Raw genomic sequence first — 53,765 nt, forward strand, 5'->3', positions numbered from 1 at the left:
CTGACAGTGATGATGTGGGAGCGGGTCACCCGGCCGGTCTGACTCACCCTCTGACTGACCTTGGGTGTCTTCTAGGGGATTCGTCGGCTTGTCCGGGTGACCCGTTCCTGCACTCACCTGCTGGGCGTTCGTGACCTGATAGGAGCCTGTGCAAGAGGTCCCGTCACTGTCCTGTCCGTCCGTCCCGGCGGTGCGTGCCGACCCTGTTCGGTGCAAGCGAAAGGGACGACGGTTTCAGCATGGCAGCCAAGAAGCGTCAGGTCACAGGCGGCGTCGACACTCACGGCAAAACTCATCACGCCGCCGCCATCGATGGTGCCGGCCGGGTACTGGGCGACCAGGAATTTCCCGCTTCGGCGTCGGGCTACCGGCAACTCCTGGCCTGGCTACGCCGGTTCGGTCAGGTGATCAAGGTCGGGGTGGAGGGCACCGGCACCTACGGCGCGGGCTTGGCCCGCCATCTCACCGCGCAGAGCGTCATGGTGGTCGAGGTCGACCGCCCGGACCGGCGCGCCCGCCGCGCCAAGGGCAAGTCCGATCCTCTCGACGCGCTTGCCGCGGCCAGGGCGGCCCTGTCCGGACAGGCCAGCGGCACCCCGAAGACCCGCACTGGCCCGGTCGAGGCCATCCGCGCTCTGCGGGTGGCCCGCCGCGGCGCGATGAAGGCCCGCACCGCCGCGCTCAACCAGCTCCACGGTCTGCTCGCCTCCGCGCCGGAGTCTCTGCGCCACGACCTCAGCCACCCGCAAGCACCACTGGTCGACCGGTGCGCCGCGTTGCCGGTCGACGAGACCCGACTCACCGATCCCGTCGAGGCCACCAAAGCCGCCCTGGCCGCCATCGCCGCCCGGATCCAGGCCCTGACCGCCGAGATCACCCACGCCGACCGGCGACTACGACCCGCCGTCGCCCGCACCGCCCCACACCTGAACGCCGTCCACGGCGTCGGCACCGACGTCGCTGGTCAACTCCTGACCACCGCCGGCGACAACCCCGACCGGCTGCGCTCCGAAGCCGCCCTGGCCCACCTCTGCGGCGCCGCACCCATCCCCGCCAGCTCCGGACGCACCGACCGACACCGCCTCAACCGAGGCGGCGACAGAGCCGCCAACTCAGCCCTGCACACCATCGCCCTGGTCCGCATGCGCCACGACCCCCGCACCCGCGCCTACGTCGACAAACGCACCAAACAAGGACTCAACAAGAAAGAAATCATGCGCTGCCTCAAGCGCTACATCGTCCGCGAGATCCACACCGCCCTCCTCGCCGACTTCACCACCCTCAACACCGCTTGACTTCTATAGGAGCATCCCCCACCCCGTCGATCATGAAGTTGACGGTGACAAAACGGACGCGAAACGCCGTCAACCTCATGATCGACGGAAGCGGAGCGGAAGGGGTGGGCACGGCGCGCGGCGGGCGGGGGTCACAATCGGCTCCGGTTCGCGTACCGTTGCCGCTCATGGGTGTGTCGCAACGGTTGAAGACCAGGTTCCGCCGGTTCCTCCAGCGCCCGGGGACGACAGTCGACCTGGCGCCGCTGGAGAAGCTGCTGCCGGCGATCGAGGCGCGCGAGGCGGACCTGGAACAGCTCTCCGACGCGGAGCTGACCGAGGCCGCCGGCCGGGCCACGGGGTACGAGGAGATCTGCGCGATCGGTCGCGAGGCGGCCCGGCGCGGGCTCGACCAGCGCCCCTACGACGTGCAGCTGCTCGGCGCGATGGCGCTGCTGTCCGGCAAGGTCGCGGAGATGGCCACCGGTGAGGGCAAGACGCTCACCGCGACGGTCGCCGCGTACGGGCACGTGCGGCTGGGCAACGGCCCGGTGCACGTGCTCACCGTCAACGACTACCTGGCCCGCCGCGACGCCGAGTGGATGACGCCCGTCTACGACCTGCTCGGGCTCAGCGTCGGCTGGGTCAACGAGGCGTCCACGCCCGAGGAGCGGCGCGCCGCGTACGCCTGCGACGTCACCTACGTCTCGGTCAGCGAGGCCGGCTTCGACTTCCTGCGCGACCAGCTCGTCACCGACCTGGCCGACCGGGTGCAGCCGCCGCTGAAGACCGCGATCGTGGACGAGGCCGACTCGATCCTGATCGACGAGGCCCGGGTGCCGATGGTGCTCGCAGGCGCGGTCGGCGGCGAGCAGGACCCGGTGCACGCGGCCGCCGCGCTGGTGCGCGGGCTGCGCAAGGGCAAGCACTACACCGTCGCCGAGGACGGCCGCAGTGTCGCCTTCACCTCGGTCGGCCTGGCCACCGTCGAGGCCAAGCTCGGCGGCATCGACCTGTACGACGAGGAGCACGTCGGGCAGCTCTCCGCGGTGAACGTGGCGCTGCACGCGCACGCCCTGCTGCACCGGGACGTGGACTACATAGTCCGGGACGACTCGGTCGAGCTGATCGACGAGATGCGCGGCCGGGTCGCCCAGCGCCGCCGCTGGCCGGACGGGCTCCAGGCCGCCGTGGAGGCGAAGGAAGGGCTGGACGCCAGCGCCGAGGGCGAGGTGCTGGGCACGATCACCGTGCAGGCGTACATCGCGCTCTACCCGACGGTCTGCGGCATGACCGCGACCGCGGTGCTCGTCGGCGACCAGCTCCGCGAGTTCTTCGGCCTCGAGGTCGCGGTGATCCCGCCGAACACCCCCTGCGTACGCGAGGACGAGCCGGACCGGATCTACGCCACCCGCGCCGAGAAGGAGGAGGCGCTGGTCGACGAGATCACGCGCTGCCACCAGGCGGGGCGGCCGGTGCTGGTCGGCACGCTCGACGTCAAGGAGTCCGAGGGGCTGGCCGCCGCGCTCAACGCCGCCGGCGTGTCCTGCGTGGTCCTCAACGCCAAGAACGACGACGAGGAGGCCGGCATCATCGCGGAGGCCGGCGCGTACGGCGCGGTGACCGTCTCCACCCAGATGGCCGGCCGGGGCGTGGACATCCGCCTGGGCGGCAGCGACCAGGCCGACCGGGACCGGGTGGCCGAGCTGGGCGGCCTGTACGTGATCGGCAGCGGCCGGCACGACAGCCGCCGGGTCGACGACCAGCTCCGCGGCCGGGCCGGCCGGCAGGGCGACCCGGGCGGGTCGGTGTTCTTCGTCAGCCTGGAGGACGACCTGGTGGTCCGGCACGCCGGCGACACCGTGCCGGCCTCGCCCCGGATGAACGCGGACGGCCTGGTCACCGATCCGCAGGTCGACTACGCGGTCGAGCACGCCCAGCGGGTCGCCGAGGGCGTCAACCACGAGATCCACCGCAACACCTGGCGCTACAGCCAGGTGATCGAGCAGCAGCGCAAGGCGCTCGCCGAGCGCCGGGAGCGGCTGCTGACCAGCGACATCGCCGCGCTGATGCTGCTGGAGCGGGTGCCGGAGAAGGCCGGCGAGATGGACGAGGACCTGCTCGCCGACGTGGCCCGCAAGATCGCCCTCTACCACCTGGACCGGCTCTGGGCCGACCACCTGGCCGAGCTGTCCGAGGTGCGCGAGGGCGTGCACCTGCGGGCGCTGGGCCGGCTCGACCCGCTCGACGAGTTCCACCGGAGCGCGGTGCCCGCGTTCAACGCGCTGGTGCCCGAGATCGAGACGCGGACCGTGGCCACGTTCGAGGAGACCGAGTTCGACGAGGGCTGGGAGCCGGACTCGTCGAAGCTGGTGCGGCCGAGCGCCACCTGGACGTACCTGGTGCACGACAACCCGTTCGGCTCGGAGCTGGACCGGCTGATCGCCTCGGTGGGCCGGCGGCTCATCTCCGGGTCGCGCTGACCGGAGCCGAAGGCCCCTTCCGGTGCAACCGGGAGGGGCCTTTTTGCGCGGTTTCACCCGCGGTCTGCGAGGGTAGTAGGCCGGGGCCCGGCCACAGGAGGGACGGACATGGGACAGGCAACGGTGCCGGACGGGGAGACCGCGTGGACGTACGCGGGAACGGTGGAGGCCCTGGCCCGGTGAACCTCGACACGCGCCAACCCATGATCGACAACCTCGGTGTGCTGGAGACGGCCGCGCTGCTGCGCGAGCTGACCGCCGGCCTGATCGGCGTGGCCGGGTTCGACGAGGCGCTCGACCGCCTGGTCCGGATCGCCCGCGACGCCGTGCCGGGCGTGGACTGCTGCGGCTTCACCGTGCTGCGCGCCGGTGAGCCCGCCGGCGTGGCCGCCTCCGACCCGGACCGGGCCGAGCTGGACGACCTGCGGCACGGCCCGGACACGCCGGCGATGACAGCGATCCGCCGCCGGGAGATGATCATCGCGGGCGGGCTGTCCGACGAGACGCGCTGGCCGGCCTGGAGCGAGCGGGCCCGCGTGCTCGGCGTGCACGGGGTGATCTCCGCGCCGGTCGACGTGGACGAGCAGGTCATCGGCGCGATCAACCTGTACGCCGAGTCGCCCGACGCGCTCACCCTCCGGCACCAGCTCACCGCGATGCTGCTCGCCGAGCACGCCGGGCTGCTGCTGGCCGCCGCGCGCGACCGCGAGCGGGCCGCCAGCCGGGCCGGTGAGATCGACGACTCGCTGCTGGCCGAGGGAGTGGTCGGGCAGGCCGTCGGCGTGATCATGACGCAGCGCGGTTGTCCCGCCCCGGAGGCGCTGCGGGTGCTGCGCAGCGCCGCCTCCTCTCTGGACATCCCGTTGCGTGAGGTGGCCGAGCGGCTCGTGCTGACCGTTTCCCGCCCCCGGGACAACTGAGCGACAGTCGTTTCGCCTCGCGGCGCCTCGGGTAGCACTCTGGACTGGTGAGCTGCGCCGACCTGGGGAGGAAGCGATGCAGAGCCGGCTGCGGGTGCAGGGGCATCCGATCCAACCGATGCTTGTCACGTTCCCGTTCGGCCTGTTCGTCTGCGCCGCGGTCTTCGACCTCGCCGACGTGGCAGGCGGTCCGGCGTTCCTCGGCGAGGTGGGCTACTGGACGGCGGTGGCCGCGCTCGTCGCCGCCGGTCTCACCACCGTCGCCGGCATGGTCGACCTGTGGGACGTCCGCGCCGGGCGCACCAGCCGGACCGTGCTGACGTTCAACCTCGTGAACGCCGTGATGGCCGCGCTGTTCCTGCTGTCGTGCCTGATCCGGGCCAGCGCGCCGCAGCGGGGCGCGACGGGTGTCCTGCTCGCCGCCGAACTCGTCGCGCTGGCGGTCGGCGCGGTCGGCGTGGCGCTGGGCGCCCGGCTGATGCAGCAGTTCGACCGGGTCGGGGCCACCGAGCCGACCGGCTTCGAGACGTTCGGTGACGTGCCCGCCGGGTCCACCGTCGAGATCGCCCGTCCCCGTCCGCGCCCGTTCTGACCCCGGCCGAAATCCGTTGCCGCGGCCGCCGCCGGGCGGCAGGCTCGCGGGCATGGTCCGCACGTTCGAGGAACTGGTGGCCGAAGCCGAGGCGGCGCCGGTCGAGGGCTGGGGTTTCGACTGGCTGCGCGGTCGCGCCACCGAGGAGCGCCCGTCCTGGGGGTACGCGCGCCTGGTCGGCGACCGGATGGCCGCCGTCGAGGCGGCGCTCGACATCGACACCGGCGGGGGAGAGGTGCTCGCCGAGGTGCCCGTGCCGCCGCCGCTGCTCGTCGCCACCGAGGCGTGGCCGCCGAACGTGCCGGTGGCCCGGCGCAACCTTCGCCCGCTCGGCGCGACAGTGGTGCGGGTGGGCGACCGGCCGCCGCTGCCGTTCCGGGACGCCACGTTCGACCTGGTCGTGAGCCGTCACCCGGTACACACCTGGTGGGACGAGGTGGCCCGGGTGCTGCGGCCCGGCGGCGCCTACCTGTCCCAGCAGATCGGCCCCGGCACGGTGCGGGAGCTGAGCGAGGCGATCCTCGGGCCGCTGCCGCCGCCGGAGCACCGCCATCCGGGGGTGGCTGTCGCCGACGCGCGGGCCGCCGGACTGACCGTTGTCGACCTGCGTGAGGCCACGCTGCGTACCGTCTTCCACGACATCGGCGCGGTGGTCTGGTTCCTGCGCAAGGTGGTCTGGACGGTGCCCGGGTTCACGGTGGGCCGCTACCGGGACGAGCTGCGCCGCCTGGACGAGCGGATCCGCGCCGAGGGACCGTTCGTCGCGTACGCCCGCCGTTTCCTCATCGAGGCGCGCCGGGGCTGACCGGGCCGGGCGGGTGCGCCGCGGCGTGGTGCGCGGCCAGCACGTCGGCGCCGAAGTCACCGGCGGGGCGCCGCAGCACCGTGTGCGCGTGGTTGCCGTCGTCGGCGGTGTTGTCGTACTCGATCAGCAGGTCCTCGCCCTGCACCCGGTAGTAGTGCCGCCGGCCCGGCTCGACCGGGCCGGCCCAGGCGAAGTGCAGCTCGCCGCCGTCGAGCCGGCCGGCCTCGCGGGCCGCCAGCTCCGGTGGCAGCCGGTCCAGGTAGAGCGCGACCAGCCGGTCGAGCAGCGCCCGGCCGGTCGGTCGCAGCCGCCCCCGGGGTACGCCGAGCGGGTCGAGCCGGTCCGGGGCCGCGGCCCGGGTGGCGCTGATGATGTCGGCGGGCGCCTCCTCGGCGATGATCGCGGCGGAGCGGCCCCCCGGTCCGAGCGCGTCGAGCAGCTCGCGGGCCAGGTCCTCCTCCGGGCCCAGGGGCCGGGAGACCGGGCGTCCGGCGTGCCGGACGGTGGCCGGGTTGGCGCCGAGGAAGACCGGGGCGGGGGAGACCCGGTCGTCGGCGACGGTCATGCTCACCGACAGGTGGTGTCCCTCGAACCGCCAGGCCCAGTCGTCGTCGCGGGCCGGGTCGCCGAAGACGGCCACCCAGTAGTCGCCGCTGTGCCGGCCGCGCCGCCAGTCCTCGGCCCGGTCCAGCACCTCTTCGAGCGCCATCACGGCCATGGCCTGCGCGTACGCGGACGGGCTGAGCGCCGTGGCGAGCAGCCGGTGCGCGGCCTTGCGGGCGGTGACGTCCAGGCCGGCGAGCGCGACACCGGGACGGGGCCGTGGCCGGTACTCCAGCCACCGCCGGGCGGGCTCGTCGTCGAAGGCGTGCCGGGCGGCGTCGCGGGCCGGCTCGTCCAGCGCCGCGAGGAACGCCTCGGCCGCCGCGCGCATCTGCTCGGGTACGGGATCCTCCACCGTCCCTGTATACCGCCCGCCGCTCATGCGCGGCCGAGCAGCGCCAGCATGTCGGGCAGCTCGAAGAACCGGGCGGTCTCGACCGCGGACGGGCCGCCGTGGTCCGGGTCGGCGCCGGCGTCGAGCAACGCGCGGACCGCTGCCTCCTGGCGCCGGAACACGGCCGCGGCGAGCGCGGTCTGCCCCCGGTCGTTCACCCGGGCGGGGTCGGCGCCCCGGGCCAGCAGCGCGGCCACCGTGTCCGGGTGGGCGTGGTACGCGGCGAGGATCAGCAGCGTGTCGCCCTTGGCGTTGGTGAGGTTGACCGGCAGCCCGGCGTCCACGTTGGCCGCCAGTTCCTCGGTGGCGCCGGCCCGGGCCAGGTCGAACATCCGGTGGGCGAAGGCGATGGTCTCGTCGTCGAGTTCGTCGGGCATCCGCCCAGGCTATGGCGTCGCGGCCGGACGCGCCTGGTAGCTTGCGCAGCCGGGTACGGGAGGCGCACGCATGGACGATCGGGTGTACGTGGGCAACGCGGCGGTGGACGGCGCGACCGACGCGGGCTGGCTGCTGGGCCACTTCAAGCCGGCCGGGGACGTGCGGCACAGCACCGACGTGGAGGTGAAGTGGGGCGTGCACCCGGCGGGGGAGACCCGGTCCCGGTGGGCCACCGGCGAGCGGCGTACCGCCCTGCTGGTGCTGATCAGCGGCGCGTTCCGGATCGAGTTGCCGGACCGGACGGTGGTGCTGCGCGCGCCCGGTGACTACGTGGTGTGGGGCCGGGGCGTGGACCACTCCTGGTACGCCGAGCGGGAGTCCACGGTGCTCACCGTCCGTTGGCCGTCGGTGCCGGGTTACAAGGTGGATCCGCCGGTGCGACGGTGAGTACGCCCCTCGTCCCAGCATTCGGTATTACCTACTAAACCGATAGGCTTTACCGTCTAAGCTGGGGGAGCACATCCGCTCCGCACCGTGAGGACGTCCCGCCGATGACCAGCACCGTTCCCGCCGACCTGCTCGCCGTCGCCGCCCGCTGGGCCGACCCGGACGGCTGGCCGGTGCCGCTGCGCTTCGAGGCGTCCGAGCGGTGGTACGCCCGGCTCGACGCCGGCGACGAGCACGAGGTGTGGGCGCTCAGCTGGCTGCCCGGACAGGGCACCGACCTGCACGACCACGGCGGCTCGGCCGGCGCGTTCCTGGTCGTGGCCGGCGTGCTCACCGAGGAGACGGTGAGCGGCGGGCGGCTGCGCCCGCACCGGCTCGCCGCCGGCGCCGGCCGGCGCTTCGGCGTACGGCACGTGCACCAGGTCACCAACCGCGGCGACGAGCCCGCCGTCAGCGTGCACGTGTACCGCCCGGCGCTGACCCGGATGACCCGCTACCACCTCGTCGCCGGCCGGCTCCGGGTCGCCGAGGTCGCCCGAGCCGGCGTGGCCTGGTGAGCCGCCCCCGCAACCCCGACGAACGGAAGGACGCCACGATGGCGCAGCAGACCCCCACCACCGCAACCGAGCGCTGTCCGGTCCCGCCGCCCGGCTCGCGGGGCATCGACGAGATCCTCGCCGCCGCCCGGGGCCGGCTGCACCGCCTCGACCCGGAGCAGGCCCACCTGGCGTGCCGGGGCGGCGCGCTGCTGGTGGACATCCGCCCGGCCGCACAGCGCGCCGCGCAGGGCACCGTGCCCGGCTCGCTCGTGGTCGAGCGCAACGTGCTGGAGTGGCGCTTCGACCCGCGCTGCGCGGCGCGGCTGCCGCAGGCCACCGGCTACGACGTCCCGGTGATCGTGCTCTGCCAGGAGGGCTACACCTCGTCGCTGGCCGCCGCCGCGCTCCAGGACATCGGCCTGCACCGGGCCACCGACGTCGTCGGCGGCTTCGCCGCCTGGCAGATCGCCGGCCTGCCCACCCTCGGTCCCACCCCGCCGACCCGACCCTCGTCCGCTGCGCCCCCGGTCACCGCCGGCGGGGCGCTCCGCTGACCGTCCCGCCGCATCCGGCGGGGCGGGGCGACCGCCCGCACAGGAGGCTCCCATGTCCGTCGTCGCCCTCACCACCCGTCCGGCCCGATCCGGCCGCCCCGACCGGGCCGTGCCGCCCCGGCCGCGTACCGCACCGACGCTCACCATCACGCTCGACCTGGGCGCCGGGCCGCTGACGCCGGGCCTCGCGCGCCTGGTCGACCTGCTCGACGAACTCGCCGCATCCGGGGAGGGGCTGGCCGCGTCCGGCGAAGGGCCGGCCGGACCGGACGACCGCCCGGCCGCCCGTACCGTGCTCGACCTGCGCCGCGGCGACGCGCCCGCCCTCGTGGCGCCCGCCCCCGGCGGCGTGCGCCTCCTCACCGGCACCCGGCGCGTCCGCCACGGCGGCGCCGAGATCCCGCTGACCCGCATCGAGTACGACCTGCTGCTGTTCCTCGCCGAACATCCCCGCCGGGTGTTCACCCGCCTGCAACTTCTCGCGAACGTCTGGGGCTACGAACACGCGGTGGCGCGCACCGTCGACGTGCACGTCCGCCGGCTGCGGGCCAAGTTCGGGCCGGACACGCCGCTGGTGACCACCGTGTACGGCGTGGGCTACCGCCTCGCCGACGACGCCGAGATCGTCGTGGACCGCGACGCCTGACCTCGGCCGACCGGCACGCGGCGCACCCGGACCCGGGGTGCGCCGCGTTCACGTCTGCGGCCGATCCGCCATTGTGAACCCGCGGGGAGACCCCCCGTACCACCGCGAATCGGTGCTCTGCTGTAATCAACGGGCCTCGCACGCAGAGCGAGCGCACGGCTGCGATGTGTTCGTCAAATGTCACATTCATGCAACGCGGCCGCCCCTTGACCCTCGCAGAGACGCCGGGAAGCATCGATGAAGCGGCGTCCCGGGCCGTGGGGAGATACCCGGACCAGCCCAAGGAGGACCATGTCGGTCAGCCCCGCCTCGTCGCGCGCCGGATGGCATACGTCCCAACCCGCGGTCCCCGGTCGTCCCCCCGGCGGCCAGCGTCGTCCCGCCAACACCGCCGCCGCGCCCATGCTCACCGTCACCCTCAACATCCCCCTGGCCTGCGAGGAGTCGCTCACCCCGGCCGCCCTCCGGCTGCTCGACGCCGCCTGCGAGATGCTCGAACGCGGCGACGCGGTGGTCAGCGCGGGCACGGTCCCGGCCGAACGCCGGCCCGACGCCGTTCCGGCCGGCCGCGCTCCGGCGCGTCCGCTCGCCCCGACCATCCCGACCCTGCACATCCTCGCGTCGTCCCGGTCGGTGCTGCGTGACGGCGAGCCGCTGCCGCTGACCCGCCTGGAGTTCGACCTGCTGCTGCACCTGGTCGCCCACCCGCGCCGGGTGTTCACCCGGCTGCAACTGCTCAACGCGGTCTGGGGATACGAGCACGCCGGCGTCCGCACCGTCGACGTGCACGTACGCCGGCTGCGCGGCAAGGTCGGCGTGGACGTCCCGCTCGTCACCACCGTCTACGGCGTCGGCTACCGGCTCGCCGACGACGCCCGGGTCACCATCGACCGCACGGGCTGACCACCCGAACCACCACCCGACGACCGCCGCCGGACGGAGCCCCGACCGCCCGGAGCGATCATGTGGTGACCGGCGCGCCCGCGCGGCACGATGGTCCGATGCGCGTGCGCCCGATCAGCCCCGACCTGCTCGTCACCGAGCTGGCCGGGCGTTTCGCCCGCACCGGGACGCCCGGCCGGCTGCGGGTCGCCGTGGACGGCCCGCCCGCCGCCGGGCCGGACGCGCTCGCCGAAGCGCTCGTCGACCCGCTGCGCGCCGCCGGCCGGCCGGTGCTGCACGTCCGCGCCGACGACTTCCTCCGCCCCGCCTCGGTACGCCTGGAGTACGGCCGCACCAACCCGGACGCCTACTACGAGGGCTGGCTCGACGAACCGGGGCTGCGCCGCGAGGTGCTCGACCCGGCCGGTCCGGACGGCTCGGGCCGGCTGCTGCCATCGCTGTGGGACGCCGCCGCCGACCGGGCCAGCCGGGCCGCGTACGTGGATCTGCCGCCCGGCGGCGTGGTCCTGGTCAGCGGTGCGCTGCTGCTCGGCGGCGCGCTGCCGTTCGACGTCACGGTCCATCTCGTGCTCTCCCCGGCGGCGCTCGCGCGGCGTACCGACCCGGCGCTGCGCTGGACGCTGCCCGCCTTCGCCCGCTACGCCGACGAGGTCGTCCCCGCGTCCTTCGCCGACGTGGTGGTCCGGGCCGACGACCCGCGCCGTCCGGCACTTGTCGAGGCCGCCTGACCAGCGGCTGCGGACTCACCGGAAACACTCAGGAAATAGCCGGTTTGGCCCGCCGTGGGCGGGGGTAATCGCCCGGCTCACAGAGCACGGGTGATCTCGTAGCCCGCGCTTCCACAGTCGGACCGGGTCCGGGGCGCTGGCCGCCCCGGTCCGGTATGAGGACGTAGGAAAGGCAGGCAGCGATGCTCGTCCACGACACGACAGCCACCGGCCGCTCCCAGGCGGAGGCCGACCAGATCCGGCAGTCCCTGCGGTCGCGGTACGACGAGCTGACCGCCGAGTACGAGCACACGCTGGCGCAGAGCCACGTGCTGCGGCTGGTGGAGGTCGGCGACACCGCCGGCGACGACCAGGCCGACAGCGGCACCAAGACCGCCGAGCGGGACACCGCCCAGTCGCTGCTGCGCACCATCCTGGAGCGGCGGGCGCAGTTCGAGCACGCGCTGACCCGCCTGGACGAGGGCACCTACGGCTTCTGCGAGGGCTGCACCGCCCCGATCCCGGTGGAGCGGCTGGAGATCTTCCCGTCCGCCACCTCCTGCGTGGCCTGCAAGCAGACCCGGGAGCGGCGGGCGGCCTGAACGCCGCTCCGGTTGCCGGTCGGTCCCCGACGCGGTGGACTCCTGCCATGGGTGAGATAAAGGTGGGCACCGCCTCGTGGACCGACCGGACCCTGCTCGACTCCGGCTGGTACCCGGCGAGCGCCGACACGCCGGAGAAGCGGCTGTCCTACTACGCCCGGCAGTTCCCGCTGGTCGAGGTGGACGCCACCTACTACTCGCCACCGGCCGAGCGGACCGCCCGGCTGTGGGCCGAGCGCACCCCGGCCGGGTTCACGTTCAACGTCAAGGCGTTCAGCCTGCTGACCGGCCACCCCACCCGCGTCTCCGCGCTCTACAAGGACCTGCGCCCCGAGACCGACAAGCGCAACGTCTACCCGGACGACCTGCCCGCGCAGGCGTACGAGGAGGTCTGGACCCGGTTCCTGTCCGCACTCGACCCGCTCGTCGAGGCCGGCAAGCTGGGCGCGTTGCTGTTCCAGTTCCCGCCCTGGTTCACCATCAAGCGGGCCAACAAGCAGTACTTGCTGGAAGTGGCGCGGCGGTGCGCGCCGCTGCGCCCGGTCTTCGAGTTCCGGCACGCCTCCTGGTTCGACGGCGACAACGCCGAGGAGACGCTCGGTTTCCTGCGCGAGCACGAGCTGCCGTTCGTCTGCGTGGACATGCCGCAGGGACACAAGTCGTCCATCCCCCCGGTGCTGGCGGCCACCGCTGACCTCGCGGTGGTCCGGTTCCACGGGCACAGCGACAAGTGGACCAGCAAGGACATCCACGAGAAGTTCGGCTACGACTACTCCAAGCGGGAGCTGCGCGACTGGGCGCCGAAGCTGCGCGAGCTGGCCGGCCAGGCCGAGCAGACGCACGTGCTGATGAACAACTGCTACCAGGACTACGCGCAGCGCAACGGCACCACGCTCGCGGGCCTGCTGGACGCCTGAGCGTCTCACCCGGTACGGGTGAGGCCGGCTCACCCGCGCCCGCCGCAGCATGGGCAGTGGGCGCCGGCTCGGGCGCCGTGACGAGGAGGTGGGTCATGACGGTACGGGTGGTGGCGGACCGACGCCGCGGTGGCGTACTGCACGTGGTCGGCAGCTCCGAGGCGGCACGGCGGGGCGAACGGCCCGGCCGGTTCAGCCCGACCCGGCTGTGGCGGGGCCCCAGCGGTCCGCCGCGCCGCGCCGACGACCGACGCTGGGAGACCGAAGCACGGGGGTGAGCCCGATGGCCGAACAGCTGTTGTCCGCGTTCGAGTCCTCGCTGGACAAGACGAACGTGATCCTCAAGGAGATCGAGTCCGCGTACGGCTGGCCGAAGGAACGGCGCAACCAGTCCTACGCCGCGCTGCGTACCGTGCTGCACCTGCTGCGGGACCGGCTGCCGGTGCAGGAGAGCACCGAGTTCGCCCAGCAGTTGCCGGTGCTGGTGCGCGGGATCTACTTCGACGGCTGGCAGCCGGAGAACGTGCCGATCAAGCTCAACCGCGACGACTTCCTGTACGAGGTGCGCCAGGGCTTCCCGTACGACGTCGAAGGCGGCGCGCAGCGGGTGGTGCAGGTCGTGCTGGACACGCTGCGCCGGCACGTCACCCAGGGCGAGTGGGAGGACGTGAAGGCCACCATGCCGGGTGACCTGCGTCAGATGATTCCCTGATCCGGCACCGGCCCGGCCCGTCCCGCCCCCTCGGCGGGGCGGGCCGCAGGTGTCCGCGACACCGGCAGCCCGGCCCGCCGGGCCAGCCCGGCGAACGCGACCGCGTCGACGATCGCCGCGCCGCCCGGGTCGTTGTTGAAGTAGACGTACGCCGGTTCGCCGTCGCCGAACGCCCCGGCCAGCCGGCGCGCCCAGCCGGCCAGCGCGGCCCGCCCGTAGCGCGGCCACGGCCGGGCCCGGCCCTCGTGCAGCCGCAGGTAACCGAAGTCGGTGGTGCGCCACAGCGGGGTCACCGGCCGGCTGAGCCGGTCGGCCCAGACCAGCGCCGCCCGGTGCCGTTCCAGCACCCGCCGGGTCTCGTCGGTCCACCACGACGGATGCCGCGGCTCGACCGCCACCCGCACGTCGGCGGGGAACAGGCGCAGCACGCCGGCCAGCGCGTCCCGGTCGGCCCGCAGCGTCGGCGGGAGCTGCACCAGCACCGGCCCCAGCCGGTCGCCCAGCCCGGACGCCCGGTCGAGGAAACGGGCCACCGGCTCGGCCGGGTCGCGCAGCCGCTTCACGTGGGTCAGGTAACGGCTCATCTTCACCGCCACGCAGAAGTCGCCGGGCGTACGCTCCCGCCACGCGACGAATGTGTCCCGCTCCGGCAGCCGGTAGAACGCGTTGTTCACCTCGACCGTGGCGAACCGCGCGGCGAAGTGCTCCAGCCAGCGCCGCTGTGGCAGCCCGGCCGGGTAGAACCGCTCCCGCCAGTCCCGGTACTGCCAGCCCGATGTGCCGACCAGGAACATCTCCGTGCCCTACTGAAGGTTGATCGGGAAGACCTCGAACGTGGCGCCGAACCGCGCGCCGAGCCGGCGCCCGGCCGGCCGGGCCATGCCCTCCAGGAACTCCTCGGCGTCGAAGCTGCCGTCGCCGAGGCCGCTCAGGTATGCACCGTGGGCCCGCAGCGACGCGACGCCCCTGTCGAACGTGTCCGTCACGTCCACCCCGTGCCGGGCCACCGGCGACCCGGCCGCCCACACCTCGCGGACCCGCGACCACGGCTGCGTGCCGCCGGTGAGCTGCTCCGGGAAGATCCACCGGTTGCCGGCGTCGCGGACCGCGTCCAGCGTGGCCCGGCCGCAGGCGATGTGGTCGGCCTGGTTCAGCGCGTACGCCCCGTCCCAGGTCTCCCGGAAGTTGTTCGTCAGCACCACGTCCGGCCGGTGCCGGCGCACCACCTCGGCGATCGCGCGGCGCAGCGGCACGCCGTACTCCAGCAGCCCGTCGGGCAGGCCGAGGAACTCGACCTGCGACACCCCGACCACGGCGGCGGAGGCGCGTTGCTCCTCCTCGCGCACCACGCGGGCGCGCTCCGGCGACATCCCGTCGATGCCCGCCTCGCCGCTGGTGAGCAGGCAGTACACGACCTCCTTGCTCTGCCCGGTCCACCGGGCCACCGCGGCGGCGGCGCCGAACTCCAGGTCGTCGGGGTGGGCCACCACTGCGAGCGCCCGCTGCCAGTCCTCGGTCAGCGGGGTGAGGGGCTCCGGCTGCGTCACGTGCGTCTCCTCGCGTCGTCCTCCCGCCATCCTGGCATCCGCCCGGTCCGGCCGCTTGCCCCGGGAACCGTCCGTGCGGCGGCGTCCGGGCGTCTACGGTGTGGTTAGAGAAGATCGGGCGTGGGGTACCACCCGCTGCACACGGACCCCGGCACCACGCGGGGCGGCACACCGAGGGAGCACCCATGGCATTGAACGACGACGACATCCAGAGCAGCGGCGGCAGCGGCCTGGAGGGCCCGGCCGACGGCGGTGCGACCCCGGGTCAGCACGACGGTGGCGCGGACGGCGGCGCCGAGGGTCCGGCCGACGGCGGCGCGACCCCGGGTCAGCACGACGGTGGCGCGGACGGCGGCGCCGAGGGCCCCGCTGACGGCGGCGCGACCCCGGGTCAGCACGACGGTGGCGCGGACGGCAGCGCGGAGGGTCCGGCCGACGGCGGCGCGACCCCCGGCCAGCACGACGGCGGCGCCGACGGCAGCGCCTGACACATGAGCACCACGCACGTCGACCCGCCGGGTGGCCACGGCCGCCCGGCGGTTCCGTTGTCCGCGACCGAGGCGCTGGCCCGGTGCGTGGCGGTGGAGCCGGCCAAGTTCGCCGCCGACCACTGGGGGCGCAGCCCGCTGCTGTCCCGCGCCGCCGAACTGCCCAACCCGGACGGCTTCACCGACCTGCTCAGCCCCGCCGACGCCGACGAGCTGCTCAGCCGTCGCGGCCTTCGTACCCCGTTCCTCAGGGTCGCGAAGGACGGCCAGCTGGTGCCGGCGGCGCGCTACACCGGCGGCGGTGGCGCGGGCGCCGAGATCGGCGACCAGGTCCTCGACGAGAAGGTGCTGGCGCTGTACGCCGACGGCGCGACGCTGGTGTTGCAGGGCCTGCACCGAACCTGGCCGGCGCTCGTCGACTTCGTCCGCGACCTCGGCGCCGCGCTGGCCCAGCCGCTGCAGGTGAACGCCTACCTGACCCCGGCCGGCAGCCAGGGCTTCGCCACCCACTACGACACCCACGACGTGTTCGTGCTCCAGGTGGACGGACGCAAGCACTGGCGGATCCACCCGCCGGTGCTGGCCGACCCGCTGGAGCGCCAGCCCTGGGGCGGCCGGGCCGACGAGGTCTCCGCGACCGCCGACGGGCGCCCCGAGCTGGACGTCGTGCTCGAACCGGGCGACGCGCTCTACCTGCCGCGCGGCTGGCTGCACAGCGCCCAGGCGCAGGAGTCCAGCTCGCTGCACCTGACGGTGGGCATCCGGGCGCTGACCCGGTACGCCGTGGTCGAGGAGCTGCTCGCGCTCGCCGCCGAGGACGCGCGGCTGCGCGCGAGCCTGCCGTTCGGGCTCGACCTGGCCGACCCGGACGCGATCGAGCCGGAGCTGACCGAGACCGTCGAGGCGTTGCGCGACTGGCTGCTGCGCGCCGACCCGGCGGCGGTGGCGGGCCGGCTGCGCGCCCGCGTCTGGCCGGCCTCCCGCCCGGCGCCGATCCGGCCGCTGGCCCAGGCCGAGGCGCTGGCCCGGCTGAGCGCGGACAGCGAGGTGGCGGTGCGTGGCGGACTGCGCTGGCAGCTCACCCCGGCCGTCGACGGACGGGTCACGCTGCGCGTGCCCGACCGGACGCTCACGCTGCCCGGCACCTGCGAGGCCGCGCTGCGCGCGCTGCTCACCGGCGAGGTGACGAGGGTCGGCGACCTGCCCGGCCTGGACGACGACGCCGACCGTCTGACCCTGGCCCGCCGCCTGCTGAAGGAGGCGGTCCTGACCCCCGCCTGACGGGCGCGATCATGAGGTTGACCGGCGGTGCGACGGCGTGTCGCGCCGCCAACCTCATGATCGACGCCGTGCGGGCCGGCGGGAGGGGCGGTGGTCAGCGGGTGTAGGTCACCGTGAGCAGGAGCAGGGTCGTGACCAGGCCGGAGGCGGCCACCAGGATCATCGGGCGCGGCGTCAGCACCGCGTGGCGGCGGTCGGCCAGCAGCCGGGCCGGCGCCAGCCCGATCACCGGACCGAGCAGCGTCACCACCAGCGCCAGCACCGGCAGGCCCACCGCCAGATCACCGCTGGAACCGGCGGCGAGCGCCCGCGCACCCACCCCCAGCGCGTACGCCACCAGCGCCCCGCCGATGCCGCACGCGACCAGCAGCGGGTTCACCGAGCCGGGCAGCTCACCCGGCGCCCCGGTGCGTTCCAGCAGCTGCCGGACCGCCCGCAGCAGCGGCACCGGGTCACCGGCGGCGCCGCGTACCGGGCCGGGCGGGTCACCGAGCCGCCGGGCGCCCATGCCCAGCCGGGCCCGCAACTGCGTCCACAGGTGAGTCACCTCGCCGTCGACGCGCTCCACCAGCCGGGACGCCTCGGCCACCTCCGCCTCGGCCTGCCGCACCTGCTCAATCGCCTCCGCCACCGCCCGTTCGGCGGCGGCCACCTGCTGGGCGTACCAGGTGTGCGCCTCGGCCCGCTGAGCGGACACCCGGGCGGTCAGCTCGGCGAGCCGGCGGATCTGCGCGTTGTACGTCTCACTGGCAACCGGTTCGTTCATCGGGAGGGACCATAAGGGATGATCACCTGTCCGGTGCGGTGCACCGCCCGGTCGAAGTAGAGACCGCGCCACGGCCGGGGATACCAGTCCGGCCCCCCGCTGCCCGGATACAGCGAGGAGCCCAGCTCACCGCCCTGCACGTCCAGTGCCACCCAGGCGCCGATCTGATCCGTGCGCGCGCCCGCGCCGCCCAGGTCGACCCGCATCCGGGCCACCCCACGCCACCACGCCAGCACGTGCGTACGCCGTTCCGGCCCGTCGTGCAGGATCCGGCGCAACTGCTCCAGCCCGGTCCGCGTACCGGCCTTGCCGGCGAGCGCCGCGGCCGCCGCGTCCACCGCGAACAGCAGCAGAAAGTGCGGGGTACGCGCCGCGCCCGGCGCGCCCAGCCCGTCACCCACCTCGGCCATCAGCTCCGGCACGGTCTCCTCGTCGTACCAGGAGGCGTCGCCTTCCAGGTCCTCGTACAGGGCGCGGGCGGCCGGGTCGGCGTCCGGGTCCAAACAGGCGATGGAGAACCGGGCGGTGCCGGGCCGGTACTGCCGGGCCAGCGACCGGGCGGCCGCGTCGAGCACCGCGCACGCCTCGTCCACCCGGGTGCCCAGCACCGCCAGGTTGCGGCCGGGCGCGCGGGGCAGCCGCAGCGCCGCCGAGCGGGCCTGCACGTCGATGATCTCGCCGAGCAGCGCCACCGGGCTGCGCGGCACGCCCTGCTCCGGCGCGGTCAGCGCGCGGAAGTCCGGCGCGTCGGCCAGCTTCGGGATCGCGTCGCCGTCGAACAGCCGGGCCGGCGCGGCGTCCTGCGGGCGCATCCGCCACAGCCGGTGCTGAAGCTCGCTCCACGTCTCCCAGTCGCTCGCCGACGGGATCCGGGCCACCTCGTTCCCCTCGGCCAGGCCCGACTCGGCGTTGATCACCGCGTGGTGGCGGGGCAGCGACTGCGCCGCGTCGTTGCGCTCGGCCAGGATGCGCAGCGCCTTCGGCAGCGCGATCCGCAGCGTGAACTGGGCGACGAGCGCGGGCCGGCCCCACAGCGCCTCGATGCCGCGCACGTCCTGCGAGGCGAGCACCAGATGGATGCCCTGCGACCGGCCCCGCCGGGCCAGGTCCTCCAGCAGGTCGGCGGCCTCCCGGGCGACCACGTCCCGGCCGGCGAGCAGCGCCTGGAACTCGTCGACCACCGCCACGATGCGCGGCCAGTGCCCGTCCGGGTCCACCGCGCGCAGCTCGGCCAGCTTGGTGACCTCGTGTTTCTTCGCCGCGTCGGCGCGCCGGCGCAGCTCGTCGGCGAGGAAGCGCAGCAGCGCCAGGCCGAACTCCCGGTCGGTGTTGACGTTGATGCCGACCAGCCGCATGTGCGGCAGCCAGCTCGGGTCGCGCCGGCCCTGCGCGAACCGGGCGAAGGACACGCCCTCCTTGAAGTCCAGAAGATAGAACTCCAGCTCGGCGGGGGAGTAGCGGGCGGCGAGCGCACCGATCCAGGCGAAGATCAGGTTCGTCTTGCCGGTGCCGGACGGACCGCCGATCAACGCGTGCGGCGGGTAGTCGCCGAGCGTGAGCAGCACCTGCCGCCCGTGCGGGCCCTCGCCGACCGGGGCGCTGAGCCCGTGCGCCGAGTCCTCCCGCCAGTACTCGTCCGGCGGCGGGAGCAGGTCGGTGAACGGCGTCGGCGGCGGGCCGGCGGCCACCCGGGAGGCGACGGTACGGCACGTCTCGGTGACCAGGGCGGGCGGCGGCGGCGCGTCGAGCACCACCGGCAGCCCGGCCACCCGGGCGTCGTCCGGCTCCACGGTGACCCGGGTGACGGTCGGGTCGTCCGGCAGCTCGATGCCGCGGACCACCAGGTGCACGCCGCAGGCGGCCCCGGTGCGTACCACCCGGTCGAGCTGGCCGCGCTCGTGCCGGGACAACTCGTCGCCGCCGAGCAGCACCGCCACCCGCCACGGCTCCGGGCGGCGTCCGGTCGCGGCGGCCAGCTCGCGCAGCGAGCCGTACTCACCGGCGAGAACCGTGGCGTTGATCCGGCGGATCTGCTCCACCAGGTCGTCCAGCAGCCGGCCCAGTCCGCCCGGCCCGACGAACGTGAGCAGCCCGGCCGTGCCCAGCGGCGCGAACCCGGCCAGGCCGCCGCCCAGGTGCTCCGGGTCGTACCCGTACAGCCGTACCGCGCCCGGGTCGGCCCGCCCGACCGAGCGCAGCAGCAGCGCGGGCACCACGGCGGCCAGCCCGTCCCGGTCGCCGCCGCCCAGGTGCGCGTGCCCGGCGTCCAGGAGCGGGACCAGCGCCGGCACCGGTTCGGCGCCGTCGAGGCGTACCGTGCCGACGCGCAACGCGCCGGGCGGCTCGGACCGGCCGGCGGGCGTGGCCCGCCAGCGGTCCCAGGGCGCGGACGCCGCGCCCGGCGCCTCCCGCTCCGCGGCGGCGGCGGCCCGGCGGGCCAGCTCGGCGAGGCGGGCGGTGTGCCGGGCGTCGATCTCGGCCAGGCGCCGGTCGCGGGCGGCGCCCACCCGGGCGGGCACGGCCGCGGCGGCCTTACGGGTACGGGCCAGCCGGTCCCGCCCGGCGGCCAGCTCGGCCTCGGCGGCGGTGAGCCGGGTACGGGTGGCGCCCAGGGCCTCGGAGAGCATCCCCCGGACCCGCGTCACCAGTTGCGCGCGGACGTCAGCCACGGGATGGCTCCCGATCGTCGGTGTCCTTGGGCAGATCCCGGCCGAGCCGGTCGAGCAGTACGCCGGCGAGCACGCCCGCGGTGACCGCCGGGTCGGCCGCGTGCGGCTGCTCCGCGTCGTCGTCGCGGCGCGGCGGGGGCATCCGGCACACCCGGGTCAGCAGCGTGTCCAGCACCGGCCGAGGCAGTCCGGGCAGCAGGTCGCGGACCCGGGAGTCCAGCGCGCCGCGCAGCCGGGGCAGGTCGTCCGCGCGGGGCGGATGGCCGAGCAGCTCACCGGCCAGCTCGCGCAGCAGCGGCGGGGTGATCGCGGCCAGCCCCAGCCCCACGTCGGCGTGCGCCCGGCGCAGCTCGCGGTGCAGCCGGTCCCGGTCGCCGGAGCGGATCCCGGCGACCACCCGGCGCAGCAGCTCGTGGGAGTCCTCGACGCGCTCGTCCGGCTCGTCCGGCGCGCCCTCCCGGCCGCCGGTCAGCTCCGCCACCCGCACCGCCCACCAGCGCCGTACCGCCGGCTGCTCGCCCGGCTCGGCGGCCGGGCCCGGTGCGGGCGGGTCCTCGCCGCGTGGCGTGTCGTGCTTCGGCGGCCGCTCGCCCGGCGGCGCCGGCCGCGCGCCGTCCGGCGCCAGCCCGATCGCGGCCAGGTACGCGGTGAGCTGCTCCTGCGCCACGCGCAGCGCGTAGCCGGCGGTCTCGGCGTGCTCGGTGGCCGAGGACAGCTCCGGCACCCCCATCGGGTCGGACGACTCCTGGCGTACCCAGCGCAGCCGCTCCTGCGCCTGGCCGAGCTTCTCCAGCGCGGCGGCGAGCTGTGCCAGCGGCAGTTCCTCGGCGGCGGCGCGCACCTGCGCGCCGATGTCCTCGACGATGGACACGGCCGGCCTCAGAGCGTCGCGACGTAGATCTGAGCCTGCTCCACCGCGACGAGTGTCGCGGCCAGACACTCCTCCAACTCCTGGCCGGCCTGTGTCAGCGACGCCTGGGCCGCCTCGACCGTCTCGTGGCCGCTGCCCTCCAGCGCGCCGGCCAGCGTCTGCTGCGCCTCGGCCAGCTTCTCGCCTGCTGCCTGCACCGCTGTCTGGCCGTCACCGATCTGCTGGAGAGCGACATCGATGGCGGCCTTCAGCTCGGCGACGCTCGCCACGGGGACCTCCTGGGGGCGGAAGAGATCTCCATTACAACCCATCCCGGCGGGTGGACGAACATCCACCCTCGCGGCGTTGCGACCCCGGTGTCCGGTTCCGGTCCTGACGTGCGCGAAGACCTCGCCGCTGGTCCCGTCGGCGGACTCCTCGGTCCTGCGGACGGGACCGGCCGGCCTAACGGCCCAGCCAGCGCGGGCCGCGTACCTCCGCGCCGAGCGCGGTCACCCGCTCGCGAAGCTCCCGGTCGGCGGTGACGACCACCCGCCGCCGATCAGGCGCGGCGGCGACCAGCTCGACCATCGTGTCGTCGCCGGAGCCGGGTGCGGAGACGACCTCCACGCCGGGCCCGGGCGCCACGTGCCGGGCCGCGCCCTCCACCACCAGCACCACCTGCACCGGCGGCGGCAGCTCCGGCGGCACGCCCGCCTCGCCGACGGGCGCCAGCGCGTCGCGCAGCCGGGCCGCCGCGCCGGCCCGGTCCCGCCACCAGCCGTCCGGGCGCGAGCCCACCACGTTCGCGCCGTCCACGATCAGCAGCGGTCTGCTCTCCATGCCCCCAGCCTGCCATCCGGCCGCGTTTGTCGCGCCGACCGCCGGGTAGCCACCGCCGACCGTGCCGCGCGCGCCAGGTGCCGGTCGTGCCGACTGACTGCGGAGGACGAGATGATGGGACCGGGTGACTTCGGCAACGACCCCTGGGACGAGTTCCTGGCCCGATACTTCGGCCGGGGCGAGGGGGGACGCCGGCCGGCGCACCGGGTCGACATCACGCGCCTGATGACCGCGGACGCCCGGGAGATGCTCGCCGACGCGGCCCGCCGGGCCGCTCAGAAGCACAGCAACGACCTGGACACCGACCACCTGCTCTGGGCGGCGTTGCAGCGCGAGCCGCTGCGCGACCTGGTACGCCGGGCCGGCGCCGACCCGGACGCGCTGCTGGGCGCGCTGGGCGGGCGCGGTGAGGGCGCGCCGCGCGGCGAGGTGCCGCCGAACCTGTCGTTGACGCCGGCCGCGAAGCGGGCGCTGCTCGACGCCCACCAGCTGTCCCGCGCGATGGGCGCCAACTACATCGGTCCCGAGCACATCCTTATGGCGTTGCCGCTGAACCCGGAGTCGCCGGCCGGCCGGATGCTCGCCGCCGGCCGGATCCAGCCCGAGTCGTTGCAGGCGGCCAGCGCCGAACGCGGAGCGACGAACGCCCCGCGGCCGGACCGGGGCACCCCCACGCTCGACCAGTACGGCCAGGACCTCACCGAGCTGGCCCGGATGGACCAGATCGACCCGGTCGTCGGCCGGGCCGACGAGATCGAGCAGGCGGTGGAGATCCTGTCCCGGCGGACCAAGAACAACCCGGTGCTGATCGGTGAGGCCGGTGTCGGCAAGACCGCGATCGTGGAGGGCCTCGCGGAGCGGATCTGCGACGGCGACGTGCCGCAGACGCTGATCGGCAAGCGGGTGATCCAGCTCGACCTGTCCGGCCTGGTCGCCGGCACCCGCTACCGGGGCGACTTCGAGGAGCGCCTGAAGAAGGTGATCGACGAGATCCGCGCCCACCGCGAGGAGCTGATCATCTTCCTGGACGAGATCCACACGCTGGTCGGTGCGGGCGGCGCCGGCAGCGAGGGCGGGATGGACGCCTCGAACATGCTCAAGCCGGCCCTGGCGCGCGGCGAGCTGCGGGTGATCGGCGCGACCACGCTCGACGAGTACCGGCGCAGCATCGAGAAGGACGCCGCGCTGGCCCGCCGGTTCCAGCCGGTGCTCGTGCCCGAGCCGACCGTCGACGACACCATCTCGATCCTGCGCGGCCTGCGCGACCGGTACGAGGCCCACCACCAGGTCCGGTTCACCGACGAGGCGCTGGTGGCCGCCGCAGAGCTGTCCGACCGGTACGTCACCGACCGGTTCCTGCCGGACAAGGCGATCGACCTGATCGACCAGGCCGGCGCCCGGGTGCGGCTGCGCACCCGTACCCCCGCCGAGGACGTACGCGAGCTGGAGCAGCAGCTCGACGAGACGCGCCGGGACAAGGAACAGGCGGTCTCCGACGAGCAGTACGAGCGGGCCTCAGCGTTGCGCGACCGGCTCGCCGAGCTGGAGGACCAGGTCCGCCGCGCCCGTGGCGACGAGGGCCCCAGCCACGTACCCGAGGTGGGGCCGACGGAGATCGCCGAGGTCGTCTCCCGGTCCACCGGCATCCCGGTCACCCAGCTCACCGAGGAGGAACGCGACCGGCTGCTGCGCCTGGAGGGGCACCTGCACGAGAAGGTGATCGGGCAGGACGACGCGGTCACCGCCGTCTCCGAGGCGGTACGCCGGTCCCGTACCGGGCTGGCCGACCCGGACCGTCCGATGGGCAGCTTCCTGTTCCTCGGCCCGACCGGCGTGGGCAAGACCGAGCTGGCCCGCGCGCTGGCCGAGGCGCTGTTCGGCGAGGCGGACCGGATGGTCCGGGTGGACATGAGCGAGTTCCAGGAGCGGCACACGGTCAGCCGGCTGGTCGGCGCCCCGCCCGGGTACGTCGGCTACGAGGAGGCCGGCCAGCTCACCGAGGCGGTACGCCGCCGCCCGTACGCGGTGGTGCTGCTGGACGAGATCGAGAAGGCGCACCCGGACGTGTTCAACATCCTGCTCCAGGTGCTCGACGACGGCCGGCTCACCGACAGCCAGGGCCGCACCGTGAACTTCAAGAACACCGTCCTGATCATGACCAGCAACCTCGGCTCGGAGCTGATCACCGGCACCCAGCGCACCGTCGGCTTCGCCACCGGGGCGCCGGGCGAGCAGGAGAGCGACGAGCTGCGGGAGCGGCTGATGCGCCGGCTCCAGGAGAACTTCCGCCCGGAGTTCCTCAACCGCATCGACGAGGTGATCATCTTTCAGCGGCTGGAGGCCGAGCAGCTGCGCCAGATCACCGGGCTGCTGCTGGAGGAGACCCGCCGCCGCATGCACGCCCAGGACATCCAGGTCGACTTCAGCACCGCCGGCGTCGACTGGCTAGCCGAGCACGGCTACCAGCCCGAGTTCGGCGCCCGACCGCTGCGCCGCGTGATCCAGCGCGAGGTCGACAACCGGCTGTCCCGGATGCTGCTGGAGCACGAGGTCTCACCGGGGCAGAAGGTCACCGTCGACACCCGCGACGGTCAGCTCGTCTTCGACGTCGCCGCCGGTGAGCGGGGCTACACCCCGGCCACCACGTCCCATCCCCGATGACCGGCCGGGGTCCGTCCCGGCCGGGCCGGGACGGACCTCCACCGAAGGACCGGAGGGCGGACATGACCGAACCCGACGAAGTCCCCGACGACGACACCGGGGCCGGTGAGCCGATCGAGGCGGCCCCGACGGCGAACCCGTCCCGGGTGCGGGTACCGCCGGAAGGCCTGAAGCAGCACACACCGAACGAGGGCGAGCCGGCATCCGGGCCGCCGCCGGGAGAGGAGGCGTGATGGTACGCGAGGCGCGACTCGACCCCGAGGTCGAGGTGATCTGGGACGACTTCCACGCCGAGGTGAACGTGCCCTCCGAGACGCTGCGGCAGTGGCTGCTGACCCGCGGCTCGGGGGAGGAGGCGTTCGGTCCGGACCCGGGCCTCGACCTGCCCGAGCCCGGCCGGCAGATCCTCGCCGTGCTGCGCAAGCGCAAGGTGGACCTCACGCCGGAGGACATCGAGGTGATGCGGGAGGCGATCACCCGGATCCGGGAGCTGACCGCGCAGCGGCCACGCCGCGGCAACGCCGACGACGAGTGGCGACACGCCCTGCTCGACCTCGGCCACGACGTGCTCGTCGAACGCTGAGCCGGTACGGCGGCGCCCGGGCGGATCACCCGCCCGGGCGCCGCCGGCTACTCCGACTCCAGGCTGGGCAGCCGCAGCCCGGCCGCGTCCGCCGCGGCCTGCCGGTCGGCCCGGGCGCGTTCCTCGCGGCTGAGCAGGTTGGCGTACTCGGTCACGTCGGCCGGACCCGGCACCTCCGGCAACCGGCGCAGGAACGCCTCCACCTCGGCGGAGGCGGTGGTGTGCGCGGTGGCCGCCTGGCGCAGCAGCTCCCGCTGGTCGGCGGCCGGATACAGATCAGTCATGTCGCCGGTGATACCCGGGTTCAGGCGATTCGCACCCCGCCCGAGCCGTTGGGCTGCACGCCGAACTCCGGGTGCGCCAGCAGCCAGCCCAGATATTCCGGATGGTTGGCCAGCGCGTCGGTGTACGCCGCGACCGCCGCCGCCAGCACCGGCTCGGCCACCGCCGCGGCCGGCACGTCCGGATGCCAGCCCAGCAGCAGCCGCCAGCGCAGCGGTGTGCCGGCCAGCCGGCGGGTGACCAGCCCGGCCACCGGACGGAACGTGGCCTGGCACAACGCCACCGCCTCGCCGGCGTCCACCAGGTCCAGCGCGGCCCGCACGTCCGCCTCGTACACCTTCTTCGGAGTGAAGCCGGCGCGGGCGCAGGCGGTGGCGAAGCAGTCGCCGAAGCAGCCGTCGCCCGGCGCGGCCACCCACCGCTCGCGGCGCAGATCGACCAGGTCGACCTCGGGCCTGCCGGCCAGCGGGTGGGTCTGCGGCAGCAGCACGCAGATCGGCTCGACCGCCACCTCCCGCCAGCTCAGCCCGAACCCCGCCGACGGGGCCGAGTCGCCGCACACGCCGGTCAGCGCGAAGTCGAGCCGGCCGCCGGCCACCATCTGCGCCAGTTCGTCCACCGACCAGGAGCCGTACGTGGTGATCTGCGCGTCCGGCCGCTCGGCGGCGAGCCGGTGCACCAGCCGGCCCAGGATGGGGCTGTTCACCCCGCCGAAGCGGTACCGGCGCAGCGGATCGCCCGCACCGGCCATCCGGGCAGCCTCGTCCCGCAGGCCCTTCATCGCCGGCAGCAGCACCCGGGCCCGGTCCAGCACCAGCTCGCCCAGCGCGGTGGGGCGCGCGCCGCGGCGGTCCCGTTCGAACAGCGGCCCGCCCAGCGCCCGTTCGATCCGCTGAAGCTGGGCGGTCAACGCCGGCTGGGCAAGGCCGAGCGCCGAGGCGGCCTTGGTGACGCTCCCCGTCTCCGCGATCGCGCAGACCACACGCAGGTGTCGCAGCTCCAGATCCATACCGTGACGGTAGGACCACGAACCGATACACGGAAGGGGCGATCGGCTCATCCCTGGCGGCGGTGTTCCAGGTCACTCAGCCGGGTACGCCGTCCGGTGACCGCGTCGCGCACCTTGTCCAGCACACCGACCGCCGGTTCGACGATCTTGTTCCAGGGCGGGGTGGCGGGCGTACCGGGGTGCGGCCGGGTCGGCGCCGCCTCCTCCGCGATCTCCCACCGGTTGCCCAGCCGGATCAGCTCGGCGTCGCTGGCCACCTCGCGCAGGGGCGTGACCAGCGCCGCGACGCGGCTGACGTGCCGGCGTACCCGCTCGGCCACGTCGGCGACCGCCGGGTCGTCGGCTCCGGACAGCTCCTTGAGCGCGGTCAGCAGCCCGGCGTCGGCCTCGATCTCCCGCTCGACCAGCTCGGCGGCGTCCGGCATGGCGGCGCGGGCCGCCGGGAACAGGTACTGCTCCTCGGCGGACAGATGCCGGGACACCGCAGCGGTCAGGACGTCGAGCACCTCGCGCCGGGCGGCGGCGTCCAGCGCCGGGTCGGCGACCCGGTCGGCCAGCCCCAGCAGCGCCCGGTGCTCGGTGTCCACGAGGTCGGCGACGCTGCGCCCACCCGGCCGGTACGCGTCGTCGGCGGTGGGCGGCAGCGGCGGCAGGGGGACGGTCATGGTGCCCTCCTCGTGACGGCCGGAGTCGATGTCCGGGCGGTCCGGCGGTACCCGGCCCGGCGATCCGTGAAACCGCCGCCGGGCCACCGGCGGCCCGCGACCACCTCAGCTGCTGGTATAAGGAAGCGATGACGAGCGACGCCGCCCCCGCCCGACCCGACGCCACCGACGAGGTCGTCGACCTCTGCCGCGACCTGCTGCGCATCGACACCACCAACACCGGCGACAACGACACCAGCGCGGGGGAGCGGCGCGCCGCCGAGTACGTGGCGGAGAAACTCGCGGAGGTCGGCGTGGACGCCGAGATCCACGAATCAGCCCCCGGCCGGGCCAACGTGGTCGCCCGGATCCCCGGCACCGAGCCCGGCCGCGACGCGCTGCTCGTGCACGGCCACCTCGACGTGGTGCCCGCCGACCCGGACGAGTGGTCGGTGCACCCGTTCTCCGGCGAGATCCGCGACGGCTACCTGTGGGGCCGCGGCGCGATCGACATGAAGGACTTCGACGCGATGGTGCTCGCCGTGGTCCGCGGCTGGCAGCGCACCGGCGTACGCCCCCGGCGCGACGTCGTGCTCGCGTTCACCGCCGACGAGGAGGCCGGCAGCGACTACGGCGCGCACTTCCTCACCCAGCGCCACCGCGACCTGTTCGACGGCTGCACCGAGGCGATCGGCGAGGTCGGCGGCTTCTCCTACTCGGTGGACGAGCAGCGCCGCCTCTACCTGATCGAGACCGCCGAGAAGGGCATCGACTGGCTGCGCCTGCACGCCAAGGGCCGGCCCGGCCACGGCTCGATGGTGCACGACGACAACGCCGTCACCGCGCTCGCCGAGGCGGTCGCCCGGATCGGCCGGCACCGCTTCCCGGTGGTGATGACCGACACCGTGCGGGCGTTCCTGGCCGAGGTGTCCGACGTGCTCGGCATCGAGATCGACCCGGACGACCCGGAGACGGCGATCGCCAAGCTCGGCCCGATCGCCAACATCATCGGCGCGACCGTCCGCAACACCGCCAACCCGACCCGGCTGGCCGCCGGCTACAAGGACAACGTCATCCCCGGCCGGGCCACCGCCACCATCGACTGCCGCAGCCTGCCCGGGCAGAGCGAGGAACTGGAGCGGCAGCTGCGCGAGCTGGTCGGCCCGGACATCGCCATCGAGTACGTCCAGCGCCAGCCGGCCCTGGAGACCACGTTCGACGGTGACCTGGTGGTGCGGATGTCGGAGGCGCTGCGCGCCGAGGACCCGGGCGCGCACCCGGTGCCGTACATGCTCTCCGGCGGCACCGACGCCAAGGCGTTCTCCCAGCTCGGCATCCGCTGCTTCGGGTTCGCGCCGCTGCGGCTGCCCGCCGACCTCAATTTCTCCGCCCTGTTCCACGGCATCGACGAGCGGGTTCCGCTGGACGGACTACAGTTCGGCGTGCGGGTTCTGGACCGCTTCCTCCGTACCTGCTGACCGCGCCCGCCGCGGCGCCGCCGGCGCGGAACCTCCCCCCATCGCGAAGGGACTGCCACACATGACCGACCAGCACGGTGAGCTGGACGCCGCCCTCGAGCGGGTGATCGACGCCGCCCGCGCCCACCTGGCCGCCGTCCGGGCCGCCCAGGGCCGGATCGACGACGACGCCGTCTGGCAGGCGTACGTCGCGTTGAACAACGCCTCGTTCGCCTACGACGAGCAGCTGCTCGACGCATTCGGCGAGGTGACGCCCTGGGACGTGGAGTCGATCGACCCGGACGAGGCCGACGAGCGCTTCGGCGCCGTCGAGGGCGGCGAGCCCACCGACCCGCACCCGCGGGTCATCTCGGTGCGGCAGCGGCGCGACTACCGGGTGCCCAGCGTCGCCGCGCTGCTGCGTGCGGCCGAGGCGGCCCGCCGGGAGGGCACCCCGGAGGAGGACGAGCCGGCGCCGGTCGAGGGCGTCGGCGAGGCGGTGCTGGAGCTGCTGCAGAGCGGCGACGGATCGCTGTCCGCGCTCGACGTGCCGGAGCTGGAGCCGCTGGACGGTGTGGTGATGGTCAGCGAGGTCGGCACCCCCGTCGACCTGGAGTCGTTCGACGACGACGACCCGGTCGGCCCGTTCCAGCCGGCCGCCGACGACCGGCTGGTCGGCCGGCTCGACGAGCACCCGTTCATGGAACTCGACGAGGAGCACGACCACGCGCACTAGGCCGTGCGCGTCCCCGGGGCGGCGCCGCGTCGCGCGGCCCCGGGGACGGGCCCCTCGTCAGTACGACAGGCCCGGCTGCGACTGGTTGACCAGGCGGCGCCGCAGCACCACCTGCCGCGTGCCGTCCCGGTAGAGCCGCACCCGGGCCAGCTCCCAGCCGGAGAACTCGGCCTGGATCGCCAGCTGCGCCGCGGCGGTCAGCCGATCGACGTTCGAGGGCAACCGCAGCGGCGCGTATTCGTAGTCCATGCCCCTATGCTGCCCAGGTCGCGGGCCCTCCGCCACCCCCCGCGGGTGACCCGGATCGCGGCGCGGCTCAGCCGTCGCGCTCCGGGTAGCCCACCGGCACGGCCGACACGTCGTCGAGCGCCGTGACGATCTCCTCCGGCAGCGTCATCCGCTCCACCTGCAACGCGCCGAGCAGCTGCCCGACGGTGCGGGCACCGAGGATCGGCGCGGTCACCCCCGGCCGGTCCCGCACCCAGGCCAGCGCCACCTCCAGCGGCGACACGCCGAGCCCGCCCGCAGCGATGGCGACCGCCTCCACGATGCTGGAGCAACGCGGCTCCAGGTACGTCGCGACGAAACGCTCGAAGTGCGGCGACACCGCCCGCGAGTCGGCCGGGCGGCCGTTGCGGTACTTGCCGGTGAGCACACCCCGGCCCAGCGGCGACCAGGGCAGCACGCCCAGCCCCATCCCGGCGCAGGCGGGCAGCACCTCCCGCTCCACGCCGCGCTCCAGCAGCGAGTACTCCACCTGTGCGGCGACCACGGGGGCGCGCCCCGGCCAGGCGGCCTGCCAGGCGGCGGCCCGCGCGGTCTGCCAGCCGGAGAAGTTCGACACACCCACGTAGCGGGCCTTCCCGCTGGACACCGCGTGGTCCAGGGCCGAGAGCGTCTCCTCCAGCGGGGTGTCCGGGTCGTACCCGTGCACCTGCCACAGATCGACGTGGTCGGTGCCGAGGCGGCGCAGCGAGGCGTCCAGCGTGCGCAGCAGGTGCCCGCGCGAGCCGTCCCGGCGGCGGCTGCCCGGCCGCAGGCCCGCCTTGGTGGCGATCAGCAGCTCGTCGCGGTCCACCAGGCTGCCCAGCAGCGAGCCGATCACCGACTCGGCGTCGCCGTCGGCGTACACGTCGGCGGTGTCGACCAGGTTGCCGCCCGCGTCGAGGTAGCTCTTCAGCTGGGCGGCCGCGTCGTCGGCATCGGTGTCCCGTCCCCAGGTCATGGTGCCGAGCGCGAGCCGCGATACCGCCAGCCCGCTTCGGCCGAGCGGTCGCTGTTGCATGCGTGAACCTTATTTCGAACCCGGCGTCACGGATATCCTCGCCGCAGTCAACTTCCCGCGCGACCTCCACCCGGTGTGACATGTTCGGGGCGAGCCGGACGTCGAGGGCGCCACGCTCATTGCGTAACCTGATGCGACCTGTGGTGCGGACGGTGGGAGGATCAGTGCGACTCGGGCTCAACCTCGGATACCAGACGGCGTGGAGCACGCCGTTCGACCACCTGGCGTTGGCCCAGGAGGCGGACCGGCTCGGCTACTCGGTCGTGTGGGCCGCGGAGGCGTACGGCTCGGACTCGCCGAGCATGCTGGCCTGGATCGCGGGGCAGACGGAGCGCATCGACGTGGGCGCCGCGGTCATGCAGATCCCGGCCCGCACCCCGGCCATGACCGCGATGACCGCCGCGACCATCGACACGCTCTCCGGCGGCCGGTTCCGGCTCGGCCTGGGCGTGTCCGGCCCGCAGGTCTCCGAGGGCTGGCACGGCGTGCGGTTCGCCAAGCCGCTGGCCCGCACCCGGGAGTACGTCGACATCGTCAAGCTGGCGGTGGCCCGCAAGGAGGTCGCGTACGACGGCGAGCACTACACGCTGCCGCTGCCCGACGGCCCCGGCAAGGCGCTGCGGCTGGGCTTCCACCCGCCGCGCGAGCACATCCCGATCTACCTGGCCGCCGTCGGCCCGAAGAACCTGGAGCTGGCCGGCGAGATCGCCGACGGCTGGCTGGCCGTCTTCTACTCCCCGGAGTTCGCCGAGGAGCACCTCGCCTCGGTCCGGGCCGGCCGCGCGGCGGCGGGCAAGGAGCTGGCCGGCTTCGACGTGGTGCCGTCCGTGCCGGTCGTGGTCGGCGACGACGTCGCCACCTGCGCCGAGCTGGTCCGCTGGTACGCCGCGCTGTACGTGGGCGGCATGGGCAGCCGCAAGCAGAACTTCTACAACCAGCTCGCCACCCGGATGGGCTACGGCGACGCGGCCCGCGAGGTGCAGGACCTCTACCTGGCCAAGCGGCAGCGCGACGCCGCTGCCGCCGTACCGATGGAGTTCATCGACCGCACCTCGCTGCTCGGACCGAAGGAGCGCATCGCCGAGCGGATGCGGGAGTACGCCGCCGCGGGCGTGACCACGCTGTCGGTGTCGCTGTTCGTGGCCGACCGGGAGAGTGGGGTGCAGACCCTGCGTACCGTCGCCGAGGCGCTGGAGCTGTCCGGAGTCGGCGAGTGACCTGGATCGAGGCCGTCGTCCTGGGCCTGGTCCAGGGACTGACCGAGTTCCTTCCGGTGTCCTCGTCCGGGCACCTGCGGATCACCTCGGCCCTGTTCTTCGACCGGGACGCGGGCGCGTCGTTCACCGCGGTGACCCAGCTCGGCACCGAGGCCGCCGTCCTGATCTATTTCGCCAAGGACATCGGGCGGATCGTCCGGACCTGGTTCGTCGGCCTGGTCGACCGTTCGGTGCGTTCCAGCCTCGACTACCGGATGGGCTGGTACGTCATCGTCGGCACCATCCCGATCGGCATCTTCGGGCTGATCTTCAAGGACCAGATCCGCACCGCCGGCCGGAACCTCTGGCTGATCTCCTGCACGCTGATCATCGGCGCGATGCTGCTGGCCTTCGCCGAGTACTGGGGCCGGCAGACCCGCACGCTGGAGAACTTCCGGATGCGTGACGGCGTGGTGATGGGCTTCGCCCAGGCCGCGGCGCTGGTCCCCGGCGTGTCCCGTTCGGGCGGCACCCTGACCGCGGGCCTGCTGCTCAACCTGACCCGGGAGACCGCGGCCCGCTACTCGTTCCTGCTGGCCATCCCGGCCGTGGTGATCTCCGGCGTGTTCAGCCTCCCGGACGTGTTCGAGCCGTCCGCGCCGGGCACCGCCGCGCCGAGCGTGGCGCAGATGGTGGTCGCGACGCTCATCGCGTTCGCCGTCGGGTACGCGGCCATCGCCTGGCTGCTGCGCTACGTCGCCCACCACACGCTGTACGTCTTCGTGCTGTACCGGGTGGCGCTGGGCAGCCTGGTGATCTGCCTCCTGGCGACCGGCACGATCAGCGCCACCTGACGCGTCGTGCGAGAGGCCGGCCACCCCGATGTCCGAGGTGGCCGGCCTTCGGCTTCGTCGCCGGCTCAGCCGCGTAGGGCCGCGCGGTTCCCGGCGTGTGCGACGGCGCGGCCCGGTGGCCGGGGGTGGCTACTCTCACCCGCATGTCGCGCTTCCGCCTCAGACCGCTGTACGGCGCTCCCCTGATGATCGCCATGCTGGCGGCCTATGCCTGGAGTCTGGGAAAGCCTTTCGACAAGCCGGAGCTGCCGGCCGAGATGTTCGTGGTGACGGGCACTGTCGAGTCGGTACAGAACAGCTGGGAATCGACGACGGGAGGAAGCAGAAACCTCGCCGCCGTGGTGTATCGGGTGGTGCTCCGCGAGTACCCCCGGGTCAAGTTCAGCGTACGAGAGCTACCGAGCGAGGAACTGGTGCCCGGCACGCCGGTCCGATTCGAGATGAGCAGGGATCCCCAGCCGGAGCTGGAACGCGCACGGTTGTACGTCTACGCGACCTATGTGGTCTCGGCCGAGACCTTCGTCGTCGACGGCACCGTGCTCTACGACGCGGCCGAGATCAGGGCGCAGGACAAGGCACGGGCCGACGCGGCGGTCAGGCGGTACCGCGGCATCTCTCTGGTGCTGTGGGCTGTGGTGGTCGTCTGGGTCGCGCTCCTGGTCCGGCGGCACCGGGGGGTGCTGCAGTCCTTGGCGCGGCCCGACGGCACGTCGGACGCGGCTGACAGGTTCCGGAGATGGGTGTACAGGGAGTAGGACGCCCCGCCGGAACACGGCCTGTCGTGGCGGGACGAACCCCCGAGGGGCGTACCGCCTAGGGTGGTCAGCGTGGCGACCCTTCTGCTTCTGCGACACGGCCGGACCACCGCGAACGCCGACGGCGGCCTGGCCGGGCGGCAACCGGTCGAGCTCGACGACACCGGCCGCGCGCAGGCGGCGGCGGTCGGCGCGCGCCTCGCCGGGCTGCCGCTGGCGGCGGTGGTGACCAGCCCGCTCATCCGCTGCCGGCAGACCCTCGACCTGGCGCTGCCGGGCGTCGAGCCGGTGGTGGACGACGGGTTGATCGAGTGCGGGTACGGCGACTGGGAGGGGCAGTCGCTGAAGAAGCTGGCGAAGGAGCCGCTCTGGCCGGTGGTCCAGCAGCACCCGAGCGCCGCCGCGTTCCCGCAGGGCGAGTCGATGGCGGCGATGTCCGCGCGCGCGGTGGCCGCGGTACGGGCGTGGGACGCGCGGGTCACCGCCGAGCACGGGCCGGAGGCGGTCTGGCTGGCGTGCAGCCACGGCGACGTGATCAAGGCGATCGTGGCGGACGCGCTCGGCGTACACCTTGATCTTTTTCAGCGGATCGTGGCCGACCCGGCGTCGGTGACGGCGATCCGCTACACCCCGTTTCGGCCGTTCCTGGTCCGGCTCAACGACACCGGCGGTGACCTGTCGGCGCTGGTCCCGCCGCCGCGCAAGCGCCGTCGGCGCGCGGCGCGGCCGGCGGAGTCCGACGCGGCGGTCGGCGGAGGCGCGGGCGCGGCCGGGTGAGCCCGGCGTACGCGGCGCGTTCGCTCTGGGCGGATTCGGCGTCGGTGGGCTGCGCGGTGCTTCCACACGCCGGATAGGGTCGTGGGTATGACGCACCAGGTGCACGCCTTCGAGCCGCCGGAGCGGTTCGTCGCCGGTACGGTCGGCCCGCCGGGGGAGCGCACGTTCTTCCTCCAGGCGCGCGGCGGCGGCCGGCTGGTCAGCGTGTCGCTGGAGAAGGTCCAGGTGTCGTTGCTCGCCGAGAAGCTCGAGGAGCTGCTCGCCGAGGCGCAGCGCCGCTTCGGCGTGAAGCTGCCGGAGCCGGTCACCACGGTGACCGGCGACAACGAGCCGCTCGACACGCCTGTGGACGAGGAGTTCCGGGTCGGCACGCTGGGTCTGGCCTTCGACGTCGACACCGCGACGGTGGTGATCGAGGCGATCGCCGTCGGTGAGGCGGAGGTCGAGGTCGAGCTGGGCGACGCGGACGACGACGCCGACGAGGACCCGGACGAGCCGGACGACGACCTCGACCGCCTCCGGGTGCGGCTGACCCCGGAGGCGACCCGCGAGTTCATCGAGCGGGCCAAGCGCGTCGTGAACGCCGGCCGGCCCCCCTGCCCGCTGTGCGGCCAGCCGCTCGACCCGGCCGGTCACCTCTGCCCCCGGCACAACGGCTATCACCGGTGACCTCGTCGGAACTGCAGCCCCGACAGGACGGCGCCGAGGCGCTGCGGCTGCTCGCCGACGGTGAGCTGACCCTGGAGGGGCGGCTCGTCGACGCCTCCAACGCGACGCTGCGCGGGGTCATCGCGCTCGGCGACGTGACAGCGCACTGTGTCTACAAGCCGGTACGCGGCGAGCGCCCGCTCTGGGACTTCCCGGACGGCACGCTCGCCGGCCGGGAGGTGTCCGCCTACCTGGTGTCCCGGGCCACCGGCTGGGACCTGGTGCCGCCGACGGTGCTGCGCGACGGCCCGTTCGGCCCCGGCTCGTGCCAGCTCTGGATCGACGAGCCGGACGACGCCGAGCCGCTGGTCGGGTTCGTACCGGCGCGGGAGATCCCGCCGCGCTGGATCCCGGTGGCCGCGGCCCGCGACGACGACGGGGCGGCGTACGCGCTGGCGCACGCCGACGACCCCCGCCTGGCCCGGCTCGTCGTGCTCGACGCGATCATCAACAACGCCGACCGCAAGGGCGGGCACGTGCTCGTCGGCCCGGACGACCGGATCTACGGCGTCGACCACGGCGTGAGCTTCCACGTCGAGGAGAAGCTGCGTACGGTCCTGTGGGGCTGGGCCGGCCGCGAACTGCCGCCGGACGCGGTGGAGATGCTCGACGGCCTGGCCGGGCAGCTGCGCGGGCCGCTCGGCGAGGAACTGGCCGAGCACCTCACCATCGGTGAGCTGGCCGCGCTGGCGGAACGGGTCGAGCGGCTGCGCGATAGCGGCCGGTTCCCGCTGCCGCCGCAGGAGTGGCCGGCGATGCCCTGGCCGCCGATGTGAGCCGCTGTCGCGTTGATCACCCGTAGGGCGGCACCCGAGCGTCTGACGGATCGTTAGGCTGGCGGTCATGGAGTCTTGGGCGGGACATGACGTGCCACGGCTGCCCGGCGAGGGCGTGTCGCTGAGGTTGTACGACTCGGCGCGGCAGGGCGCCCATGCCAGCCGGCCCGAGGGCGCGGCCTCGATGTACGTCTGCGGCATCACCCCGTACGACGCGACGCACCTCGGACACGCCGCCACCATGATCACCTTCGACCTGGTGCAGCGGATGTGGCGCGACGCCGGCCTGGACGTGCGGTACGTGCAGAACGTCACCGACATCGACGACCCGCTGCTGGAGCGCGCCGAGCGCGACGGCGAGGACTGGAAGGTCCTGGCCATGCGGGAGACCGCGCTGTTCCGCGAGGACATGGAGGCGCTGCGGATGATCCCGCCGGCGCACTACGTCGGCGCGGTCGAGTCGATCCCGGACATCGCCGAGAAGGTGCTGATGCTGCTCAAGGACGGCGCGGCGTACCGGCTCGACGACGGCACCGGCGACGTGTACTTCGACGTCTCCGCCGCGCCCCGCTTCGGCTACGAGTCCAACCTGACCCGCGAGCAGATGATCGAGCTGTTCGCCGAGCGCGGCGGCGACCCGGAGCGCGCCGGCAAGCGCGACCCGCTCGACCCGCTGCTGTGGCGCGGCGCACGCGAGGGCGAGCCGTCCTGGCCCGGCGGCGACCTCGGCGCGGGCCGTCCCGGCTGGCACATCGAGTGCACCGTCATCGCGCTGAACCTGCTCGGCGACCGGATCGACGTGCAGGGCGGCGGCAACGACCTGATCTTCCCGCACCACGAGTGCTCCGCCGCGCACGCCGAGCGGCTGACCGGCGAGGCGCCGTTCGCCGACCACTACGTCCACGCCGGCATGATCGGCCTGGACGGCGAGAAGATGTCGAAGTCCCAGGGCAACCTCGTCTTCGTGTCGCGGCTGCGGGCCGACAAGGTGGACCCGATGGCGGTCCGGCTGGCGCTGATGAGCGGGCACTACCGCAGCGACCGCTCCTGGACCGACGAGCTGCTCACCGAGGGGCAGGAGCGGCTGGGCCGCTGGCGGCGGGCCGCCGCCGCGCCGGCCGGGCCGTCGGGGGCGGCGTTGCTGGCCGAGGTACGCGAGCGGCTGGCCGACGACCTGGACACTCCGGGTGCCCTGGCGGCGGCAGACCGCTGGGCCGAAGGCGCCCTGGGCGGCGTGACCGAGGATCCGGATGCCCCCGCCCTCTTCGCCGACACGGTGGACGCCCTCCTCGGCATCGCCCTCTAGCCCACCTCGCCCTCCTCGCGCGGCCTCGCCCGCTCGCGCCGTCGATCTTGCACTTGCGGTCCGTGTTTCGCCCCTTTTATTCGGGTTCGCGAGGACCGCAAGTGCAAGATCGCGCCAACCGGGGGGCGGGTAGACCGTGATGGGTGTGTCGGGGGCGGTTTGACACCAGTGGTGTTCCACACGGGGTCGCCCGGCCGTCGCAGCCCTCGGCGATCTTGCAGTTGTGGCCATTGGGATGTCGTGAATGCCCGAGATGCCGGGGCGGAAAGTGCAAGATCGCCGGGAGCCGGGAGCCGGGAGGTCAGCCCAGGACCAGGCCGGGGTCGGGGTCCTGCTCGGGAGCGGGGGCGGGGATCTTGTACTCCTCGGTGAGCGTGGTCATCGGGCCGGGCCACGTGGCCTGGGCGACCTCGATCGGCTTGTGCCGCTCGTCGTAGGCGACGTGCAGCAGGTGGAGTACCGGGGTGTCCGGGCGGATCTGGAGGATCTCCGACTCCTCCCGGCTGGGCTGGCGGGCGCTGATCGTGTCGGTGGCGGTGACGTACCGCCGGCCGATGACCTCCTCGGCCTCCTGGTAGAGCGGCCGGCCGAACGCCTCGGCCCGCTCCAGTGACGTGCCGGCGGCGTCGGCGGGAAGGAACCACGACGCGCCGACCTCGACCGGGGAGTCGTCGGTGCGTACCAGGTGCCGCCGGCAGAGCAGCTCGGTGCCGTCGGCGACGCCGAACGCGTCGGCCACCTCGGCCGGGGCGGGGGAGCGGCCGACGGAGACGAGCTGCTGGCGGTACCGGGCGGCCAGGTCGGTGTGGTAGCCGCGGAAGCCGCCGTACCGGCCCCGGGACAGGCGGTTGAGGCGGCGCCGGGTGCCCCGGACGTACGTACCGGAGCCGGGTTTGGTGATCAGGATGCCCTCGACCCGCAGCTGGTCGACGGCGCGCTGCACGGTCTGCTTCGCGACGCCGAACATCTCGGCGATGGCCGGGATGGACGGCAGCCGCTCGCCTGGACCCCAGTCGCCGCGGCGCACCTGGGCCTTGAGCTGCGCGGCGATCTGCCGGTGCGGGAACTCGGCCGCGCCCGGGTTGATCTGCATGCCCGCCTCCTCAGAACAGCTAGGTTCCTAGGATGCCCTAGAGGCTGTGACCGCGCCACCCCGGACACGAAGAAGCCGGGCCCCGATCCGAGGCCCGGCTTCAGCAGAGCGGGAGAACTACCAGGAGCCAGCGGTCGGCCCGGCGGAACCGCCGCGGCGGCGCAGGTACTTCTCGAACTCCTGGGCGATCTCGTCCCCGGTCAACGGGGTGATGCCCGCGTCGCCGACCCGTTCCTCCAGCTCACGCACGTACTCGCCGAGTTCGGCGTCCTGCTCGGCGGCGCTGCGCACCCGCTGCTCCCACTCGGCGGCCTCCTCGGCCAGGTCGGCCATCGGCACCGGCAGGTCGAGCACCTCCTCGACCCGGTGCAGCAGGGCGAGGGTGGCCTTCGGGCAGGGCGGGTTGTTCGCGTAGTGCGGCACGTGCACCCAGAACGACACCGCGTCGACCTCCGCCCGGGTGCAGGCGTCGTGCAGCACGCCGACGATGCCGGTCGGCCCGTCGTACCGGGTGGGGGTGAGCTGGTAGCGCTTGGCCGCGTCGGCGTCCGACGCGCTGCCGCTGATCGGCAGCGGCCGGGTGTATGGCACGTCGGCCAGCAACGCGCCGAGCAGCACCACCCGCTCGACCTCCAGGCTGTGGCAGATCTCCAGTACCTGCTCGCAGAACGTCCGCCAGCGCATGCTCGGCTCGATGCCGCGGATCAGCACCACGTCCCGTTCGGTGCCCTCCGGACTGGCCACCATGAACCGCGTGGTGGGCCACTCGACGCGCCGGGTCTCCCCGTCGGCCATGGTGATCGTCGGGCGGCTCACCTGGAAGTCGTAGAAGTCCTCCGGGTCCAGCTCGGTCACCTCCCGGGCCTGCCAGACCTGCTCCAGGTGTTCCACGGCGGCGGTGGAGGCGTCGGCGGCGTCGTTCCAGCCCTCGAAGGCCGCGATGGCGACCGGCGAGCGCAGTACCGGCAGCCCGTCGAACTCGGTCACGCCGTCACCTCACCCTGCTCGTCGGGCGCGGCGCCGCCCCGTCGCACTGTCGCACCCCTGTTGTCCTTCACGTCCGTCAGCCTACGTGCCGCCGCCGGGCCCGGCCCGTCGGCCGCGCCGGTCGCCGGGCCGGACCACCCGGGCGAACCGGCGGAAAGGTGTACGCCGGCCCGGTGGGCAGTATGTGGGAAGGCCCGGTTCGGGTGACTCTGCCGCACTCGGGCGCACTAACCTGGGGCATGTGCCTATTTCGTTGCGTGACCTGCTGGCCGATCGGATCCTGATCGCGGACGGCGCGATGGGGACGATGCTCCAGGCCGCCGATCTCACCCTCGACGACTTCGACGGCCTCGAAGGCTGCAACGAGATCCTCAACGTGACCCGGCCGGACGTGGTCCGCGGCGTGCACGACGCCTACCTGGCCGCGGGCGCGGACTGCGTGGAGACCAACACGTTCGGCGCGAACCTGCCCAACCTCGCCGAGTACGGGATCCCCGGCCGCATCCGGGAGCTGTCCGAGGCGGGCGCGCGGATCGCGCGGGAGGCCGCCGACGCGTACGCGACGCCGGAGCGCCCCCGGTTCGTGCTCGGCTCGATGGGCCCGGGCACCAAGCTGCCCACGCTCGGCCATGCGAGCTACGCCTCGCTGCGCGACGCGTACCAGGAGAACGCCGCCGGCCTGATCGCCGGCGGAGCGGATGCGCTGATCATCGAGACCTGCCAGGACCTGCTCCAGGTCAAGGCGGCGGTGGTCGGGTCGAAGCGGGCCCGCGCCGAGGCCGGCCGGGACGTGCCGATCATCTGCCAGGTGGCGGTGGAGACCACCGGAACCATGCTGCTCGGCAGCGAGATCGGCGCCGCGCTGACCGCGATCGAGCCGCTCGGGGTCGACCTGATCGGGCTGAACTGCTCGACCGGCCCGGCGGAGATGGGCGAGCACCTTCGCTACCTGGCGCAGCACTCCCGGATCCCGATCTCGGTGATGCCGAACGCCGGCCTGCCGGTGCTGACCGCCGACGGGGCGTACTTCCCGCTCAGCCCGGACGAGCTGGCCGACGCGCTGGAGCAGTTCGTCACCGACTACGGCGTGGCCCTGATCGGCGGCTGCTGCGGCACCACCCCGGAGCACATCCGGGTGCTGGTGGAGCGGCTGGGCGGGCGCGCGCCGGTGGCGCGGGAGCCGAAGCCGGAGGCCGGGGTCTCCTCGATCTACCACCACGTGCCGTTCGCCCAGGACGCCAGCATCCTGATGGTGGGGGAGCGGACCAACGCCAACGGCTCGAAGGCGTTCCGCGAGTCCATGCTCGCCGGGGACTGGCAGGCCTGCGTGGAGGTCGCCCGCAGCCAGGCCCGGGACGGCTCGCACCTGCTGGACCTCTGCGTCGACTACGTCGGCCGCGACGGCACGCAGGACATGCGTGAGCTGGCCGGCCGGTTCGCCACCGCCTCGACGCTGCCGATCGTGCTGGACTCCACCGAGCCGGCCGTGATCGAGGCCGGGCTGGAGATGCTCGGCGGCCGGTGCGTGGTCAACTCGGTCAACTTCGAGGACGGCGACGGCCCCGACTCCCGGTACGCCCGGGTCATGCCGGTGGTCAAGGAACACGGCGCCGCCGTCGTGGCGCTGCTCATCGACGAGGAGGGCCAGGCCCGCACCCGGGAGTGGAAGGTACGGGTGGCGTCCCGGCTGATCGACGACCTGACCGGCCGGTGGGGGATGCGCCGGGAGGACATCCTCATCGACGCGCTGACGTTCCCGATCGCCACCGGGCAGGAGGAGACCCGCCGGGACGGCATCGAGACGATCGAGGCGATCCGGGAGATCGCCGCGCGCTATCCGGGCGTCAACTTCACCGCCGGCATCTCCAACGTGTCGTTCGGCCTCAACCCGGCGGCCCGGCAGGTGCTCAACTCGGTGTTCCTGCACGAGTGCGCCCAGGCCGGGCTGACCTCGGCGATCGTGCATGCCAGCAAGATCTTGCCGATGTCGCGGATCCCGGACGGGCAGCGCGAGGTGGCGCTCGACCTGGTGTACGACCGCCGTCGCGAGGGCTACGACCCGGTGCAGCGGTTCATCGAGGCCTTCGAGGGCGTGGACGCGGCGTCGGCGCGCGCCACCCGGGCCGAGGAACTGGCCGCGCTGCCGCTGGACGAGCGGCTCAAGCGGCGGATCATCGACGGCGAGCGCAACGGCCTGGAGGCCGACCTGGACACCGCGATGGCGCAGGGGCGTACGCCGCTGTCCATCATCAACGACCTGCTGCTCGACGGCATGAAGGTGGTCGGCGAGCTGTTCGGCTCCGGCCAGATGCAGCTGCCGTTCGTGCTCCAGTCCGCCGAGGTGATGAAGACCGCGGTGGCCTACCTGGAGCCGCACATGGAGAAGACCGACGACGACGGCAAGGGCCGGATCGTGCTCGCCACGGTGAAGGGCGACGTGCACGACATCGGCAAGAACCTGGTCGACATCATCCTGTCCAACAACGGCTACGACGTGGTCAACATCGGCATCAAGCAGCCGATCAACGCGATTCTCGACGCCGCCGAGGAGCACCGGGCCGACGCCATCGGCATGTCCGGCCTGCTGGTCAAGAGCACCGTCATCATGAAGGAGAACCTGGCCGAGATGGCCTCCCGGGGCGTGGCCGAGCGCTGGCCGGTGCTGCTCGGCGGCGCGGCGCTGACCCGCGCGTACGTCGAGGACGACCTGCGGTCGATCTACCCGGGCCAGGTGCACTACGCCCGCGACGCGTTCGAAGGGCTGTCCCTCATGGACCGGGTGATGGCGGCCAAGCGCGGCGGCGCGCCGGTGGTCGACCCGGAGCGGGAGGCGGCACTGGCGGCCCGCCGGGAGCGCCGCGAGCGGCAGCGGGCGCAGGTCCGCGAGGCGCTGCCCGAACTGGATGACGCGTCGGTCCGCTCCGACGTGGCGGTGGACGTGTCCGTGCCGAAGCCGCCGTTCTTCGGCACCCGCGTCGTCAAGGGCGTGCCGCTGGCCGACTACGCGGCCCTGCTGGACGAGCGGGCCACGTTCCTGGGCCAGTGGGGCCTGCGCGGCGCCCGCGGCGGCAAGGGCCCGTCGTACGAGGAACTGGTCGAGACCGAGGGCCGGCCCCGGCTGCGGTACTGGCTGGACCGCCTGATCTCCGACCAGGTGCTGGAGGCGGCCGTGGTGTACGGCTACTTCCCGGCGTACTCCGAGGGCAACGACCTGGTGGTGCTGGACGAGAACGGGCACAGCGAGCGGGCCCGGTTCTCCTTCCCCCGGCAGCGCCAGGAGCGGCGGCTGTGCCTGGCCGACTTCTTCCGGCCCAAGGGCGACCAGCTCGACGTGGTGGCGTTGCAGCTGGTCACCGTCGGGCAGCCGATCAGCGAGTACACGGCGAAGATGTTCGCCGGCAACGAGTACCGCGACTACCTGGAGGTGCACGGCCTGTCCGTGCAGCTCACCGAGGCGCTGGCCGAGTACTGGCACCGGCGGATCCGGGCCGAGCTGGTGCTGCCCGGCGGCGGCACCGTGGCCGACGACGACCCGGCCGACCTGGCCGGTCTGCTGCGCACCGACTACCGGGGCTGCCGGTACGCGTTCGGCTACCCGGCCTGTCCGGACCTGGAGGACCGGGCGAAGATCGTGGAGTTGCTGGGCGCGGAGCGGATCGGGGTGCAGTTGTCCGAGGAGTTCCAGTTGGTGCCGGAGCAGGCCACCGACGCGATCGTCGTGCACCACCCGGAGGCGAACTACTTCAACGCCAAGTGATCGCCACAGTAGGTGAGCTGACCGCGACCCGTGTCAGTGTGGATCGCGTTGGCTAGGGCGTCGAGGCCCGTTCACGAACGTAGCGAAGGGGCTCCGCCCTCGGCGGAGAACACCGTCAGAAGTACGATGGAAGATCGGCTATTGGCGCCACCGATGGCGCCACAATATGCCGGGATTCTCTGTGGATCTCTTCTCTCGACGGATTCGAGTGGAGAGAATGCCGACGGTGCGCCAATATGAGTCGCTCAAAAGCACCGGATCGAGCCCATGCTCTCGGCGGTTCGCATCAGCGACTGCATTATTGGCGCAGCCGGGCGGGTTGCGGTGACCCGAACTGCTCCCGGCTGCGCTAATGCCTTACCTAGACCGCGTCTTTCTTCCAATAGTTCCAAGGTTCGCCGCAGTAACGTTCGCCATCCGTGATCACGCAAACAGTGACTTTGATGCGATCAATTCCACCAACTAAATTCGGATCCCCGATGGTGAAATTGTAGGAGAGGTCTGCGCAGTAGCCGGAGGTAGTTCTGGTTTGAGTGTCCTTCTTGTTGGCGCCTGCGTAAGCCTCGAAAGCGACTTGGGTGGAGTCCACGGCGTTATCGCAACCGGCGCCTGACACGACGTGGCCTTGGACGCCGGCAGTCCGGCTGTACCAGGTGATGTTCCCACTTGCCCAGTCGTAACCACAGTCGCTGGGGAGGTAGCAGACCTTGTAGTTTTGCGCGGGATAGGCGTGGGCTGGCGACGCCAAGGTAAGTGTCGCCAACAAGGTAGTCGCTAAGGAGACAATAATTGCCCGGCTCGTGTACGCAAGCGTGGTCATTAAGCGGATTCTCCAGAGTTTTGCAGCGAAGAGGGATTGGTCGCCCGGGGGTGGAAAGAGGCTATCACGCGATCCCGTCTCACGTCATGCCCAACGTCTATTGGTTAAGTGATTGGCGGGCGCTGGCTTCACGTCAGAGCGAGGATCCTCACCCGCCGCGCAACCAGGTGCAGACCGACCGGCGTGACGGTGCAGCGGCGTCGCCATGCAGCGACGCCCCGTTGAGAGGGCGGTCAGCGACACTGCCGCCCACGCGAACCGCCGCGCGGGACGCGTTGAACCGCAGCAGCACGACGGCGATGAGAACGCCAAGGAGCGAGAAGAAGCCGGTCACCACGACGAGCCCGCCCAACGGGATTGCCTCGCCGCCGTCGGGGATCTCGAAGTCCACACCAGTGGCCCGGGCGAGCGTAGCTGCGGTGGTGGTGACTACCACCGCCGCGTGCGTTGCGACCGCCGGAAGTCGTACCGACTGTCCGAGACGACGGCGACGTCAGTGGTCGGCGCGCTGCGAACCTGCCCCGTTGGTAGACGAAGTCAGCGAAGCCAACGCCGGCCGCCATCTGGGATTCCGCGACCGAATGGCAGGCGCGTCCCGGAGCGGGACGAGCCCGGGTGCGTGCCGTCGAAATCTCTGTCCACGTCGGTGTTCTTCCCGTCGACGAGCGCGGGGCGCCCGCCGGGATGGCGGACGCCCCGAAGGATCGACGTGCCGGTCAGCCGATCAGCGTGACCGTGTAGTCGTACGTCGTCCCGGTCACCGAGTACGTCGCGGTCTGCCCGTTCTCGCAGTACGACACGAAGCTGCTCGGGGTCCGTTGCGCTCCGGCCACCGCGTCCACCACCGGCCGGACGTCGGACCCGACCGGCAGGGCGGTGGTGGTGAGATCGATCGTCCGCGACTGGTTGATCGGGTACGTGTCGGTGTTCGCCGTCTCCAGACCGTTGCTCGCCTGAACACTGAAGGACATCACGAAGGCGGCGTTGTTCACCACGGCGATGCGCTGAACGCAGGGTTCGGCCTGCGCGCTGGCCGTGGAGGCCGTGGCCAGCGCGGATGCGCCGGCGGCGAGCGTCCCGACGAGTGCGGCTCCGACGAGCCTGGCGCGGAAGGTCATGGTGTCACCTCTCGGTCTACGTGACGCCGGGCGCCGACTGGCGGCGCCCGGCGTGTGGTCCGTATCGAAGTTCCCGAACGTTTTTGATCGAACCCTGTAGATCGCATCATTCTGCGGCGGATCGACGACTCCCGGTCGGTCCGGCGGCGTGGCCGGTGCCAGACTGAGGGATCGATTCCGATGGCGTGCGAGCGTCCCGGCGCGAGGAGTCCGAGGTGCTGAACTCCGCCTGTCCTTCTGCCGTCCACGCGGCCGGAGCCGGCCTGCCACCGTTGGCGGACTCGGATCTCGGCCCCGGCGCGACGTACTTCACCTTCGTCGTCCTGTCCGGTATGTACCTCGCTCCGATTGTCATGTTCGTGCTCGGAGCCTTCTGCGCTGCGGGCAGTCCGCGCAACCGCCGGGTCAGCACTGCTGCCGCGATCGTGGTCGTCCTGTTCTACGCGTTGTCGCTGCTCGGCAGTGCCTTCACGTGGCCCGAACTGGAGCACCAGGGAGAACCGAGTGAGACTCTGTGGCTGATCGTGATCGGTTGCGGCGGCTTCCTGGTGCTGCCCTGGCTCGTCGCGTTCGGCGGCGCCAGGGTGGCCAACCGCCGTTCCGGAGTCACGGCCGAGTAGCCGTCACGCTTCTCGCGGAGGGCCGGCCCGCAGGCTTCGCGTCAGGGCGGGGATCATCACAGCCGCCGCGACCAAGTGCAGCCCGACCAGGGCGATGACGGTCGGTGCAGCAGCCCCGACCAGGAACGGCGGCACTATCGACAGCACGGTCAGCGCCACCGCCGTCCACACGAACCGCCGCGCGGGACGCGCGCTGAACCGCAGCAGTACGGCGGCGATGACGACGCCCACGAGCGAGAAGAACCCGGTCACCACGGCGAACCCGCCCAGCGGGATGGTCGCGCCGCCGCCGTCGGGGATCTCGAAGTCCACACCGGCGCCGCGGGCCAGCGCGGCCGCGAGCGTGGTGACCACCATCGCGGCGAGCGTGGCGACCAGGCCGGTGACGGCGAGCCGCCGGAAGCCGTGCGGACGGCGCACTGTGACGGCGGTGTCGGTGCTGCTGATCATGTCGTTCCTCCGAGCTTCGAGGTGAGGAGTGAGGATCCGTACCGTCGCGGTACGACGGCCGGGGTTGTGCAGCGCGCGTACGCCGGTGCCGCGCAGCCAGAAACCGGCGTCGCGGCGGAGGACCGGCCCGGGGGTGCCGTCGCGCAGCTCCAGCTGCACCCGGCCGCGCGTGACCACGCCGTACGCGTGCTGCCACTGGGCCGCGACCACCGGCACGCGCGCGCCGCCGGGCAGCGCGAGCGTCCGCGCGGGCACTACGGCGTGCTGTCGGCCGGCAGGCGCTCCGGCAGCCCGAGTCGCGGGAACTGGTCGGCGTGGAACGTGAGGATCTCGGTGATCGCCCCGCCGGTGACGCGCAGCGCGTCGACGGTGAGCGGCAGGTACGCGCCGTCGCTCTCCTGCCACAGGTAGAACGCGACGGCGGGCTGCCGGTTCACGGCGGTGGGCACGGCCCGCATGCTGCCCAGGCTCTCGAAGCCGTCCGCGACCCAGTCGGCGACCACCGCGTCCCGGCCGATCTGCAGGCCCGGGGTGGGCGGCATCGAACAGCGCACGTCGTCGCGCAGCATGGCGGCGAGAGCACCGACGTCCTTGGCGACGGCGGCGTCGGTGAAGCGGCGTACCAGCTCGCGGGTCCGGGTGTCCGTCTCGTCGCCGGTCCAGTCCTGCCGCTGGGCGGGCAGGTGTTCCCGCATTCCGGCGCGGGCGCGCTGCAACGCGCTGTTCACCGAGTTGACCGAGTCGCCGAGCAGCTCCGCGACGTCCTTGGCGGGCCAGCCGAGCACGTCGCGCAGGATCAGAACGGCGCGCGGGCGCGGTGCCAGGTGCTGCACCGCGACCAGGTACGCCAGCTCGATCGTCTCCCGTGCGACAGCGACCGTCTCCGGCTCGTCCGCGCCGGCCGCGGGCAGCTCGTCGAGCAGCCGATCCGGGTAGGGCTGCAGCCACCGCACCTCACCGCCGGTCGCGGGCTCGGGCCGGCACCTGGCGAGCAGATCCAGGCAGGCGTTGGTGGCGATCCGGTACAGCCACGCCCGGAACGTCGAGCGTCCGGCGAACGTCTCGCGCCGCCGCCAGGCCCGCAGGAACGTCTCCTGGACGGTGTCCTCGGCGTCCTCGAACGACCCGAGCATCCGGTAGCAGTGCACGTGCAGCTCCCGCCGGTGCCGCTGCGCCAGCCCGGTGAACACCGGCTCGTCCATCTCGCCCAGACCGCTCACGCCCAGCTCCTGCAGCCGCGTGTCCGCACCCATGAGGTCATCCTTCCGCGTCGTCGTGTGTCGTCGTAGGTGTGACGGGTACGGGCGCGGAAACTCATCACGAGCGCCGGTCGCCGCGGTCCCGCACGTGACCCGCGGGACTACCGTGAGCGCCGTGCAGTTCTCGATCGACCGCGACTCCGTGTGTATGGGCGACGACGTCGCTTCCCACCGCTTGACGCTCGACGTGCGCCCTCATCGGACTCTCGGCTCGCTTCTGGCGCAGGCCCTGCGCAAGTACCGCCTGGCCTCCGTCGGCGGCGAGGTCTCCTGGATCGCCGAGGTCACCTACGGCGGTTACCGGCGCGACGAGCGCGGACTCGTGCACCCACCGGTGAGCCATGCGCTCGCGCTGCTGCACGTGCCGTATCCGGAGGGCGAGACGACGATCATCCCGTTGAGCAACTACTTCCTGGCCATGTCGTTGCGGGAGATGGCGGAGCGGGCCGGCGCGGCCGAGGTGATTCTCAACTTCCACTATCTCAGCGAGGGGGCCCGCTGGCGTCCGGAGGAGTTCATCGCCCGGTACAAGTGACGGCGAACGGTCAGCCCGTCCGCGGTGCGTACATGATGACGGCGACGCCGACCAGGCAGATGGCCGCGCCGACGAGGTCGTAGCGGTCGGGCCGGAACTTGTCGACCACCATGCCCCAGGCGAGCGACCCGGCGACGAAGACGCCGCCGTAGGCGGCGAGGATGCGGCCGAAGTTCGGGTCCGGCTGGAACGTGGCCACGAACCCGTAGGCGCCGAGCGCGATCACCCCGGCGGCGATCCAGAGCAGCCCACGGTTCTCCCGCCAACCCTGCCACACCAGCCAGGCGCCGCCGATCTCGGCGAGCGCGGCGAGCAGGAACAGCAGGATAGACCGGACGACAGTCATGCGTCAGACCGTAGCCGGGTCGTGGTCCGAACCGGCGAAGGGCAGCGGGCAGCGAGGGCTGCCCGCGCAGGTGATCAGGTCGTCGCAGCCGGCCGAGATCGCCTCTCGCAGCGTGTCGCGGACGGCGGTGAGGTCCGCGAGCCGTCGCTCCACCTCGGCGAGCTTGTCGTGGGCCCGGGTCCGCAGGCCGGCGTCGTGCCGTCCGGCCGCCAGCAGGCCCGCGACCTCGGCGAGGGTGAAGCCGAGACGTTGCGCGGCCTTCACCACCCGCAGCAGGGTGACCGTCTCGGCCGGATAGAGCCGATGCCCGCCCGGCGACCGCCGGGGCGCGGCCAGCAGCCCGCGCCGCTCGTAGTAGCGCAGCGTCTGCACGTTGACCCCGGCCGCGTCGGCGACCTGGCCGCTGCGCAGCTCCGGCTCGCCCATCACCGGCCCCGCGCGGCCGTCGCCCGCAGGGCCAGGGCATCGAGTACGGCGACACGGTTCGCCGGAACGCGAATGTCGAGCGTCAGCGTGTCGCCGCCCGGGCGCGCGAGGTCGAACGTGAAGAAGGAGCAGCAGGCGGACTCGCGGGCGATCAGGTCGCGGGCGACCGGTTCGGCGCGGCCGTCGAGACGCAGCCGCAGGTGCCCGGCGGACAACCTGTCGGCGCCGCGCAGCGGGTCGCGGAACAGCCCGTCGAACTCGGCCAACCGCAGCGGCCGCTCGGTGGTCGGCAGCGTGCAGGTGTCGGGCACCCAGGAATCGTCGGTCACCTCTCGACGGTAAGCCCGTACCCGGGTACCGGATGCAAGCCCGCACCGGGAAGAAACACGCGCGGTATGGTCGCGGCATGCGGACGCCCGGATGCCGCTGATGAGCCTGCCGCTGATCCCCGCCACGCCCGCCGGCCCAGCGCCGGCCCGCCGCGCGCTGCTCACCCGCCGGGTACGGCTGCTGGTCGCCGCGGCGATCACCTACAACGTGATCGAGGCGGTGGTGGCGCTCGGCGCCGGCACCGTCGCTTCCTCGACCGCGCTGATCGGTTTCGGCCTGGACTCGGTCATCGAGGTGGCTTCCGCGACGGCCGTGGCGTGGCAGTTCGCCGGCCCGGACCCGCAGGCCCGGGAGCGGGTAGCGCTGCGCGTCATCGCGGTGTCGTTCTTCGCGCTCGCCGCGTACGTCACAGTCGAGGCGGTACGGGCGCTGCTCGGCGGCGCCGAGGCCGCACACTCGCCGGTCGGGCTGGTGCTCGCCGGGCTCTCGGTGATCGTGATGCCGGTGCTGTCTGCCGCGCAGCGGCGCGCCGGCCGTGAACTCGGCTCCCGGTCGGCGGTGGCCGACTCGAAGCAGACGCTGCTGTGCACGTACCTCTCGGTGGTCCTGCTCGTCGGGCTGGCCCTCAACGGCCTGTTCGGATGGTCCTGGGCCGATCCGGTCGCGGCGCTGGTGATCGCCGTGGTCGCGGTCCGCGAGGGCCGTGACGCCTGGCGCGGCGACACCTGCTGCGCCACCTGCGGCCCGGTCGGCCCGCAGGCGTGATCACCGGCCGCTACCTGCGGCGACGTCGGGAATACGGCTGTGCTCGGCGGCCCGGCGGACTACCGTCACCGGAGTACGGGCCGGCGTGGGTCAGGCGCGCCGCGTCCATGCCCGCGCCGTCGGAGTTGACGTGGCGGAAACGCCCGCGGACGAGCATGGGTACGACGAAAGGGGCGGACATGACCGACGAGGTGACGTCGCAGGTCCCGCCGGAACCGGCTCCCGTGCTGACCACCAGGCCCGCCGGCACGGGCCCGGTCGGACCGCCGAGCAGCCTGGACCTGTGGGCGCGCGCCCAGGTGCTGCACCGCTGCTTCGGCGACGACGACGGCGAGCCGCACATCATGCGCGGCCTGGACTGACCGCGCCGGTCAGCGCACCGTCACACCGGCCCGCGCCAGCGGCTCCCACCACGACGCGAGGTCGGGAACAGGCTCGGCGTGGGACGTGGACTCCGCCAGCCGCCGCCGTTGCTCCGCGCTCGGCGCCGGTGAGACCGTGGCGCCGTCGCCGACCAGCGCGTACCGGCGGCCGTCGACGGTGAGCAGCATCGTGCCGAAGATCGTTCCCCGGGCCTCGACCCGGCCGGCGAGGGCGGCGAACACCTCCGCGCCGTGCCGGTCGCAGGCGCGCAGCCGGTCCTCGTCCAGCGTCAGCAGCACCGGCACGCAGCGCATGCCGTTCCAGAGGCTGCGTCGCCAGTAGACGATTCCCGCGTACGGCGGCTCCACGACGCCGACCGTACCGCTCCCGTGGCCGGTGAACGTTTCCCGGCGGCCGTGCGTGTGAGCCGGTGAGCATCACCGGCGTCCGCCGGGGGTACTGCTCCGGGACACGGGTGCGACAACCGGGAGGTCATGGTGGGGGACAGGGCGGGACGTCAGGGGCGCGGGCCGATCGCCGGGCTGGTGGTGGCCGCGCTGGTGGCGGCCGGCTGCATGGCCGGCGGCTACGACCAGGGCGAACCGCAGCAGCCCGCACCCCCGCGCAGCGCGCAGCCGGAGTCGCAGACCACCCGGGCGGACGGCACGACGAGCGTGGCCGAGTTCAAGCAGGACATCCAGGACGCGGTCCGGCTGGCCGAACGCTACTGGGCGGAGCAGTTCCGTGCCTCCGGTCAGCGGTTCACCCCGATCCGGCGGGTGGTGCCCTACAGCCGCGAGGGCGAGGTGGCCTGCGCCGGGCAGGGGCTGCCGCGCAACAACGCGGTGTACTGCTCGGCCGGTGACTTCATCGCCTACGACGTGAACTGGTCGGTGGCGGCGTTCCGGCAGATCGGCGACGCGTTCCTGTTCTACCTGCTCGGCCACGAGTACGCCCACGGCATGCAGGTGCGGCTGGGCATCCGCTACAACTTCACCATCCAGCAGGAGCTGCAGGCCGACTGCATGGCCGGGGCGTACCTCGGGGACAGCGTGCGTTCCGGGGCGCTGGAGCTGGAGGACGGCGACCTGGAGGAGTTCCGGGAGGGGCTGCTCGCGGTCGGCGACGACCCCGACCAGCCGTGGTTCGCCGAGGGCTCGCACGGCACCGCCGAGCAGCGCAGCGACTCGTTCTTCCGCGGGTACGAGAAGTCGCTCGGCGCCTGCGGCCTCGGGTGATGCCGCGGGTCACCCCGATCGGGGACGGTGACGGGCGCACCGGACGCGACTGGCAGGATCGGCGGGGTACGCGTACCGAAGGAGGCCCCCGCTGAGCAGCCCACACCCCGCCGCCGTGCTCTTCGACATGGACGGCACCCTGGTCGACAGCGAGAAACTGTGGGACGTCGCGTTGCAGGAACTGGCCGCCGTGTACGGCGGTGTCCTGTCCGAGGACGCCCGCCGCGCGATCGTCGGCACCGGGATGGCCGACGCGATGCGGATCGTGCACGACGACCTGGGCCAGCCGGAGCGGGACGTGCAGGCCAGCTCCGACTGGATCAGCGCCCGGATCCTGGAGCTGTTCCGCACCGGGCTGCAGTGGCGTCCCGGCGCGCTGGCGTTGCTGCGCGCGGTACGGGAGGCCGGCATCCCCACCGCGCTGGTCACCTCCAGCGGCCGGTCCCTGGTCGAGGTGGCCCTGGACACGCTGGGCCGGGACAGCTTCGACGCGGTGGTCTGCGGCGACGAGGTGGACGCGGCCAAGCCGCACCCGGAGCCGTACCTGACCGCCGCGCGTCTGCTGGGCGTGCCGGTCGAGCGGTGCGTGGCGATCGAGGACTCACCGACCGGCGTGGCGAGCGCGCTCGCCGCCGGGGCGGCGGTGCTGGCCGTGCCGGCCGAGGTGCCGCTGGCGCCCGCCGACGGCGTACACCAGGTGGAGAGCCTGACCGCGGCGGACCTGGAGCTGCTCGCGGCGCTGCTCAACCGATAGCGAAAGGGCCCCTCTCGACGAGAGGGGCCCTTTCTGGTTGCGTCAGTCGTGGGCGATGGCGCCCAGGACGTTGATCCGCGCGGCGCGGATCGCCGGCAGCACCGCGGCGACCACACCGATGATCGCGGCCAGGATCAGGAACGTCACCATCTGACCCCAGGGCAGGATCAGGTCGGTGATGCCCTCGTCCTTGAGCGCCTCGACCACCGCCGCGCCGAGACCGGCGCCGACCACCACGCCGAGCAGCGCGCCGAAGATGGAGATCACCACCGCCTCGACCGTGATCATGCGCATGGTCTGGGCGCGGCGCAGGCCGATCGCCCGCAGCAGGCCCAGCTCCCTGGTTCGTTCCAGCACCGACAGCGCGAGCGTGTTGATGATGCCCAGCACCGCGATCACGATGGCCAGCGCCAGCAGGATCTGGATCATCTGGAGCAGGGAGTCCAGCTGACCGGTCTGCTGCTCGATGAACGCGGCCCGGTCGGCCACCGACACCTCGGGGCTGTCCGCCAGCAGTCGCTCGACCTGCGGCTGCACGGCGCCCACCGACGTGCCGGGGGCGAGCTGGAGGAAGCCCTGGATCGGCTGCGGGATGCTGAAGTCCGCCGCGGCCTGCGGCGGCAGCGTCACCGGGTTGGTCAGCTGCGAGCTTTCGTAGATGCCGCTGACCGTGTAGGTGCGGGCCTCGCCGCGGGACAGCTGCACCGGCACCGTCGAGCCGACGGCGAGGTTGCGTGCCTTCGCGGTGTCCGAGCTGACCAGCATCTGATCCGGCGCCAGCCGGCTGATGTCACCGGCGGTGGCCTTCGCCCCGAAGATCTGCTGGAGCGCGGCCACGTTGCTCGACACGGCCACCCAGGTCCGCTCACCGCCGACCACCGCCATGTCGCCGTACTCACCGGAGACCAGCTGCACGCCCGGGATCGCGGCGGCCTTCTCCAGCACCGCCGGGTCGAAGCTCGCCGGGCGCGGCCCGGTGGTGGACCCGGAGATCACCAGCTCCGCCTTGATGGTGTCCTCGGCCAGCTTGCCGATGCTGCCCTTGGCCGAGTCCAGGATCACCGTCACGCCGGTGACCAGGGCGATGCCCACCATCAGGGCGGCGGCGGTGATCGCGGTGCGGCGCGGGTTGCGGCCCGAGTTGAGCCGGCCCAGCTTGCCCGGCACCGACCAGGAGAACATCGCGCCCAGCAGCGAGACCACCGGCCGGCTGATGATCGGCGTCAGCAGCGCCACCCCGATGAACGCGAACAGCACGCCGCCGAGGATGGTCGCCAGGGTGCTGTCGCCGGCGTGCCCGCCGAGACCGAGGAAGAGCAGCACCGCGCCGATGCCGGTGACCACCGCGCCGCCGATGGTGACCTTGGTGAGCGGCCGGTCCGGCGTGGCGACGTCCTGCATCGCGGCGATCGGCGGGATGCGCGAGGCGCGCAGCGCCGGCAGCAGCGCGGCGATCACCGTGATCAGCATGCCGACCGCGAACGCGCCGATCACCGCCGAGGCCGGCACGCCCAGCCCGGCCAGGGTGAGACCTCCGGCGAGCTGACCGAACAGGTACGCCAGCAGCGCGCCCACGCCGATGCCGGCGGCGAGCCCCAGCACCGAGGCGATCAGGCCGACCGCGAGCGCCTCCAGCACCACCGAGCCGATGACCTGCTTGCCGCTGGCCCCGATCGCCCGCATCAGGGCCAGCTCACGGGTGCGCTGGGCCACGATGATCGAGAACGTGTTGAGGATCAGGAACGTGCCGACCAGCAGCGCCACCGCGGCGAACCCGAGGAGGATCTTGTTGAAGAACGACAGCCCTTCCTTGAGGCCGGCCGAGGCGTCGGCGGCGAGCTGCTCGCCGGTCTTGACCTGGTAGTCGGCGCCAAGCGTGCGGGCCACCTCGTCGCGCAGCGCCTCCGGCGTGGTGCCGTCGGCGGCCTGGACGCTGACGTTGCTGAACACGTCCG

The 53,765-nt window shown here is 73.3% G+C and carries 62 protein-coding genes (1 of these 62 running past the window's edge); 36 read left to right on the forward strand and 26 right to left on the reverse strand.

The annotated features are described in order from the left end of the window. Window positions 1-239: 239 nt before the first annotated feature. The 5 genes from GA0070562_RS29085 (at window position 240) to GA0070562_RS29105 (ending at window position 6,074) form a co-directional block, all read left to right on the forward strand. Window positions 240-1,295: an IS110 family RNA-guided transposase gene (locus GA0070562_RS29085; RefSeq protein WP_091415896.1), complete on the forward strand. Its 1,056-nt coding sequence runs from the start codon at window positions 240-242 to the stop codon at window positions 1,293-1,295. Between the two features lie 167 nt (window positions 1,296-1,462). Then, window positions 1,463-3,757: an accessory Sec system translocase SecA2 gene (secA2, locus tag GA0070562_RS29090; RefSeq protein WP_091427984.1), complete on the forward strand. Its 2,295-nt coding sequence runs from the start codon at window positions 1,463-1,465 to the stop codon at window positions 3,755-3,757. Window positions 3,758-3,960: 203 nt separating this feature from the next. After that, complete coding sequence (locus tag GA0070562_RS29095; protein ID WP_244254536.1) at window positions 3,961-4,677, forward strand: GAF and ANTAR domain-containing protein; 717 nt, start codon at window positions 3,961-3,963, stop codon at window positions 4,675-4,677. A 76-nt stretch (window positions 4,678-4,753) separates the two neighbouring features. Further along, window positions 4,754-5,269 (forward strand): DUF2231 domain-containing protein, encoded by a 516-nt coding sequence (locus GA0070562_RS29100; RefSeq protein WP_091427987.1) that lies wholly within the window; start codon window positions 4,754-4,756, stop codon window positions 5,267-5,269. A 52-nt stretch (window positions 5,270-5,321) separates the two neighbouring features. Further along, the gene (locus GA0070562_RS29105; RefSeq protein WP_091427989.1) at window positions 5,322-6,074 is read left to right on the forward strand and encodes a class I SAM-dependent methyltransferase; all 753 of its coding nucleotides are present in this window, start codon (window positions 5,322-5,324) and stop codon (window positions 6,072-6,074) included. Here GA0070562_RS29105 and GA0070562_RS29110 read toward each other — a convergent pair. Together GA0070562_RS29110 and GA0070562_RS29115 are read right to left on the reverse strand one after the other, a co-directional pair. Beyond that, the gene (locus GA0070562_RS29110) at window positions 6,052-7,059 is read right to left on the reverse strand and encodes a DUF3500 domain-containing protein (protein ID WP_091427991.1); all 1,008 of its coding nucleotides are present in this window, start codon (window positions 7,057-7,059) and stop codon (window positions 6,052-6,054) included. The genes GA0070562_RS29105 and GA0070562_RS29110 overlap by 23 nt on opposite strands. After that, window positions 7,056-7,448 (reverse strand): ankyrin repeat domain-containing protein, encoded by a 393-nt coding sequence (locus GA0070562_RS29115; protein ID WP_013476997.1) that lies wholly within the window; start codon window positions 7,446-7,448, stop codon window positions 7,056-7,058. Before GA0070562_RS29115 ends, GA0070562_RS29110 begins: the two co-directional genes overlap by 4 nt. A gap of 70 nt (window positions 7,449-7,518) precedes the next feature. Here GA0070562_RS29115 and GA0070562_RS29120 point away from each other — a divergent pair, with 70 nt between their 5' ends. The 10 genes from GA0070562_RS29120 (at window position 7,519) to GA0070562_RS29165 (ending at window position 13,476) form a co-directional block, all read left to right on the forward strand. After that, complete coding sequence (locus GA0070562_RS29120) at window positions 7,519-7,896, forward strand: cupin domain-containing protein (RefSeq protein WP_091427992.1); 378 nt, start codon at window positions 7,519-7,521, stop codon at window positions 7,894-7,896. A gap of 104 nt (window positions 7,897-8,000) precedes the next feature. Continuing rightward, window positions 8,001-8,453: a cysteine dioxygenase gene (locus GA0070562_RS29125; RefSeq protein ID WP_091427994.1), complete on the forward strand. Its 453-nt coding sequence runs from the start codon at window positions 8,001-8,003 to the stop codon at window positions 8,451-8,453. Window positions 8,454-8,491: 38 nt separating this feature from the next. After that, window positions 8,492-8,989, forward strand: a complete 498-nt coding sequence (locus GA0070562_RS29130; protein WP_091428185.1) for a rhodanese-like domain-containing protein — start codon at window positions 8,492-8,494, stop codon at window positions 8,987-8,989. 52 nt (window positions 8,990-9,041) lie between these two features. Next, window positions 9,042-9,635, forward strand: a complete 594-nt coding sequence (locus GA0070562_RS29135) for a winged helix-turn-helix domain-containing protein (RefSeq protein ID WP_091427995.1) — start codon at window positions 9,042-9,044, stop codon at window positions 9,633-9,635. 291 nt (window positions 9,636-9,926) lie between these two features. Then, window positions 9,927-10,538, forward strand: a complete 612-nt coding sequence (locus GA0070562_RS29140) for a winged helix-turn-helix domain-containing protein (protein WP_091427997.1) — start codon at window positions 9,927-9,929, stop codon at window positions 10,536-10,538. A gap of 98 nt (window positions 10,539-10,636) precedes the next feature. Continuing rightward, complete coding sequence (locus GA0070562_RS29145) at window positions 10,637-11,266, forward strand: nucleoside/nucleotide kinase family protein (protein ID WP_091427999.1); 630 nt, start codon at window positions 10,637-10,639, stop codon at window positions 11,264-11,266. A 182-nt stretch (window positions 11,267-11,448) separates the two neighbouring features. Continuing rightward, complete coding sequence (locus tag GA0070562_RS29150) at window positions 11,449-11,847, forward strand: TraR/DksA family transcriptional regulator (protein WP_073829706.1); 399 nt, start codon at window positions 11,449-11,451, stop codon at window positions 11,845-11,847. 47 nt (window positions 11,848-11,894) lie between these two features. Further along, window positions 11,895-12,764 carry a DUF72 domain-containing protein gene (locus tag GA0070562_RS29155; RefSeq protein ID WP_091428000.1) on the forward strand — a complete coding sequence of 290 codons (870 nt, stop codon included), beginning with the start codon at window positions 11,895-11,897 and terminating at the stop codon, window positions 12,762-12,764. Between the two features lie 95 nt (window positions 12,765-12,859). Further along, window positions 12,860-13,042, forward strand: coding sequence for a hypothetical protein (locus tag GA0070562_RS29160; protein WP_013476990.1), 183 nt, complete (start codon window positions 12,860-12,862; stop codon window positions 13,040-13,042). Between the two features lie 5 nt (window positions 13,043-13,047). Beyond that, window positions 13,048-13,476, forward strand: coding sequence for a DUF2267 domain-containing protein (locus tag GA0070562_RS29165; RefSeq protein WP_091428002.1), 429 nt, complete (start codon window positions 13,048-13,050; stop codon window positions 13,474-13,476). Here GA0070562_RS29165 and GA0070562_RS29170 read toward each other — a convergent pair. Together GA0070562_RS29170 and GA0070562_RS29175 are read right to left on the reverse strand one after the other, a co-directional pair. Next, window positions 13,461-14,270: a DUF72 domain-containing protein gene (locus tag GA0070562_RS29170; RefSeq protein ID WP_091428003.1), complete on the reverse strand. Its 810-nt coding sequence runs from the start codon at window positions 14,268-14,270 to the stop codon at window positions 13,461-13,463. The two genes, GA0070562_RS29165 and GA0070562_RS29170, sit on opposite strands and share 16 nt — an antisense overlap. Before the next feature lie 9 nt (window positions 14,271-14,279). Further along, window positions 14,280-15,023 carry a PIG-L deacetylase family protein gene (locus GA0070562_RS29175; RefSeq protein WP_091428005.1) on the reverse strand — a complete coding sequence of 248 codons (744 nt, stop codon included), beginning with the start codon at window positions 15,021-15,023 and terminating at the stop codon, window positions 14,280-14,282. A 185-nt stretch (window positions 15,024-15,208) separates the two neighbouring features. Between GA0070562_RS29175 and GA0070562_RS29180 the strand changes: the two genes are divergently transcribed. Both GA0070562_RS29180 and GA0070562_RS29185 read left to right on the forward strand, forming a co-directional pair. Next, entirely contained in the window at window positions 15,209-15,511 is a 303-nt protein-coding gene (locus tag GA0070562_RS29180; protein ID WP_026268594.1) for a hypothetical protein, read from the forward strand. A 3-nt stretch (window positions 15,512-15,514) separates the two neighbouring features. Continuing rightward, a complete protein-coding gene (locus tag GA0070562_RS29185) occupies window positions 15,515-16,792 on the forward strand; it encodes a cupin domain-containing protein (protein ID WP_091428007.1) in 1,278 nt (425 codons plus the stop codon). 94 nt (window positions 16,793-16,886) lie between these two features. Here the strand turns inward: GA0070562_RS29185 and GA0070562_RS29190 are convergent, their stop codons facing one another. The 5 genes from GA0070562_RS29190 to GA0070562_RS29210 all read right to left on the reverse strand — a co-directional run bounded on the left by GA0070562_RS29190 (window position 16,887) and on the right by GA0070562_RS29210 (window position 21,920). Beyond that, on the reverse strand, window positions 16,887-17,558 hold the full coding sequence (locus GA0070562_RS29190) for a hypothetical protein (RefSeq protein ID WP_091428008.1): 672 nt from the start codon (window positions 17,556-17,558) through the stop codon (window positions 16,887-16,889). Next, window positions 17,555-20,227 (reverse strand): FtsK/SpoIIIE domain-containing protein, encoded by a 2,673-nt coding sequence (locus GA0070562_RS29195; RefSeq protein ID WP_091428010.1) that lies wholly within the window; start codon window positions 20,225-20,227, stop codon window positions 17,555-17,557. The genes GA0070562_RS29190 and GA0070562_RS29195 overlap by 4 nt, the downstream gene beginning before the upstream one ends. Then, window positions 20,220-21,098, reverse strand: a complete 879-nt coding sequence (locus GA0070562_RS29200) for a hypothetical protein (protein WP_091428012.1) — start codon at window positions 21,096-21,098, stop codon at window positions 20,220-20,222. Before GA0070562_RS29200 ends, GA0070562_RS29195 begins: the two co-directional genes overlap by 8 nt. 8 nt (window positions 21,099-21,106) lie before the next feature. Further along, window positions 21,107-21,367: a hypothetical protein gene (locus tag GA0070562_RS29205; RefSeq protein ID WP_091428014.1), complete on the reverse strand. Its 261-nt coding sequence runs from the start codon at window positions 21,365-21,367 to the stop codon at window positions 21,107-21,109. A gap of 175 nt (window positions 21,368-21,542) precedes the next feature. Continuing rightward, entirely contained in the window at window positions 21,543-21,920 is a 378-nt protein-coding gene (locus GA0070562_RS29210) for a hypothetical protein (protein ID WP_091428015.1), read from the reverse strand. Between the two features lie 111 nt (window positions 21,921-22,031). Between GA0070562_RS29210 and GA0070562_RS29215 the strand changes: the two genes are divergently transcribed. The 3 genes from GA0070562_RS29215 to GA0070562_RS29220 all read left to right on the forward strand — a co-directional run bounded on the left by GA0070562_RS29215 (window position 22,032) and on the right by GA0070562_RS29220 (window position 25,164). Then, complete coding sequence (locus tag GA0070562_RS29215) at window positions 22,032-24,581, forward strand: ATP-dependent Clp protease ATP-binding subunit (protein ID WP_091428017.1); 2,550 nt, start codon at window positions 22,032-22,034, stop codon at window positions 24,579-24,581. Between the two features lie 62 nt (window positions 24,582-24,643). Next, entirely contained in the window at window positions 24,644-24,814 is a 171-nt protein-coding gene (locus GA0070562_RS30445; RefSeq protein ID WP_175438916.1) for a hypothetical protein, read from the forward strand. Beyond that, complete coding sequence (locus GA0070562_RS29220; RefSeq protein ID WP_091428019.1) at window positions 24,814-25,164, forward strand: DUF3140 domain-containing protein; 351 nt, start codon at window positions 24,814-24,816, stop codon at window positions 25,162-25,164. The genes GA0070562_RS30445 and GA0070562_RS29220 overlap by 1 nt, the downstream gene beginning before the upstream one ends. A 47-nt stretch (window positions 25,165-25,211) precedes the next feature. Here GA0070562_RS29220 and GA0070562_RS29225 read toward each other — a convergent pair whose 3' ends face one another. The 3 genes from GA0070562_RS29225 to GA0070562_RS29235 are packed head-to-tail and all read right to left on the reverse strand — an operon-like array spanning window position 25,212 to window position 27,120. After that, a complete protein-coding gene (locus GA0070562_RS29225) occupies window positions 25,212-25,448 on the reverse strand; it encodes a hypothetical protein (protein WP_013476980.1) in 237 nt (78 codons plus the stop codon). Window positions 25,449-25,468: 20 nt separating this feature from the next. Further along, window positions 25,469-26,455, reverse strand: a complete 987-nt coding sequence (locus GA0070562_RS29230; RefSeq protein WP_091428021.1) for a LysR substrate-binding domain-containing protein — start codon at window positions 26,453-26,455, stop codon at window positions 25,469-25,471. A gap of 47 nt (window positions 26,456-26,502) precedes the next feature. Continuing rightward, on the reverse strand, window positions 26,503-27,120 hold the full coding sequence (locus tag GA0070562_RS29235) for a hemerythrin domain-containing protein (protein WP_091428188.1): 618 nt from the start codon (window positions 27,118-27,120) through the stop codon (window positions 26,503-26,505). A gap of 128 nt (window positions 27,121-27,248) precedes the next feature. Here GA0070562_RS29235 and GA0070562_RS29240 point away from each other — a divergent pair, with 128 nt between their 5' ends. Further along, on the forward strand, window positions 27,249-28,577 hold the full coding sequence (locus GA0070562_RS29240; RefSeq protein WP_091428023.1) for a M20/M25/M40 family metallo-hydrolase: 1,329 nt from the start codon (window positions 27,249-27,251) through the stop codon (window positions 28,575-28,577). A gap of 61 nt (window positions 28,578-28,638) precedes the next feature. Continuing rightward, complete coding sequence (locus GA0070562_RS29245; protein ID WP_013286069.1) at window positions 28,639-29,292, forward strand: hypothetical protein; 654 nt, start codon at window positions 28,639-28,641, stop codon at window positions 29,290-29,292. A 57-nt stretch (window positions 29,293-29,349) separates the two neighbouring features. Here GA0070562_RS29245 and GA0070562_RS29250 read toward each other — a convergent pair whose 3' ends face one another. Next, entirely contained in the window at window positions 29,350-29,541 is a 192-nt protein-coding gene (locus GA0070562_RS29250) for a DUF5703 family protein (RefSeq protein ID WP_030274256.1), read from the reverse strand. 67 nt (window positions 29,542-29,608) lie between these two features. After that, on the reverse strand, window positions 29,609-30,577 hold the full coding sequence (locus GA0070562_RS29255; protein WP_013286071.1) for an aldo/keto reductase: 969 nt from the start codon (window positions 30,575-30,577) through the stop codon (window positions 29,609-29,611). Between the two features lie 164 nt (window positions 30,578-30,741). Here GA0070562_RS29255 and GA0070562_RS29260 point away from each other — a divergent pair, with 164 nt between their 5' ends. The 7 genes from GA0070562_RS29260 to mshC all read left to right on the forward strand — a co-directional run bounded on the left by GA0070562_RS29260 (window position 30,742) and on the right by mshC (window position 36,949). Beyond that, entirely contained in the window at window positions 30,742-31,794 is a 1,053-nt protein-coding gene (locus GA0070562_RS29260) for an LLM class F420-dependent oxidoreductase (RefSeq protein ID WP_091428025.1), read from the forward strand. Beyond that, on the forward strand, window positions 31,791-32,627 hold the full coding sequence (locus tag GA0070562_RS29265) for an undecaprenyl-diphosphate phosphatase (protein ID WP_091428027.1): 837 nt from the start codon (window positions 31,791-31,793) through the stop codon (window positions 32,625-32,627). The genes GA0070562_RS29260 and GA0070562_RS29265 overlap by 4 nt, the downstream gene beginning before the upstream one ends. Before the next feature lie 143 nt (window positions 32,628-32,770). Further along, a complete protein-coding gene (locus GA0070562_RS29270) occupies window positions 32,771-33,382 on the forward strand; it encodes a hypothetical protein (protein WP_139135514.1) in 612 nt (203 codons plus the stop codon). 63 nt (window positions 33,383-33,445) lie between these two features. Further along, entirely contained in the window at window positions 33,446-34,159 is a 714-nt protein-coding gene (locus GA0070562_RS29275; RefSeq protein ID WP_091428031.1) for a histidine phosphatase family protein, read from the forward strand. A gap of 87 nt (window positions 34,160-34,246) precedes the next feature. Further along, window positions 34,247-34,828, forward strand: a complete 582-nt coding sequence (locus tag GA0070562_RS29280) for a DUF3090 domain-containing protein (protein ID WP_013286077.1) — start codon at window positions 34,247-34,249, stop codon at window positions 34,826-34,828. Further along, window positions 34,825-35,643 (forward strand): SCO1664 family protein, encoded by an 819-nt coding sequence (locus tag GA0070562_RS29285; RefSeq protein ID WP_091428033.1) that lies wholly within the window; start codon window positions 34,825-34,827, stop codon window positions 35,641-35,643. The genes GA0070562_RS29280 and GA0070562_RS29285 overlap by 4 nt, the downstream gene beginning before the upstream one ends. 67 nt (window positions 35,644-35,710) lie before the next feature. Next, window positions 35,711-36,949: a cysteine--1-D-myo-inosityl 2-amino-2-deoxy-alpha-D-glucopyranoside ligase gene (gene mshC / locus GA0070562_RS29290; protein WP_091428036.1), complete on the forward strand. Its 1,239-nt coding sequence runs from the start codon at window positions 35,711-35,713 to the stop codon at window positions 36,947-36,949. Between the two features lie 301 nt (window positions 36,950-37,250). Here mshC and GA0070562_RS29295 read toward each other — a convergent pair whose 3' ends face one another. Then, the gene (locus GA0070562_RS29295; RefSeq protein ID WP_091428038.1) at window positions 37,251-38,042 is read right to left on the reverse strand and encodes a GntR family transcriptional regulator; all 792 of its coding nucleotides are present in this window, start codon (window positions 38,040-38,042) and stop codon (window positions 37,251-37,253) included. Between the two features lie 117 nt (window positions 38,043-38,159). Then, entirely contained in the window at window positions 38,160-39,029 is an 870-nt protein-coding gene (locus GA0070562_RS29300; protein ID WP_013286081.1) for a PAC2 family protein, read from the reverse strand. 241 nt (window positions 39,030-39,270) lie between these two features. Between GA0070562_RS29300 and metH the strand changes: the two genes are divergently transcribed. After that, a complete protein-coding gene (metH, locus tag GA0070562_RS29305; protein ID WP_175438917.1) occupies window positions 39,271-42,786 on the forward strand; it encodes a methionine synthase in 3,516 nt (1,171 codons plus the stop codon). A gap of 361 nt (window positions 42,787-43,147) precedes the next feature. Here the strand turns inward: metH and GA0070562_RS30120 are convergent, their stop codons facing one another. The 3 genes from GA0070562_RS30120 to GA0070562_RS29315 all read right to left on the reverse strand — a co-directional run bounded on the left by GA0070562_RS30120 (window position 43,148) and on the right by GA0070562_RS29315 (window position 44,724). Then, the gene (locus GA0070562_RS30120; RefSeq protein ID WP_139135515.1) at window positions 43,148-43,606 is read right to left on the reverse strand and encodes a hypothetical protein; all 459 of its coding nucleotides are present in this window, start codon (window positions 43,604-43,606) and stop codon (window positions 43,148-43,150) included. Window positions 43,607-43,754: 148 nt separating this feature from the next. Beyond that, window positions 43,755-44,042 carry a DUF6069 family protein gene (locus tag GA0070562_RS29310; protein WP_254663901.1) on the reverse strand — a complete coding sequence of 96 codons (288 nt, stop codon included), beginning with the start codon at window positions 44,040-44,042 and terminating at the stop codon, window positions 43,755-43,757. A 280-nt stretch (window positions 44,043-44,322) separates the two neighbouring features. Next, window positions 44,323-44,724 (reverse strand): hypothetical protein, encoded by a 402-nt coding sequence (locus GA0070562_RS29315; protein WP_091428042.1) that lies wholly within the window; start codon window positions 44,722-44,724, stop codon window positions 44,323-44,325. Window positions 44,725-44,939: 215 nt separating this feature from the next. Here GA0070562_RS29315 and GA0070562_RS29320 point away from each other — a divergent pair, with 215 nt between their 5' ends. After that, window positions 44,940-45,344 (forward strand): hypothetical protein, encoded by a 405-nt coding sequence (locus tag GA0070562_RS29320; RefSeq protein ID WP_091428191.1) that lies wholly within the window; start codon window positions 44,940-44,942, stop codon window positions 45,342-45,344. A gap of 3 nt (window positions 45,345-45,347) precedes the next feature. Here the strand turns inward: GA0070562_RS29320 and GA0070562_RS29325 are convergent, their stop codons facing one another. After that, the gene (locus GA0070562_RS29325) at window positions 45,348-46,049 is read right to left on the reverse strand and encodes a DUF6069 family protein (RefSeq protein ID WP_091428045.1); all 702 of its coding nucleotides are present in this window, start codon (window positions 46,047-46,049) and stop codon (window positions 45,348-45,350) included. Continuing rightward, window positions 46,049-47,047 carry an RNA polymerase subunit sigma-70 gene (locus tag GA0070562_RS29330; protein WP_091428047.1) on the reverse strand — a complete coding sequence of 333 codons (999 nt, stop codon included), beginning with the start codon at window positions 47,045-47,047 and terminating at the stop codon, window positions 46,049-46,051. Before GA0070562_RS29330 ends, GA0070562_RS29325 begins: the two co-directional genes overlap by 1 nt. Before the next feature lie 121 nt (window positions 47,048-47,168). Here GA0070562_RS29330 and GA0070562_RS29335 point away from each other — a divergent pair, with 121 nt between their 5' ends. Then, on the forward strand, window positions 47,169-47,588 hold the full coding sequence (locus GA0070562_RS29335; RefSeq protein ID WP_139135516.1) for a hypothetical protein: 420 nt from the start codon (window positions 47,169-47,171) through the stop codon (window positions 47,586-47,588). A gap of 10 nt (window positions 47,589-47,598) precedes the next feature. Here GA0070562_RS29335 and GA0070562_RS29340 read toward each other — a convergent pair whose 3' ends face one another. Genes GA0070562_RS29340 through GA0070562_RS29350 form a run of 3 tightly spaced genes read right to left on the reverse strand, consistent with a single transcriptional unit; the run spans window position 47,599 to window position 48,689 of the window. Further along, complete coding sequence (locus GA0070562_RS29340; RefSeq protein ID WP_091428051.1) at window positions 47,599-47,934, reverse strand: YnfA family protein; 336 nt, start codon at window positions 47,932-47,934, stop codon at window positions 47,599-47,601. A 3-nt stretch (window positions 47,935-47,937) separates the two neighbouring features. Then, window positions 47,938-48,360: a MerR family transcriptional regulator gene (locus GA0070562_RS29345; RefSeq protein WP_091428054.1), complete on the reverse strand. Its 423-nt coding sequence runs from the start codon at window positions 48,358-48,360 to the stop codon at window positions 47,938-47,940. Beyond that, on the reverse strand, window positions 48,360-48,689 hold the full coding sequence (locus tag GA0070562_RS29350) for a hypothetical protein (RefSeq protein WP_091428056.1): 330 nt from the start codon (window positions 48,687-48,689) through the stop codon (window positions 48,360-48,362). The genes GA0070562_RS29345 and GA0070562_RS29350 overlap by 1 nt, the downstream gene beginning before the upstream one ends. A gap of 100 nt (window positions 48,690-48,789) precedes the next feature. Between GA0070562_RS29350 and GA0070562_RS29355 the strand changes: the two genes are divergently transcribed. Both GA0070562_RS29355 and GA0070562_RS29360 read left to right on the forward strand, forming a co-directional pair. After that, on the forward strand, window positions 48,790-49,455 hold the full coding sequence (locus GA0070562_RS29355) for a cation efflux transmembrane domain-containing protein (protein ID WP_091428193.1): 666 nt from the start codon (window positions 48,790-48,792) through the stop codon (window positions 49,453-49,455). 179 nt (window positions 49,456-49,634) lie between these two features. Next, entirely contained in the window at window positions 49,635-49,817 is a 183-nt protein-coding gene (locus GA0070562_RS29360; protein WP_091428058.1) for a hypothetical protein, read from the forward strand. 9 nt (window positions 49,818-49,826) lie between these two features. Here GA0070562_RS29360 and GA0070562_RS29365 read toward each other — a convergent pair whose 3' ends face one another. Beyond that, a complete protein-coding gene (locus GA0070562_RS29365; protein WP_091428061.1) occupies window positions 49,827-50,186 on the reverse strand; it encodes a hypothetical protein in 360 nt (119 codons plus the stop codon). A 129-nt stretch (window positions 50,187-50,315) separates the two neighbouring features. On the opposite strand from GA0070562_RS29365, the gene GA0070562_RS29370 reads away from it, so the two are divergent. Continuing rightward, a complete protein-coding gene (locus tag GA0070562_RS29370) occupies window positions 50,316-51,056 on the forward strand; it encodes a neutral zinc metallopeptidase (RefSeq protein ID WP_091428195.1) in 741 nt (246 codons plus the stop codon). A gap of 115 nt (window positions 51,057-51,171) precedes the next feature. Continuing rightward, window positions 51,172-51,810, forward strand: a complete 639-nt coding sequence (locus tag GA0070562_RS29375) for an HAD family hydrolase (RefSeq protein ID WP_091428063.1) — start codon at window positions 51,172-51,174, stop codon at window positions 51,808-51,810. A gap of 42 nt (window positions 51,811-51,852) precedes the next feature. Here GA0070562_RS29375 and GA0070562_RS29380 read toward each other — a convergent pair whose 3' ends face one another. Beyond that, on the reverse strand, window positions 51,853-53,765 hold the 3' portion of the coding sequence (locus GA0070562_RS29380; protein ID WP_091428066.1) for an ABC transporter permease. Its footprint extends 637 nt past the window's final position; the window shows 1,913 of its 2,550 coding nt (coding positions 638-2,550); its start codon lies off the right edge, out of view; its stop codon occupies window positions 51,853-51,855.

The organism is Micromonospora tulbaghiae (assembly GCF_900091605.1).
Classification (GTDB): domain Bacteria; phylum Actinomycetota; class Actinomycetes; order Mycobacteriales; family Micromonosporaceae; genus Micromonospora; species Micromonospora tulbaghiae.

Bases quoted from the DNA above. Each gene is read 5' to 3' on its own strand.
- GA0070562_RS29220 (WP_091428019.1), top strand. From the start codon at position 24,814: ATGGTACGCGAGGCGCGACTCGACCCCGAGGTCGAGGTGATCTGGGAC.
- GA0070562_RS30445 (WP_175438916.1), top strand. From the start codon at position 24,644: ATGACCGAACCCGACGAAGTCCCCGACGACGACACCGGGGCCGGTGAG.
- GA0070562_RS29125 (WP_091427994.1), top strand. From the start codon at position 8,001: ATGACCAGCACCGTTCCCGCCGACCTGCTCGCCGTCGCCGCCCGCTGG.
- GA0070562_RS29340 (WP_091428051.1), bottom strand. From the start codon at position 47,934: ATGACTGTCGTCCGGTCTATCCTGCTGTTCCTGCTCGCCGCGCTCGCC.
- GA0070562_RS29270 (WP_139135514.1), top strand. From the start codon at position 32,771: ATGTCGCGCTTCCGCCTCAGACCGCTGTACGGCGCTCCCCTGATGATC.
- GA0070562_RS30120 (WP_139135515.1), bottom strand. From the start codon at position 43,606: ATGACCACGCTTGCGTACACGAGCCGGGCAATTATTGTCTCCTTAGCG.
- GA0070562_RS29135 (WP_091427995.1), top strand. From the start codon at position 9,042: ATGTCCGTCGTCGCCCTCACCACCCGTCCGGCCCGATCCGGCCGCCCC.
- GA0070562_RS29140 (WP_091427997.1), top strand. From the start codon at position 9,927: ATGTCGGTCAGCCCCGCCTCGTCGCGCGCCGGATGGCATACGTCCCAA.
- GA0070562_RS29100 (WP_091427987.1), top strand. From the start codon at position 4,754: ATGCAGAGCCGGCTGCGGGTGCAGGGGCATCCGATCCAACCGATGCTT.
- GA0070562_RS29165 (WP_091428002.1), top strand. From the start codon at position 13,048: ATGGCCGAACAGCTGTTGTCCGCGTTCGAGTCCTCGCTGGACAAGACG.
- mshC (WP_091428036.1), top strand. From the start codon at position 35,711: ATGGAGTCTTGGGCGGGACATGACGTGCCACGGCTGCCCGGCGAGGGC.
- GA0070562_RS29225 (WP_013476980.1), bottom strand. From the start codon at position 25,448: ATGACTGATCTGTATCCGGCCGCCGACCAGCGGGAGCTGCTGCGCCAG.
- GA0070562_RS29255 (WP_013286071.1), bottom strand. From the start codon at position 30,577: ATGCAACAGCGACCGCTCGGCCGAAGCGGGCTGGCGGTATCGCGGCTC.
- GA0070562_RS29250 (WP_030274256.1), bottom strand. From the start codon at position 29,541: ATGGACTACGAATACGCGCCGCTGCGGTTGCCCTCGAACGTCGATCGG.
- GA0070562_RS29240 (WP_091428023.1), top strand. From the start codon at position 27,249: ATGACGAGCGACGCCGCCCCCGCCCGACCCGACGCCACCGACGAGGTC.
- GA0070562_RS29170 (WP_091428003.1), bottom strand. From the start codon at position 14,270: ATGTTCCTGGTCGGCACATCGGGCTGGCAGTACCGGGACTGGCGGGAG.
- GA0070562_RS29145 (WP_091427999.1), top strand. From the start codon at position 10,637: ATGCGCGTGCGCCCGATCAGCCCCGACCTGCTCGTCACCGAGCTGGCC.
- GA0070562_RS29180 (WP_026268594.1), top strand. From the start codon at position 15,209: ATGGCATTGAACGACGACGACATCCAGAGCAGCGGCGGCAGCGGCCTG.
- GA0070562_RS29085 (WP_091415896.1), top strand. From the start codon at position 240: ATGGCAGCCAAGAAGCGTCAGGTCACAGGCGGCGTCGACACTCACGGC.
- GA0070562_RS29355 (WP_091428193.1), top strand. From the start codon at position 48,790: ATGAGCCTGCCGCTGATCCCCGCCACGCCCGCCGGCCCAGCGCCGGCC.
- GA0070562_RS29330 (WP_091428047.1), bottom strand. From the start codon at position 47,047: ATGGGTGCGGACACGCGGCTGCAGGAGCTGGGCGTGAGCGGTCTGGGC.
- GA0070562_RS29295 (WP_091428038.1), bottom strand. From the start codon at position 38,042: ATGCAGATCAACCCGGGCGCGGCCGAGTTCCCGCACCGGCAGATCGCC.
- GA0070562_RS29105 (WP_091427989.1), top strand. From the start codon at position 5,322: ATGGTCCGCACGTTCGAGGAACTGGTGGCCGAAGCCGAGGCGGCGCCG.
- GA0070562_RS29230 (WP_091428021.1), bottom strand. From the start codon at position 26,455: ATGGATCTGGAGCTGCGACACCTGCGTGTGGTCTGCGCGATCGCGGAG.
- GA0070562_RS29245 (WP_013286069.1), top strand. From the start codon at position 28,639: ATGACCGACCAGCACGGTGAGCTGGACGCCGCCCTCGAGCGGGTGATC.
- GA0070562_RS29160 (WP_013476990.1), top strand. From the start codon at position 12,860: ATGACGGTACGGGTGGTGGCGGACCGACGCCGCGGTGGCGTACTGCAC.
- GA0070562_RS29345 (WP_091428054.1), bottom strand. From the start codon at position 48,360: ATGGGCGAGCCGGAGCTGCGCAGCGGCCAGGTCGCCGACGCGGCCGGG.
- GA0070562_RS29150 (WP_073829706.1), top strand. From the start codon at position 11,449: ATGCTCGTCCACGACACGACAGCCACCGGCCGCTCCCAGGCGGAGGCC.
- GA0070562_RS29155 (WP_091428000.1), top strand. From the start codon at position 11,895: ATGGGTGAGATAAAGGTGGGCACCGCCTCGTGGACCGACCGGACCCTG.
- GA0070562_RS29110 (WP_091427991.1), bottom strand. From the start codon at position 7,059: ATGAGCGGCGGGCGGTATACAGGGACGGTGGAGGATCCCGTACCCGAG.
- GA0070562_RS29185 (WP_091428007.1), top strand. From the start codon at position 15,515: ATGAGCACCACGCACGTCGACCCGCCGGGTGGCCACGGCCGCCCGGCG.
- GA0070562_RS29190 (WP_091428008.1), bottom strand. From the start codon at position 17,558: ATGAACGAACCGGTTGCCAGTGAGACGTACAACGCGCAGATCCGCCGG.
- GA0070562_RS29120 (WP_091427992.1), top strand. From the start codon at position 7,519: ATGGACGATCGGGTGTACGTGGGCAACGCGGCGGTGGACGGCGCGACC.
- GA0070562_RS29215 (WP_091428017.1), top strand. From the start codon at position 22,032: ATGATGGGACCGGGTGACTTCGGCAACGACCCCTGGGACGAGTTCCTG.
- GA0070562_RS29315 (WP_091428042.1), bottom strand. From the start codon at position 44,724: ATGACCTTCCGCGCCAGGCTCGTCGGAGCCGCACTCGTCGGGACGCTC.
- secA2 (WP_091427984.1), top strand. From the start codon at position 1,463: ATGGGTGTGTCGCAACGGTTGAAGACCAGGTTCCGCCGGTTCCTCCAG.
- GA0070562_RS29115 (WP_013476997.1), bottom strand. From the start codon at position 7,448: ATGCCCGACGAACTCGACGACGAGACCATCGCCTTCGCCCACCGGATG.
- GA0070562_RS29235 (WP_091428188.1), bottom strand. From the start codon at position 27,120: ATGACCGTCCCCCTGCCGCCGCTGCCGCCCACCGCCGACGACGCGTAC.
- GA0070562_RS29130 (WP_091428185.1), top strand. From the start codon at position 8,492: ATGGCGCAGCAGACCCCCACCACCGCAACCGAGCGCTGTCCGGTCCCG.
- GA0070562_RS29280 (WP_013286077.1), top strand. From the start codon at position 34,247: ATGACGCACCAGGTGCACGCCTTCGAGCCGCCGGAGCGGTTCGTCGCC.
- GA0070562_RS29360 (WP_091428058.1), top strand. From the start codon at position 49,635: ATGACCGACGAGGTGACGTCGCAGGTCCCGCCGGAACCGGCTCCCGTG.
- GA0070562_RS29095 (WP_244254536.1), top strand. From the start codon at position 3,961: ATGATCGACAACCTCGGTGTGCTGGAGACGGCCGCGCTGCTGCGCGAG.
- GA0070562_RS29210 (WP_091428015.1), bottom strand. From the start codon at position 21,920: ATGGAGAGCAGACCGCTGCTGATCGTGGACGGCGCGAACGTGGTGGGC.